The sequence below is a fragment of the Streptomyces sp. NPDC050548 genome (assembly GCF_044457385.1).
Classification (GTDB): Bacteria; Actinomycetota; Actinomycetes; order Streptomycetales; family Streptomycetaceae; genus Streptomyces.
The window spans coordinates 57,672-115,342 of sequence record NZ_JBITGV010000025.1; the positions used below are offsets into that span (position 1 = coordinate 57,672).

Here is a 57,671-nt window from a genome sequence, read left to right on the forward strand (position 1 = left end):
GCGGGCAAGGAGTCCTTCCCGGCCTCCGACTCCCCGGCCGCCAGCAACGGCGTCCCGTCGAACCCGGTCACCGTGACCGCCCCCGACGGCTCGACCTACGAGCTGGACCACGGCGCGGTGACGGTCGCGGCCATCACCTCCTGCACCAACACCTCGAACCCGTACGTCATGGTCGCCGCCGCGCTGGTGGCCAAGAAGGCGGTCGAGAAGGGCCTGACCCGCAAGCCGTGGGTCAAGACCACCCTCGCCCCGGGCTCCAAGGTCGTCACCGACTACTTCGACAAGGCGGGGCTCACCCCCTACCTCGACAAGGTCGGCTTCAACCTCGTCGGCTACGGCTGCACCACCTGCATCGGCAACTCCGGCCCGCTGCCGGAGGAGGTCTCCAAGGCCGTCAACGACCATGACCTGGCCGTGACGTCGGTGCTCTCCGGCAACCGCAACTTCGAGGGCCGGATCAACCCCGACGTCAAGATGAACTACCTGGCGTCCCCGCCGCTGGTCGTCGCGTACGCCCTCGCCGGCTCCATGAAGATCGACATCACCACCGCCGCCCTCGGCACCGACCAGGACGGCAAGCCGGTCTACCTGGAGGACATCTGGCCCTCCGAGGCCGAGGTCAACGACGTCGTGGCGAACGCCATCGGCGAGGACATGTTCAACAAGTCCTACGCCGACGTCTTCGCGGGCGACGCCCAGTGGCAGGCGCTGCCGATCCCCGAGGGCAACACCTTCGAGTGGGACGCGCAGTCGACCTACGTCCGCAAGCCCCCGTACTTCGAAGGCATGACGATGGAGACCACCCCGGTCTCGGACATCGCCGGCGCCCGCGTCCTCGCCAAGCTCGGCGACTCGGTCACCACGGACCACATCTCGCCCGCCGGCGCCATCAAGGCCGACACCCCGGCCGGCAAGTACCTCACCGAGCACGGCATCGAGCGGCGTGACTTCAACTCCTACGGCTCCCGCCGAGGCAACCACGAGGTCATGATCCGCGGCACCTTCGCCAACATCCGCCTGCGCAACCAGGTGGCGCCGGGCACCGAGGGCGGCTTCACGCGTGACTTCACGCAGCCGGACGCCCCCGTCTCCTTCATCTACGACGCCTCGCGCAACTACATCGAGCAGGGCATCCCGCTGGTCATCCTGGCCGGCAAGGAGTACGGCTCCGGCTCGTCCCGCGACTGGGCCGCCAAGGGCACCGCGCTCCTCGGCGTCAAGGCCGTCATCGCCGAGTCCTACGAGCGCATCCACCGCTCGAACCTCATCGGCATGGGCGTCATCCCGCTCCAGTACCCGGCGGGCCAGTCCGCCGAGTCCCTCGGTCTGACCGGCGAGGAGTCCTTCTCGGTCTCCGGCATCACCGAGCTGAACGACGGCACCACCCCCGCCACGGTCAAGGTCACCACCGACACCGGTGTGGAGTTCGACGCGGTCGTCCGCATCGACACCCCCGGCGAGGCCGACTACTACCGCAACGGCGGCATCCTGCAGTACGTGCTGCGCAACCTGATCCGCAACTAGCGGACCCGGCAAAGCAGTTGAGGGCCGCATCCCCGGCGACGGGGGTGCGGCCCTCCGCGTGTCCGGGCCGCACGATTCCGCAGGTCATCGCCAGTGCTCAGGTGGAACACAGGGTTCCCCCAGCGGGCCGGGACAGAATCGGGACATGACTGGCACATCGGGGTCCCGCAGCAGCCGCGTGCGCGTGCTCATCGTCGACGACGAGCCCGCGCTCACCGAGCTGCTCTCCGTCGCGGTCACCGAGGCCGGCTGGCGGCCCTACCCCGCGCCGGACGGGCACAGCGCGCTGCGGCTCGCCCGCGGCTGCGCCCCGCACGCCGTCGTCCTCGACGGCATGCTGCCCGACCTCGACGGCGTCCAGGTGCTGCGCCGGCTGCGCTACGAGAACCCGAGACTGCCCGTCCTCATGCTCACCGCCCGCGACGCCATCGAGCACCGCCTCGACGGCCTGGAGGCGGGCGCCGACGACTACGTCACCAAGCCCTTCTCCCTGGAGGAGGTCGTCCTGCGGCTGCGCGGACTGCTGCGCCGCGCGGGCAGCGAACGGCTCCCGGCCGACGACACCGTACGGGTCCTCGGCGATCTCGTACTCTCCGGCGAGACCCGCGAACTGCGCCGCGCCGGTGAGCCGATCCAGCTCACCGCCAAGGAGTTCGACCTGCTCACCCTGCTCCTCGACCATCCCCGCCAGGTGCTGAGCAAGGCGCAGATCCTCGACCACGTGTGGAGCACCAGCTTCGACGGCGGCGGCAACCTCGTCGAGGTCTACATCTCCAGCCTCCGCCGGAAGATAGACCGGGGCCGCGCCCCGATGATCCACACCGTCCGTGGGATGGGATACGCCATACGGCCCGTGGAGGACGGCAGATGAACCTCCTGACCCGCAACCGAGGCCGCCTGCACGGCCGTTCACTCCGCACCCGCCTGCTGCTCTTCATCAGCGCCGCCCTGGTGGTGGTCTGCGCCACGATGGCCCTCACCACCGTCTTCGTCCAACGCGCCTATCTGCTGGGCAACTTGGACGACCGGGTCGGCGACGTCGCCCAGCGCAGCCTGGGCGGGGCCGAACTGCGTTCGGGCTTCGACGACGACCTCGGGTTCCTCTCGGAGAACGGTCACGCGGCCGGGACACTCGCCGCGCGGCTGGACGGCAAAGGTGCGATCATCGCCGCGGCCGTCGTCAGCCAGGACGCGCCGCCCCAGAACCTCACCACCGCCCAGCGCACGGCTCTCAAGGGCATCACGGCCGACGGCGCGAAGCACACCCGCACCGTGCCCGGCCTCGGCACCTACCGGATCACCGTGCTCGACGACGACAACGGCGTCCGGGTCCTCGCCGGCCTCCCGATGGACGACGTACAGGACATGATCAGCGGCCTGGTCGTGGTCGAGGCGGCCGTCGCCCTCACCGGACTGACCGTGGCGGGCTTCCTGTGCGCGGTGGTCATACGACGGCAGCTGCGGCCGCTCGGCCGGGTCGCCGCCACCGCCGTCGAGGTCTCCCGCTCACCGCTCGGCCACGGCGAGGTCACCGCGCTGACCCGGGTCCCCGAACGGGACACCGACCCGGGCAGCGAGGCAGGCCAGGTCGGCGCCGCGCTCAACCGCATGATCGACCACGTCGAGTCCTCGCTCGCCGAACGCCAGCGCAGCGAGGAGCAGATGCGCCGCAGCGAGGAACGCATGCGCCGCTTCCTCGCCGACGCCAGCCACGAACTCCGCACCCCGCTCGCCTCCATCGCGGGCTACGCCGAGCTGATGAACCGCGGCACCGACCGCATCGAATCGGGCCTCGCCTGGCGCCGGGTCACCGCCGAGTCCGCGCGGATGACGGGCCTGGTGGAGGACCTGCTGCTGCTCGCCCGCCTCGACGAGGGCCGCCCACTGCAGTCCGCCGAGGTCGACCTCGCGGCCGTGCTCGCCGAGGCGGTGTGGGACGCGCGCGCCGCGGGCACCGGCCACGACTGGCAGCTCCAACTGTCGCTCGACGCCCCCGCTTTGGTGATCGGCGACGAGGCCCGCCTGCACCAGGTGTTGGCCAACCTGTTGGCCAACGCGCGTATGCACACACCTGTTGGCACGACGGTCACGGCGAGCGTCGAGGCCACGGCCGACCGCACCGTCGTCATCCGGGTGCGCGACGACGGCCCCGGCATCCCCCCGACCCTGCTCCCCACGGTCTTCGAACGCTTCACCCGCGCCGACGCCTCCCGCGCCCGCTCCGGCGGCAAGGAGGGCGGCTCCGGCCTCGGCCTGGCCATCGCGACGGCGATCACCGGAGCCCACGGCGGCCGCATCGACGTGACCAGCGTCCCCGGCCGCACCGAGTTCACCATCGAACTCCCGGCGGCCGAACTCCCGCCCGCAGAAACACAGATGCGCGCCCGTACGGCGCCGGTCTAGCCGCCGCACAGGCGCGCATCCGCTACCGACTCGCTGCTACGGAGTGGTCGTGAACGAGTCGAAGTCGGCCTCGCCCGTGGTGCCCGAGGCGTGCGAGGTCTGGGTCAGGCCGACGTCCTGGGTGGCCGCGGCGGTCGGGACGTCGATGGTGCCGACCAGGTTCCAGGTGACGTCGTCGGTGGAGTAATAGCCGCTGTAGGTCGTGCCGTTGCGGACCAGCTTCAGCCACGACGGATAGACGGCGGTGCCGGTGGAGTCCTGCGAGTCCAGCTTTCCGTCGCCGTCGCTGTCCCAGTCGAGCAGATAGCCGTTGCCCGGGGTCGCGACGAGGGCCAGATAGCCGGGGGAGGTGTCGGGCTGTGTGATGTCGTTGCGGACCATGATTCCGGCCTTGGCCCAAACATCGGTGTCCGACTGGGAGTTGAGCTTCACGGTCGTCACCGAACCGTCGTGCTCGGCACCCGGCAGATAGACCGTGCCGTATTCGTTGGTGCCGTTGTAGAGGTCCGCGCCCTGGGCCCGGATGCCGAGTTGGGTCCCGGACTGGCTGAAGCTCGCCGTGGTGGAGGCGAACGTCTTGTAGGGGGCGGTCACTTGGTGGTTGACGGTGATCGTGTCACCGGCGGCCAGCCGGGTCTGCCCCGCCGACTTGAAGCGGTAAGTGGCGCTCCCCTTGAAGTCGCTGGAGTCGAAGAGCTTCGCCGAGGACGGGATGGAGACGGAGTAGGTGACCTTCAGCGCCTGCCCGCCGCGGATCGTCTTGGCCCGGGTCGCCGAGTGCGTGGTGATCTTCGTGCCGGCCGGTCCGGTGAGGGCCAGGGCGGCGTCGGTGATCGGCCGCGACCCGTTGTCGGACAGGACCGCCGTCACCGTACGCGTGGTGCTGTCGCTCGACGCGGGCGCCCAGTTGAGCCCGAACGAGACATCCGGAGCCGCGCCGCTCACCACGTGCCGGCTGCCGTGCACCCGGTACAGGACCACGCCGTGCGCCGGCACATTGGCGGCGATCCGGCCCGCGGACTCGGTCAGTCGCTTGCTCCACAGATCCCGCAGGGAGTAGTCGCGCGCCTTGGCCAGCCCCAGCGCGGACGCGGTCGTGGCCACCTCCCGGGGCGCCGACCCGGTGTTGAACAGACCGACCACCGCATCGCCGTTGGGCTCGGTCTTCGCGAACACCTGCGCATTCGCGTCCGAGGAGATCCGCTTGGCGTCGATGCCGTCCTGGTCGACCGCGAGGACATCGGCGTTCTTCAGCAACGCGAGGTCGGCGGGGTCGAGATGGGTGAGATCGGTGCCGAGGAAGAGCGGCGAGGCGGCGAGCGACCACAGACTCATCTGCGTCCGGCGCTCGTCGGGGGTGAGCCCGTTGTTCGCCCCGTTCCCGATCTCCAGGGAGTCGTAGTCGTTGTACCCGCCGGGTCCGCCGTACGGCGCCCAGGCCGCGACCTGGTCGAAGCGCGAGGCGACCGAGGCCCAGGTGGTCAGGGGGTAACTGCTGCCGTCCGGACCGCAGTAGCACTCGATGTCGCCGCCGGTGCGCCAGCCGTTGGAGAGTTTCTTCCAGGTGGCCGCGTTGTTGATGTCGAGGTTGTTCGACAGCTCCAGGTGGATGGGCCGGCCGGTGTGGTGCAGGGCGTCCGACCAGGCCTGGACGTCCTGTTGGTCCCAGGTGCCGACGCCGTCGATCTTGAGATAGTCGATGCCCCAGCCGGCGAACTGCCCGGCCCAGGAGTCGATGAACGTCTGCGCGCCGGGCTTGGTGTAGTCGATGCCCACCATGCCGCCGCAGTTGTAGTTGCTCTCCGTCGTCGTGGTCGCGATGTCCCGTGCGTGGTACGGCGTTCCCTCGATCGCGGTGTTCTTGGCGACCGCCTGCTGGGAGATGCCGGGCGTGACGTACAGCCCGAACTTCAGCCCCAGGGAGTGGACGTAGTCGGCCACGACCTGGATGCCGTTCTCACCGCCCTTGGGCGGGAACTTGACGGGGTCGGTCACCCAGCGGCCGTACTGGTCGACGTCCGGCCCCTGGCTGCCCGGGCACTGGTACCAGAAGTCGTCGACGTTGGCGTAGACGAACCCGTTTTTCGCCAGGCCGCTGGTCTTCAGCGCCTTCGCCTGTGCCTCGATGGTCTGTGCGGTCGGATCGCGCCGGACGAAGCTCCAACTGCTCCACCCCAGCGCGGGTTTGGCCCCGACAGCGTTGCCGACAGCGTTGTCATCGGCCCGCGCGGACTGCCCGCCCGTCGCGGTGACTCCCATGGTGAGCAGCAGCGCTCCGGTCAACGCGGCCAGCGCACCGCGGATCTGTCTTCTCATGAGCTGTTCCTCCATCGCAACGCCCACATGACTCAGAAAACGTCAAGAACCAACCCCGTGAACGCGACAAGTGAACATGACCGAACGCCAGTCACCACATAGCGCGCTTGGCCAAAACTGGGTCAAGTCTGTGGGGCGACTGTGGCGAAAGAGGGAGAAGAGTCCGGTCCGTCCCGCCCGGTGTCTCCGTCGACGTGAGCGATGTCCGATGGTTCACCCGCGGCTGCGGCGAGGCTCCGCCGTAGGCGTGTGAGGCGGGCGATCTCCGTGTCCAGGGCCGCGAGGCGATCGGCCACGACATCGCTGAACTCGCCCGGAGGGTTGCCGCAGGACGGGGGCGGGGCCTGGACGAGGAGGTCCAGGCGGTGGGCCCGGCGGTGGAGGTCCTCCAGGGTGAGACCCAGCGCGAGCAGGTCACGGATCACTCGGACGCGGGCCAACTCGGCGGGGCCGTACTCCCGTTGACCGGACGGAGTGCGTGGCGGGGGCCGGAGCAGGCCGCGGGCCTCGTACAGGCGCAGGGCGCGCGGTGTGGTGCCGGCTGCCGCCGCTGCCTCGCCGATGCGCATACGGCTCCCCGTCCTACAGCTCCACGACGGCCGCGCCGAAGGAACGGCCCGCGATCAGTTGGGGCAACGCCCCCGGGGCACGCTCGATTCCACGGAGCGGGGTGCGGGGGAAGTGGATGCGGCCCGTCCGTAGCCAGTCCCCGAAGCGGGCCTCCCACTCCGCCTCGACCTCCGGGTGGTCGGCGCCGTTGTAGCCGGCGATCGTGATGCCCCGGGTCAGCAGCCGGTAGGTGTCGAGCACGGCCGGCGCGCTCCCGCCCGCCCGGTCCGGTGACAGCTGACCGTCCAGCGCGCCCACCAGGGCGAACCGGGCGCCCCGGTTCGCTGCCCGGACGGCGGCTGTCAACTGTTCGCCGCCCACGGTGTCCAGGACGACGTCGATGCCGTCCGGCGCCGCCTCGGCGAGCTGTCCGTCGATCGGTCCCGCTCCGCGCAGCACGGTGGCGTCGTAGCCGAGTTCCCCGCGCAGTCTCCGCGCCTTGTCCGGTGAGCCGGTGCTGCCGATCACCCGGGCGGCACCCAGCAGCCGGGCGATCTGGCCCGCCAGGCTGCCCACGGCACCGGCGGCGCCGGTCACGAACACGGTGTCGCCCGCGTGGACTTGGGTGAACCGGGTCAGCGCGCCGTACGCCGCGGAGCCCTGGGCGAGGTGGGCGACCGGGTCGGGCAGCGTGTCCTCAAGTGGCCTGCACTCGGCGGCGGCCGGTGTCGCGTACTCCCGCCAGCCCTGAAGGTGCAGCACCAACTGCCCCTTGGCCAGCGGCCCTTCGACCACTTCGCCGATCGCGGGGCCGAACAGGGTGTCGCCGGGGTGCAGTGGCGGCAGCGGGACATCGCGGGTCTCGCCTCCGATGAGGGTGCGCAGGCCGGGGAAGACCAGGAAGTGGGTGTTGCGGACGAGTACCTGGCCGGCCTCGGGACGGGGGAGGGGGACCCGCGCGAGGGTGAAGTCGTCCGTGGTCGGCAGTCCGGCGCGGCGGCGGACCAGGCGTACGAGACGGTGAGTCGCAGTCATGCCCGGACGCTAAGCCTTGACCCGTGGGTCAGGGGCAAGCCCGGCTCCCGAACCGGCCGTCCCCGAGCGCCACTTGAAACCCCGCCCGCCGTTTACAGCCTCGCCGGTCCGCGCTAACTTCACGGTTAGTGGGGTGGGAGCGCTCCCATCCGCCCGGCGGTCCGGAACCCGCCGGGTGCGGCCGGGTCGCCCCACCCCACGCCTTCACCTCCGCACGTTCCGCACGACCGCCGAGCGAAGGTAGATCTGTCATGGCTATGACAATCAAGAGAACCGACCCACGATTACCGCGCCCCACCCCTCGACGAGCCCTGTTCCTCGTCCTGTTGGCCCTGCTCACCACCGTCCCCGCCCTGGCCCTGATCCTCGCCACCGGCGGCACCGCGCAGGCCCACGGCACCCCCATGAAACCCGCCAGCCGCACCTTCCTCTGCTGGCAGGACGCGCTGACCACCACCGGCGAGATCAAACCGATCAACCCGGCCTGCAAGGCGGCCCAACAGGTCAGCGGCACAACGCCGTTCTACAACTGGTTCTCCGTGCTGCGCTCCGACGGCGCCGGCCGCACCCGCGGCTTCGTGCCGGACGGTCAACTGTGCAGCGGCGGCAACCCCAACTTCACCGGCTTCAACCTCCCGCGCGACGACTGGCCCCTCACGCATCTCACCTCGGGCGCGACGGTCGACTTCTCGTACAACGCCTGGGCGGCGCACCCGGGTTGGTTCTACGTCTACGTCACCAAGGACGGCTTCGACCCGACGAAGGCACTCACCTGGGACGACATGGAGGCCACCCCGTTCCTCACGGTCGACCACCCGCCGCTCAACGGCACCCCGGGCACGGTCGAGGCCAACTACTCCTGGACCGGGCAGCTTCCGGCGAACAAGTCGGGGCGGCACGTCATCTACATGGTGTGGCAGCGCTCGGACAGCACCGAGACCTTCTACTCCTGCTCGGACGTCGTATTCGACGGCGGCAACGGCGAAGTGACGGGTATTCACGACCCGGGCAACCCCACCGACCCGGTACCCGGGGTCTGTTCGGCAAGCCGCCGTACGACGGGCAGTTGGCCCGGCGGCTACCAGTCCGAGGTGACCGTCACCAACTCCGGCGACGTCCCGATGCTCGGCTGGATGGTCAACTGGACGCTCCCCGGCGGGCAGTCGGTCGCCAGCCTCTGGAACGGCAACGCGACCTACACCGGCCAGAGCGTGATGGTCCACAACGCCGACTGGAACGGCTCGCTGAGTCCGGGGCAGAGCACCACCTTCGGCTACGTCGTGAACGGCGACGGAGGTGACCCGGCAACTGCCCTTCCCTGCCAGGTCGGTTGAACCCAGGTCGGTTGAACTCTGGCTCGGGGCGGACCCGGTGGTCGGGGGCCACCGGGTCCGCGAGCCGGATGGACGATGGGGGTGAGCCCACCCGGGTGGTGCGTGGCTTGGGGCGACACTGCGATGCGACAACGTTGTCAAATGGTCTGCATACGACTCTACCGCGCCAACGGACAACGATGTCAAGCCAGTTGGCCTGCGGACGCCGTCCGAGTGGATGCCGTGCGCGCCCCCGCCGGCCCACGCGCTCTTCCGTGGTACGGGTGGCGCACGTTACTGTCCCTGCGGCTTGTGCGACCTGTGGTGCGCGACCCGTCCGAAGGAGGAGGGGCCGCGTCATGCGTTTCCGTCCCATGTCTCTACTGCTCGCCGCCGCACTCGCGGTCGGCGGCGCCACCCCCGCCCTGGCGGCCACCGCCGCCCCACCGCAACTCGTCAAGGACCCCAGCGCCTACGTCGATCCACTGATCGGCACCAAGAACGGCGGCAATGTCTTCCCGGGCGCCGTCGTGCCCTTCGGCATGCTCTCCTGGAGCCCGGAGAACACCAGAGGCAGCGCGACGAGCACGGCCGCGCCAGGCGGCTACCAGTACGACGCCACCCGCATCCGCGGCTTCAGCCTGACCCACATGTCCGGCACGGGCTGCGCGGGCGGCAGCGGCGACATCCCGTTCTTCCCGTACGCCGGTGAGGTCACCTCCTCGCCCGCGAGCGACACCAAGGACGCCGTCTACGCCTCCGACTTCAGCCACACCGCCGAGACCGCCGAACCCGGCCACTACAAGGTCGGCCTCGCCTCCGGAGTCACCGCCGACCTCACCGCGACCGCCCGCACCGGCTCCGGCCGCTTCACCTACCCCGCAGACAAGCCCGCCTCACTCCTGATCCGCACCGCCAACTCCGAGGTGGGGTCGACGAATTCGTCGGTCACCATCGACCCGGCGACCCGTACCGTCTCCGGCTCGGTCACCTCCGGCAACTTCTGCGGCTACCTCGACCCCGAGGGCCAACGCGCCTACTACACCCTGTACTTCACCGCCACCTTCGACCGCGACTTCAAGACCACCGGCACCTGGCAGGACGACAAGCTCACCCCCGGGTCGACCTCCGCGACCGGCGGCACGGGCGGCTTCACCAACGGCGGCCGTCCCGTCGCGGGCAAGGGCGCCGGCGGCTACGTGGAGTTCGAGCCCGGCAGCGGCCCGGTCGGCGTCAAGGTCGGTATCTCGTACGTCAGTCAGGCCGGCGCCGAGGCCAACCTCGCCGCGGAGAACCCGCCGAAGCGCACCTTCGACGCGGTCGAGGACGCGGCGCACCGCGCCTGGCGCGACCAGCTCGGCGCGATCAAGGTCGGCGGCGGCACCGACGCCGAGCGCACCACCTTCTACACCGCGCTCTACCACTCCCTCCTGCACCCCAACGTCATCAGCGACGCCGACCGCAGATACACCGGCAGCGACGGCAAAGTGCACAAGGTCGGCCGGGGGCATCAAGCCCAGTACGGCACCTTCTCCGGCTGGGACATCTACCGGTCGCAGGTCCAACTGCTCACCCTGCTCAGCCCGCGCACCGGCTCGGACATCGCCCAGTCCCTCTACGAACTCGCCCAGCAGAACGGGGGAGTCTGGGACCGCTGGCTGCACGGCGCGAGCGGCACCCACGTCATGAACGGCGATCCCTCGCCCACCGCCCTGGCCGGCATCCGCGCCTTCGGCGGCACGGACTTCGACCTCAAGGGAGCCCTCGCCTCCCTCGTCCAGGCGGCGACCGTACCGACCGCCCAGGACCTGTCCTCGTCCGGCAAGCCGGTACTGTCCGTCGGCCAACGCCCGTCCCTTGACAAGTACTTGAACCTGCACTACATGCCGTCCGTGTCCAATGCCTGGGGCGGCGCCGCCGAGACGCTGGAGATGTCCACGGCGGACTTCTCGCTCTCCCAACTCGCCACGGCGGCAGGGAAGAAGAGCACGGCGGCCGACTTCGCCAAGCGCGCCCAGTGGTGGCAGAACAACTTCAACATCGCCGCCGACCCCACCGGCGGCTACATCGCCAACCGCAAGGCGGACGGCAGTTGGGTCACCGGCTTCACCCCGGGCACCGGCAACGGCTTCGTGGAGGGCACGGCCGCCCAGTACACCTGGATGGTCCAGCACAACCCCGCGGGCCTCTTCGCGGCGATGGGCGGCACCGACAAGGCCCTCGCCCGCCTCGACTCCTTCTTCCATGAGGCGGACGGAAGTTGGGCCTTCACGGGCAGCGGCGGCGACAAGTCCGAGCTGGACAACGAGCCGTCCGTCAACGTCCCCTACCTCTACGACTACGCGGGGGCGCCCTACAAGACCCAGGAGACGGTCAGGGCGGCCATGAAGCAGCTCTGGACGACCGACCCGGCCGGCATCCCGGGCAACGACGACCTCGGCGAGATGTCGTCCTGGTACGTCTTCTCCGCGCTCGGCATGTACCCCCAGGTCCCCTCCCGCGCCGAACTCACCCTCGCCTCACCGCTGTTCGAGCGCATCGAGATCAAGCGCCCGCACGGCAACGACATCTCCATCCACGCGCAGGGCGCGGCGACCGACGCCCCGTACATCCAGTCCCTGAAGGTCAACGGCCGTAGCAGCGACCGGCCTTGGCTCTCCTCTTCGATCGTCAGGAATGGCGGCACGCTCGACTACACCCTCGCCACCACCCCCAACCGCACCTGGGGCAGCGACCCCGCCGACGCCCCGCCGTCCTTCCGCACCGGTGAACAGCCGTACCAGATCGGCGTCGGCCCGACCGCCGCGACGCTCGCGCCCGGCGACACCACCAAGGTCAACATCAAGGCCCTGGCGCTGAGCGGCGGCACCGGACCCGAGGTCCGCTACAGCGTCGAGACGCCCGCCGGAGTCACGGCAACTCCTGCCCAGGGCACGGTCGTCGACGGCTCCCAGGACATCACCCTCACGGCCGCCACGGACGTCAAGCAGGGCTTCTACGACGTGAAGGTCACCGTCACCTCGGGCGACACGTCGTACGAGCAGCCGGTGTCCCTCACGGTCGCCGCGCCCGGCACCCTGCTCGCCGCCTACAACAACACCGGCGTCTCCGACGACAACGGCGAGCACGACGAGGCGGACTACGACGGCGGCGGCTGGAGCTACTCCCTCCAGGCGCTCGCGGCGGCCGGTCTGACCCCGGGCGGCACCGGCACGGTGGACGGGCTCGGCTTCACCTGGCCGAACTCGCCGAACGGACGTCCGGACAACGTCTCGGCGGCCGGACAGACCCTCCAACTCCCGCAGCCCGCGGCCAACTTGTCGTTCGTCGGCAGCGCGGTCAACGGCAATCAGCAGACGAAGGCGACCGTCACCTACACCGACGGCAGCACCGACGTCGTCGACCTCTCCTTCACGGACTGGACGATCGGCGGGGGCGGCGGAACCGTGCAGTACGGCAACGAGATCGTCGCCAGGACGGCGTACCGCAATGTCGCGGGTGCGGACAAGGACCCGGTCGTCACCTATGTGTTCGCCACCAGGCCCTTCGCGGCACCCACGGGCAAGACCATCAAGAGCGTGACACTTCCGGACGACCCGGATCTCCATGTGTTCACCCTTGCGGTGAACTGACGTCCACCATGTGTGCCCTCGCCCGTTCCGGTGGCGGGGGCACATCGGTGCGTGCGAGCATCCGCAGATGGGTAAACGGCCGCAGCTGCCCGAGGAGTTCCGGGCCGAAGGGCGTTCGGCCTTCGCTTTCCTGGTCGAGGGCGAGGGCTTCGCGCCGCCGGAGGACATAGACGGCGGCCTGCGCTATCTGCGCGCCGACCTGATGGTGCGCGTCTGGTTCCTGGGCGGCGCCGAATCCGAGGTCCTGACACGACTGATCCCCCTGGCGCCGGACGGCACCAGGGGGAAAGGCGCTTGGCTGGACGACCTGTACAAGGCCGCCGCGTGCGGCCCGGCCCAGGACGTTCCCGTCTTCGCGTCGACCAGAAGGGGTGTGCTCAGACGGGTTCACCAGCACGCGGAGGCGTTGCGCCGACTGCTGCCCCGCCTCCCCGTGCCGTGACCGTGCCTCAGGCCAGCAGCTCCACCTCCGCGAGTGTCGAGGAGCTGTCCAGGACGAGGCGGTAATGGGCGTACGAACCAGGTGACTTGACCGAGAACGCCCGCGTCTGCTTGTCCCAGGTGAAGGACTCGCCGGAGCGCTTGTCGAGCGTCTTCCACTTGGTGCCGTCGGTCGAGCCCTGAAGGGTCCAGCCGGTCGGTGCCGCCGTGCGGTCCGTCGACGACGTCAGCGTGTACTGGATGCCCTTGGTGGCCTTGGCGACCGGCAGGTCCACCGAGGTCACCGTGGCGGCCGTGGCCGACGTGTTGTCGAACAGGGCGCCGGTGGCGGCGAGTTGGTCGCTGCGGGGGGTGGGCACCTTGTCGTTCTTGGTGATCGACACCGGCGCCGCGTCCTTGCCGCTGCCCCACGTCGAGGGCTTGGAGCCCATGGAGAAGTCCAGCACTCCGCCCTTCTCCAGCAGCGAGTGCGGGAGCGAAGTCGACGTCCAGGGCTTGCCGTTGACCGTCAGACTCTGGACGTAGACGTTCTTCGTGCTGTTCTTCGGCGCCTTGACGACCAGGTCCTTGCCGTTCTCCAGGTGGACGGTCGCCTTGGTGAACAGCGGGGAGCCGATGGTGTATTCGCCGCTGCCCATCACCAGCGGGTAGAAGCCGAGCGCGGAGAAGAGGTACCAGGCCGACTGCTCGCCGTTGTCCTCGTCACCGTGGTAGCCCTGTCCGATCTCGCTGCCGGTGTAGAGCCGGGACAGCACCTCACGCACGTCCTTCTGCGCCTTCCAGGGCTCGCCGGCCGCGTCGTACATGTACGTGACGTGGTGGGCGACCTGGTTGGAGTGGCCGTACTGGCCCATGCGGACGTCGCGGGCCTCCGTCATCTCGTGGATGACGCCGCCGTAGGAGCCGACGGTGGCGGACGAGGCCTTCTCCGGGGTGGCGAAGTACTCGTCGAGCTTGTCGCCGAGGGCCTTCTGGCCGCCGTAGAGGTTGGCGAGGCCGCGGCTGTCCTGCGGGGCGGTGAAGGCGTAGCCCCAGCCGTCGGTCTCCGTGTAGTCGTAACCCCAGATCTTCGGGTCGTAACTCGCCGACGCCACGCGCCAGTTGCCCTTGGCGTCCTTGCCCTGGAAGAACCCGGCCTGCTTGTCGAAGAGGTTCACGTAGTCCTGGGCGCGGTTGAGGAAGTACTCGGACTCCTCCTTGTAGCGCTTTTCGCCGGTCTTCTTGTAGAGGGCCAGGCCCATCTGCGCGATGCCGTAGTCGTTGTTGTAGCCCTCCATGGCCCAGGAGAAGCCCTCGTTGGTGTCCGTGCTCGTGTAGCCGAGGAAGGGCGAGGTGGTCATGCCCTTGCGGCCGACGCCCGAGGAGGGCGGGACGACGGTGGCGTTCTTCACGGCCGCGTCGTAGGCCGACTTGGCGTCGAACTGCACGCCCTTGATGTACGCGTCCGCGAACGCGACGTCCGAGGAGGTGCCGGTCATCAGGTCCGCGTAGCCGGGGGAGGACCAGCGCGAGGTCCAGCCGCCGTCCTTGTACTGCTGCACGAACCCGTCGACCATCTCACCCGCCTGACCGGGCGTCAGGAGCGAGTACGCCGGCCAGGTGGTCCGATAGGTGTCCCAGAAGCCGTTGTTGACGTACACCTTGCCGTCGACGATCTTCGCGCCGGTGTGCGTCGGGGTGTCCTGGCTCGGCATCGGAGAGAACGGCGAGGCGTACTGGTAGGTCGAACCGACCTTCTCGAAGCCGGAGTTGGGGTACAGGTAGAGCCGGTACATGCTGGAGTAGAGCGTGGTGAGCTGGTCGGGGGTCGCGCCCTCGACCTCGACCTTGCCGAGCAGCTTGTCCCACACCTGCTGGGCCTGGTCCTTGACCGTGTCGAAGGAGGTGCCGTCCGGGATCTCCTGGCTCAGGTTGGCCTTCGCCTGGTCGACGCTGATCAGCGAGGTGGCCAGGCGCAGGGTGACCGTGTGGTCGGCGCCCGCCTTGAACCGCAGATAGCCCTTGACGCCGGTGGAGGAGCCGTCCGTCACGGGCGCGTCGAACACGCCGTACACGAAGAGGCGGGTGGCGCCCGTGGACAGCCCGGACTTGACGTCCGAGTAGCCGGTGACGGTCCCGTCGGTCTTGTCGAGGGTCAGGCCGGCCTGCTCGGTGACGTTGTCGAAGATGACGCTCGCGTCGTCGCCGGGGTAGGTGAAGCGCAGTGAGGCCGCGTGGTCGGTCGGGGCCATCTCGGCCTTGAGACCGTTCTCGAACGTGACGCCGTAGTAGTACGGGCGCGCGGTCTCGTTCTCGTGCTTGAAGGCCAACTCCCGTGCGTTCGGGTCGGTGTTGGGCGTTCCCGAGGCCGCCGACGGCATCACCTGGAAGGTCTGCCGGTCGCCCATCCAGGGGCTGGGCTCATGGCTCAGGCTGAGCGCCTGGAGCGTCGGCAGATTGGCGTCGTTGTTCGCTCGTGCGTAGTCGTAGAGCCAGCTCAGCGACGACGAATTCGTCACCGGGGTCCAGAAGTTGAAGCCGTGCGGCAGCGCGGTGGCGGGGAAGTTGTTGCCGCGCGAGAAGCTGCCGCTGGAGTTGGTGCCGCGGGTGGTGAGCGCGTAGTCGGAGAGATGCGCCTTCGGCTTCTCGGGCGCGACCGACTTGATGCTCACGTCGTCGAGCCAGCCACGGAACTTCGCCGGCCCGCTGGGGGAGTCGTAGGCCAGCAGGATCCGGTCGACGGTCTTGCCGGCCGCGACCGAACCGATCCGCGAGAGGACGTTGTTCCACTGGTTGACGTAGAGGATCTTGGCGGCGCCCTGCCCCTGCGGGGTGAGCGCGAAGCCGTGCGAGTCGCTCGCGCCGAGGCCGCTGAGGTAGGTGCCGTCGGTGAAGGCGAGGTCGACGGAGACGTTCGTGGCGTCGTAGTCGAGGTCGCCGTCGGCCATCTGCGGGAAGATCTTGTACGACAGCTCGGTGTCCGGGCCGACGGCCACGTTCACGTCGAAGACCTTGTTGTACGAGTACGCCCGCCCCGTCGCCGTATGACGGCCCGCGTAGCGCAGTGCGCGCGTCCCGGTGAAGCCGGCGGCCGCTTTGGCCGTGGGGGAGCCGCTGGGGCCGTGGTCGACCAGCGAGAGCATGTCCTCGGGGATGGGGGCGGTGGAGCCACCGGTGGAGAACTGGACGTCGGCGAGCTGCAGGATGTCGCCGCCGTTGTTCTTGCTCACGTCCAGCCGGAAGTGCTGGTACTCGGCGGGCTCGGCGAGGTCGTACGACTTGGTCTGGAACCGGGCGGAGAACGCCTCGCCGGAGCGGGTGTCGACGGTCTTCCAGTCCTTGCCGTCGGTGGACCCCTGGAGGGTCCAGTCCTGCGGGTCGCGCTCGTCGTGGTCGTTGGCCGAAGTGAGCGCGTACGTCACGATTTTGAGTGGTTTGTCGAGATCGAACTCGACCCAGCCCGTGGGTGCGAAGGTGAGCCACTTGGTGCCGGACTCGGCGTCGACGAGGTTCTCCTTCACCTCGCCCGCACCGGTGTTCTCGCCGCTGGCCCGCAGGTCCGTGACATGGTCGTCGACATTGCCGGGGATACCGCTGGTGTATCCGCCGTCGACGCCGGAGGCCCGCTTGGAGCCGTCCGGCGCGGTGTCCACGGTGTTGAGCCAGTCCGGCGCCGGATCGCCCGCCTCGAAGGAGGAGGCGAACTCCCCGGCCGGAGCGGGTGCCTTGACGGGCAGCGCGACGGCCGCCCCTTGAGACCCCGCCACCAGAGCGACGGCGGCCACCGAGACGGCCGCCGAACCCCACCATCTGTGATGCATACGAAGGCATCCTCCCGCCACATGAGACAACGTTGTCAGCTTTGCCGCGCAAGCAACAGTAGGGAGTCAAGTGGCCAGGGATGTCAAGGGTGTTGAGTGCGGCATTCGAGCGCAATAGCGGGGATTTCTCCGGCATCGAACGCACAGGGCCTTCATATTTCCGCGAGGTCTCACTTCGGAAAAGACCGACAACCTACCCTGCATTCGATCTTGCTCTGTCGACCGGAAGTGGACTATACCTGTCGCGTTCGACACCGCTCTCACAGCAGCGCGACACGAAGTACCTCTGCACGACCAAGCTCGAACTGACCGCGGTGCCGGGGAGGATCCGGTTCACCGCCTGAGTCCTGTTGAAGGCGAGGACTTGAGCATGGGATCCACTTCCGCCGAGAACAACTTTTCCGGCAGCACCGGCGCACAGGGTGTCGGCCGCCGAGATCTGATCAAGAGGTCGGCCGCACTCGGTCTGATCTCCGTTCCGGCCATGAGCTTCCTCTCGGCCTGTGCGAGCAGCGACAGCGGCTCGGACAAGAAGGCCAAGTCGGGCACGAAGACCGCGAAGAACCCGCTGGCGGTGAACGACACCGCGCAGATGGAGTTCGTGCTCTTCGACGGCGGCTTCGGGAAGGAGTACGCCGAGGACGCCGTCAAGATCTACGAACAGAACTTCCCCAAGGCGAAGGTCAAGTTCTCCGCCACCCAGAAGATCCAGTCGACGCTGCAGCCCCGCTTCAACCAGGGCACCCCGCCGGACCTGATCGACAACTCCGGCGCCGAGCAGATGGACATGGGTGTCCTCGTCGGCAAGAAGCAGCTCAGCGACCTCACCCCGCTGCTGGACGCGCCCTCCTACGACGACCCGTCGAAGAAGGTCCGCGACACCCTGCGGCCCGGCATCGTCGAGATGGGCCAGTTCGACGGCGACCCCGTCTGGATCATGTACTACGCCTACACCGTGTACGGCGTCTGGTACTCGCAGAAGGCCCTGGACGCGCTCGACGAGAAGTACCCCGAGACCTGGGACCAGATGCTCGCGGTCTGCGAGAAGGCCAAGAAGAAGGGCATGGCGGGCTGGACCTACGCGGGCAAGTACCCGTACTACCTCCCGTTCTCGCTCTACCCGATGATCGGCAAGGTCGGCGGCCGTGAGGTCCTCGACGCGATCGACAACCTGGAGCCGAACGCCTGGAAGCACCCGGCCGTCAAGGCCTGCTTCGACGCCTACTACGAGCTGTTCAAGAAGGGCTACATCCTCAAGGGCACGCCCGGCATCGACCACATCCAGTCGCAGACCGCGTGGGCCGAGGGCAAGGCGCTGTTCATCCCGAACGGCTCCTGGGTGGAGAACGAGTCCGCCAACGTCATCCCCAAGGACTTCAACCTCGCCGTCTCCGCGCCGACCGGCATCGACAGCTCCGACAAGATGCCCTTCGGCACCATCTGGGCGTCCGGCGGTGAGCCCTTCATCGTCCCGGCCAAGGCGGCCAACGCGGCGGGCGGCATGGAGCAGTTGCGCATCATGCTCAGCGAGGCCTCGTCGAAGAACTTCACCAGCAAGGTGAAGTCACTGACCGCGTACAACGGCGGCACCGACGGGATCACCCTCACGCCGGGTCTCACCTCCGGTGTGGCGGCGCTGAAGCTGGCCGGCGACAACGTGCTCAACCCGCGCCTTCAGGACTGGTACGTGCAGTTGCAGAAGGAGCAGATCGGTGTCGCGGGTCTCGGCGAGATGATGGCCGGACGGGCCACCCCGGCCGAGACCATCAAGAAGATCCAGGGCTTCGCCGACGCGGCCGCCAAGGACACGTCGATCAAGCACTACAAGCACCAGTGAGGATCCGTCACCAGCGGCGGCGCCCGCCCAGAGAACGGGGTCGGTAGCAATGCAGCACGGCAAGTACCGGTTCATCGTGGGGTTCCTGACGGTTCCCCTCGGGCTGTACGTGCTTTTCGTCGTATGGCCCTTCATCCAGTCGATCTACTATTCGTTCACGGACTGGACGGGGCTGAGCCCGGAATTCAAAATGGTCGGCTTCGACAACTACAAGAGAATGTTCCACGACGAGATCTTCTGGAAATCGTTGCAGCACAGTCTCCTGTTCGCGTTGGTGCTGCCGCTGGTGACGATCAGTCTGGCGCTGTTCTTCGCTTTCATGATCAATGTGGGCGGACGGCGCCGGACGGGCGGCCCGGTGGTCTCGGGCGTCCGCGGCTCCTCCTTCTACAAGATCGTCTATTTCTTCCCGCAGGTCCTCTCGATCGCGATCGTCGCCCTGTTGTTCGCCTTCGCGTACAACCCGGACAGCGGCGCGATCAACTCCTTCCTCCGCGGGATCGGACTCGGCAGCATCCAGCCGCTGTGGCTCGGCGATCCGAGCCTCGCCCTCTGGTGCGTGATGGGGGTCCTCGTCTGGTCCACGGTCGGCTTCTTCGTGGTCCTCTTCTCGGCCGGTATGGCGTCCATTCCGGCCGAGTTGTACGAGGCGGCGCTGCTCGACGGCGCCAACCGGATGACCACGTTCTTCCGCCTCACCCTGCCGCTGCTGTGGGACACCGTGATGTCCGGCTGGGTCTACATGGGCATCCTGGCGCTGGGCGCCGAGTCGTTCGCGGTCGTACAGATCATGACGACCGGACCGGGCGGTCCCGACTACTCGACCACCGTCATGGTCCTGTACGTGTACCAGAAGGCGTTCCGAGACGGACAGGCCGCCTACGCGACCACCATCGGCGTCGCCCTGCTCGTCGTCACGCTGGCCTTCGCGGCGATCGTGATGCGACTGGGCCGCCGTGAGCGGCTGGAGTTCTGATCACATGAAGACGACCGAGACCCCCGCCCCCGTGCCGGCCGAGCCCGGTGTCCCCGTCGCCAAGGTCGGCACGACCGCCGGAGACGCGCCGAAGCGGAAGACGAAGAAAGAGGGCAGAGTCCTCAACGTCTTCTCGCACGGCATGCTCATTCTGTGGGCGTTCATGGTCGTCCTGCCGCTTCTCTGGGCGGTGATGACGTCCTTCAAGAGCGACAGCGCGATCTTCAGCTCGCCCTGGGCGCTGCCGGACAAACTGCACTTCGACAACTGGGCGCGCGCCTGGACCGACGCCAACATGAGCGACTACTTCTTCAACACCGTTCTGGTGGTGGGTGGTTCACTCATCGGCACCCTCGTACTCGGTTCGATGGCCGCGTATGTGCTCGCCCGGTTCGACTTCCCGGGCAACCGCTTCATCTACTTCCTGTTCATCGGCGGCATGAGTTTCCCGATCATGCTGGCCCTGGTCCCGCTGTTCTACGTCGTCAACAACCTGGGACTGCTCAACACGATCCACGGGCTGATCCTGGTCTACATCGCGTACTCGCTGCCGTTCACGGTCTTCTTCCTGACCGCGTTCTTCCGCACTCTGCCCACCTCGGTGGCGGAGGCGGCGTTCGTGGACGGGGCCTCGCACAGCCGGACGTTCTTCCAGATCATGCTGCCGATGGCCAAGCCGGGCCTGATCAGCGTGGGGATCTTCAACTTCCTGGGGCAGTGGAACCAGTACATGCTGCCGACGGTCCTGAACACCGACCCGGACAAACGGGTCCTCACCCAGGGCCTGGTGCAGCTCGCCGCCAGCCAGGGCTACAAGGGCGACTGGTCCGGTCTCTTCGCCGGTCTGGTCATGGCGATGCTTCCGGTACTTGCTGCATACATCGTGTTCCAGCGACAGGTGGTGCAGGGGCTGACGGCGGGGGCTCTCAAGTAGCGCCCCGCTAGGGGCTCGTGCGCGCCGCTCCAGGCTTCTGGGGCGGCTTGCACGCATGTGTGCAAGTACCTCGATGCGGTTCAACCTCTTGACGGGAGGCGACCCTAACGGCTCTGCTGAGAGTTCACTAGTTGGACATAGACGGGGCCTCATCGATGCGGTCCCGTGCGCAGGAGGTCGTCGTGGAGACTCCGGGGTCGCAGTCGTCGCTGCACCGAGCGAATCTAGAGCGGGTCGTGCGAGCGGTGCGGCTGGCCGGGTCGCTCACGCAGGCGGAGATCGCGAGGACGACGGGTCTGTCGGCTGCGACGGTCTCCAACATCGTGCGCGAGCTGAAGGACGGCGGAACGGTCGAGGTCACACCCACTTCGGCGGGTGGCCGCAGGGCCCGCAGCGTGTCGCTGAGCGGGGACGCCGGCATTGTCATCGGCGTCGACTTCGGGCACACGCATTTGCGCGTCGCGGTCGGGAACCTCGCCCATCAGGTGCTGGCCGAGGAGTCCGAACCCGTCGACGTGGACGCGTCCTCCACGCAGGGCTTCGACCGGGCGGAAGAGCTGGTCAACCGGCTGATCGCGGCGACCGGAGTGGACCGTTCCAAGATCGCCGGGGTGGGTCTCGGCGTACCCGGTCCGATCGACGTGGAATCGGGCACCCTGGGCTCCACCGCCATCCTCCCGGGGTGGACCGGCACCAGACCCGCCGAGGAGCTCGGCAGCCGTCTGGGCGTACCGGTGCACGTCGACAACGACGCCAACCTCGGCGCCCTCGGTGAGCTGGTCTGGGGCAGTGGCCGGGGGGTCAGGGACCTGGCGTACATCAAGGTCGCCAGCGGGGTCGGCGCGGGTCTGGTCATCAACGGCAAGATCTACCGGGGCCCGGGTGGCACAGCGGGAGAAATCGGGCATATTACTCTTGATGAGTCCGGCCCTGTCTGCCGTTGCGGAAACCGGGGCTGCCTGGAGACCTTCACGGCCGCGCGCTATGTGCTGCCGCTCCTCCAGTCCAGCCACGGCACCGACTTGACCATGGAGGGAGTCGTACGGCTGGCGCGGGACGGAGACCCGGGCTGTCGTCGGGTGATCGCCGACGTCGGCCGACACATCGGCAGTGGAGTCGCCAATCTCTGCAATTTGCTGAACCCGAGCCGAGTGGTCCTCGGTGGCGATCTCGCCGAGGCCGGTGAGCTGGTGCTCGGGCCGATCAGGGAGTCTGTCGGCCGCTATGCGATCCCCAGTGCGGCGCGTCAACTGTCCGTTCTCCCGGGGGCACTTGGAGGCCGTGCGGAGGTGCTCGGAGCACTCGCTCTCGCGCTCAGCGAGATGGGCGATTCGACGCTTTTGGACGGGTCGCTGACCGCAGCGACACCTGTCTTCACTTAGAGAACGCACGACGCCGTTGCCATCTCGTTAAGTATTTACTTCTTGACGTCGCACGCGTGGCCGAGTTGACTTCCAGCCACCTCGGCCGCAACGACGCGGCCTCGTCAGGGAGGTTTCTGAAGTGAACACGCGTATGCGTCGTGCCGCCGTTGCTGTCATCGCCACCACGATGGCCGTCGCACTGGCCGCCTGTGGCAAGGCCGGCGACGACAAGAAGTCCGACAGCAGCTCTTCCAGCTCCTCGGGCGGTACCAACGCCAAGATCGGCCTGCTGCTGCCCGACAGCGTCACCACTCGGTACGAGAAGTTCGACAAGCCGTACTTCGAGGCCAAGGTCAAGGCGCTCTGTGCCGGCTGCACCGTCGAGTACAACAACGCCAACGCCAGCGCGGCCACCCAGGCCCAGCAGGTGAGCAGCATGATCACCAAGGGCGTCAAGGTCATCGTGATCAGCGCCCAGGACTCCGCCGCGATCAAGTCCTCGATCCAGCAGGCGGTCGCCAAGGGCATCAAGGTCGTCGCGTACGACCGTCTGGCCCAGGGCCCGGTCTCGGCCTACGTCTCCTTCGACAACGTCCAGGTCGGCAAGCTCCAGGGTGAGGCGCTCCTCACCGCGCTGGGCTCGAAGGCCACCACGAAGTCGAAGATCGTCATGATCAACGGTGACGACGCCGACCCGAACGCCGCGCAGTTCAAGAAGGGCGCCCACGAGGCCCTCGACGGCAAGGTCACCATCGCCTACGAGCAGTCCGGCCTGTGGAAGGACACCGTCGCCAACCAGAAGGTCACGGCGGCCATCACCCAGCTCGGTGCCAAGAACATCGCGGGCGTCTACTCCGCCAACGACGGCATGGCCGGCGGTATCGCCACCGCCCTCAAGGGCGCGGGCATCAGCGGCATCCCGCTGACGGGCCAGGACGCGGAGCTCGCCGGTATCCAGCGCATCGTCGCCGGTACCCAGTCCAGCACCGTCTACAAGGCCTTCAAGCCGGAGGCCGAGGCCGCCGCGACGCTCGCCGTCGACCTGGCGCAGGGCAAGAGCATCACCGGGCTCGCCACCACGACCCAGACCAGCGGCTCCGGCGACAAGGTGCCCTCGCAGCTGCTGACCCCGGTGTCGGTCACCAAGGCCAACATCAAGGACACGGTCATCAAGGACGGTCTCTACACCGTCGCGCAGATCTGCACCGCCGACTACGCCAAGGCGTGCAAGGCGGCCGGTCTGGAGTAACCACCGCCCAGCGGTGACAAAGCCCCTTCGGCGTCCGCCCCACCTTCAAACCCCGCTGTGGGGCGGGCGCCGATCGGAACCCGTGCGAGCGCAGCCGTTGCCAACTGGCACCGGCCGCGCGCATGTTCATCTTGTAAATCTGTGCCTAGGCACAACCCTCCGCGCCTTTAGACAAGCGCGGCATCCCCGCCGGTCAGGCGGCGAAGGAGATGGTTCACGTGTCCGCTACGCCCGTGCTGGCGTTGCGCGGAGTCTCCAAGCGATTCGGTGCGGTGCAGGCCCTCACCGACGTAGAGCTGGAGGTTCACGCCGGAGAAGTGGTCGCACTGGTCGGCGACAACGGCGCAGGAAAGTCCACCCTGGTGAAGACGATCGCCGGTGTGCACCCCATCGATGAAGGAGTCATCGAATGGGAGGGCAACCCGGTCAGCATCAACAAGCCGCACGACGCCCAGGGACTCGGCGTCGCGACGGTCTACCAGGACCTCGCGCTGTGCGACAACCTCGACGTCGTCGGCAACCTGTACCTCGGACGTGAGCTGCTTCGCCGTGGCGTCATCGACGAGGTCACGATGGAGAAGAACTCCCGCGAACTGCTGAGCACTCTCTCCATCCGCATCCCGAGCGTGCGGATCCCGATCGCCAGCCTCTCCGGTGGCCAGCGGCAGGTCGTCGCCATCGCCCGCGCGCTGATCGGTGACCCCAAGGTCGTCATCCTCGACGAGCCCACCGCCGCCCTCGGCGTCGAGCAGACCGCTCAGGTCCTCGACCTGGTCGAGCGGCTGCGCGAGCGCAACCTCGGCGTCATCCTCATCAGCCACAACATGGCCGACGTCAAGGCGGTCGCCGACACCGTCAACGTGCTGCGGCTGGGCAAGAACAACGGCTCCTTCCCGGTGAAGGACACCAGTCAGGAAACGATCATCGCCGCGATCACCGGTGCCACGGACAACGCCGTGACCCGTCGTGCGGTGCGCAGCACGGAGGCGGCAAAGTGAGCGACACGTCCAACACCGTGAAGAAGGAATCGGCGGAGTCGCAGACCACCGTCGCTCCCGCCGACGACCCCACGGCCGCGGCCGTCTCGGTCGTCGACCCGCGGCTGCTGATCCGCGAAGAGGGCTTCAAGGGCTACATCACCGAGTTCAAGCGCAAGGTCAAGGGCGGTGAACTCGGCTCGCTGCCGGTCATCGTCGGCCTGATCGTCATCGGCATCATCTTCCAGTCCCAGAACAGCCGGTTCCTGAGCGCGGACAACCTGTCCAACATCAGCTACTACCTGTCGGCCACCGGCATGCTCTCCATCGGTCTGGTCTTCGTGCTGCTGCTCGGCGAGATCGACCTGTCGGTCGGTTCGGTCAGCGGTCTGGCGTCCACCCTGTTCGCCGTCTTCGTGGTCAACCACGGGATGGAGGGCTGGCTGGCGCTGGTCCTGACCATCGTCACGGGTGTCGGCATCGGCGCGCTGCACGGCTTCTTCTTCGCGAGGATCGGCGTACCGGCGTTCGTCGTCACCCTGGCCGGCTTCCTCGGCTGGAACGGTCTGATGCTGTGGCTGCTCGGTTCGAGCGGCACCATCAACATCCCGGACGAGGGTCCGGTGCACCTGCTGGGCCAGAGCTCGTTCTTCATGGACCAGTCGATCGCCGGCGCCTACATCCTGGCCGGGCTCGGCGTCGCCTCCCTGGCCTACGGCTCGCTCGTCGACCAGCGCCGCCGCAAGGCCGCCGGCGTGCCCTTCCGGCCCACCAGCGAGATCGCGCTGCGGGTCGGTCTGCTCGCCGTGGCCGCGTTCGTCACCGCGGCTGTGCTGAACTCCGCGGCCGGCGTCTCCAACTCGCTGGTGATCTTCCTCGCCTCCCTGGTGATCGTGGACTTCGTGCTCCGCCGTACCCCGTACGGCCGCAAGGTCTTCGCGGTCGGCGGCGGCATCGAGGCCGCGCGCCGTGCCGGTATCAACGTGTCCATGATCCGGATCACCGTGTTCGCCATCTCCGGCGGCTTCGCGGCGGTCGGCGGTATGTTCTTCGCCGGTCAGACCCAGAGCGCCACGCTCAACGCCGGTGGCGGCAACACCCTGATGCTGGCCATCGCGGCGGCGGTCATCGGCGGTACGAGCCTCTTCGGTGGCCGGGGCAGCGTCTGGTCCGCCCTCCTGGGCATGCTCGTCATCCAGTCGATCCAGACCGGTCTCGACCTGCTCAACATGAACACGTCGATCCAGTACATGATCACGGGTGGCGTTCTGCTCGGCGCGGTCGTCATCGACTCCGTGTCCCGCAAGAGCCAGAAGGCGGCAGGTCGCGGCTGACCTGCGTCCTTTCGGACCAGTGCCCGGTACCGATCGCGGTACCGGGCACAGCCATGTCACAGGAAAGGTCGTAGGAAAGGCTGTTCTTGGGTACAGCCGATCGCGTGACGTATGACGCACAGCCCGGGCGCGGTCCGCAAAGGCGGAACATTAGACTCGACAAGCCCGGCAACAGCTCGATCAGCTCTACTCGCAAGGAGGCACGGGTGCCGCTGCTGACCCGCATCAGGGGACCGCGCGATCTGGACCGGCTCAGCCTGGAGCAGCTGGACCAGCTGGCCGAGGAGATCCGGACCTTCCTCGTCGACGCCGTCTCCAAGACCGGCGGCCACCTCGGCCCGAACCTCGGTGTGGTCGAGCTGACCATCGCCCTGCACCGCGTCTTCGAGTCGCCGAAGGACCGGGTGCTGTGGGACACCGGCCACCAGTCCTACGTCCACAAGCTGCTCACCGGCCGCCAGGACTTCTCCAGGCTGAAGATGAAGGGCGGCCTCTCCGGCTACCCCTCGCAGGCCGAGTCCGAGCACGACGTCATCGAGAACTCGCACGCCTCGACGGTCCTCGGCTGGGCCGACGGCCTCGCCAAGGCCAACCAGGTGCTGAAACGCGACGACCACGTGGTCGCCGTGATCGGTGACGGCGCGCTGACCGGCGGTATGGCCTGGGAGGCGCTGAACAACATCGCCGACGCCAAGGACCGCCCCCTCGTCATCGTCGTCAACGACAACGAGCGGTCCTACGCACCGACCATCGGCGGCCTCGCGAACCATCTGGCGACCCTGCGGACCACCGACGGCTACGAGCGCTTCCTGGCCCGCGGCAAGGACCTCCTGGGGCGCACTCCGGTCGTCGGCAAGCCCCTCTACGAGACGCTGCACGGCGCGAAGAAGGGTCTGAAGGACTTCATCGCCCCGCAGGGCATGTTCGAGGACCTCGGCCTCAAGTACGTCGGCCCCATCGACGGTCACGACATCGAGGCGATGGAGTCCGCGCTGGCCCGCGCCAAGCGCTTCGGCGGCCCGGTGATCGTCCACGTCCTCACCGAGAAGGGCCGCGGCTACCAGCCCGCCCTCCAGGACGAGGCCGACCGCTTCCACGGCATCGGCCCCATCCATCCTGACACCGGCCTGCCGATCAAGGCGTCCGGCGCCGACTGGACCTCCGTCTTCGGTGACGAGATGGTCGCCCTCGGGCGGGAGCGCGAGGACATCGTCGCGATCACCGCCGCGATGCTCCAGCCGGTCGGCCTCAAGAAGTTCGCCGACGCCTTCCCGGACCGCATCTACGACGTGGGCATCGCGGAGCAGCACGGCGCCGTCTCGGCGGCCGGCCTCGCCACGGGCGGTCTGCACCCCGTCTTCGCCGTCTACGCCACCTTCCTCAACCGCGCCTTCGACCAGGTGCTGATGGACGTGGCCCTGCACAAGTGCGGGGTGACCTTCGTCCTGGACCGGGCCGGCGTCACCGGCACCGACGGCGCCTCCCACAACGGCATGTGGGACATGTCGATCCTCCAGGTCGTCCCGGGCCTGCGGCTCGCCGCGCCGCGCGACGCCGACCAGGTCCGCGCCCAGCTCCGTGAGGCCGTCCAGGTCAAGGACGCGCCGACGGTGGTCCGCTTCTCCAAGGGCGCGGTCGGCCCGGCCGTACCCGCCGTGGGCCGCATCGGCGGCATGGACGTGCTGCGCGCGCCCGGCACCGACGCCCCGGACGTCCTGCTGGTCTCGGTCGGCGCACTGGCGCCCATGTGCCTGGAGATCGCCACGCTGCTCGACAAGCAGGGCATCTCCACCACCGTCGTCGACCCGCGCTGGGTCAAGCCCGTCGACGAGGCCATGGCCCCGCTCGCGGAGCAGCACCGGGTGGTCGTCACCGTCGAGGACAACTCCCGTGTCGGCGGCGTCGGTTCGTCGATCGCACAGGCGTTGCGCGACGCGGGTGTGGACGTTCCGCTCCGCGACTTCGGCATCCCGCCGCGCTTCCTGGACCACGCCTCGCGCGCCGAGGTGATGACGGAGATCGGCCTCACCGCGCCCGACATCGCCCGCCAGGTGACCGGCCTGGTGTCGAAGCTGGACGGCCGGTTCGACCGGCCCACGGCGGAGGTCGACTCGGTGGAGTCCGCACGCGACTGAGGCACGGCCGCACCACCGAACGGGCCGCTTCCACCACTCTTTGCAGTGGTGAAAGCGGCCCATTCGCGTGAACCCGCCCGCGTCGGGGCATACGCACAACGCCCCCTCTCGATCATGTCGAGGACGCCAAGCGTGGGAGGTACACCCGTGAGCAGCACCCTCTTCCGGACGAAGAGAGTCGAACAGTCCATCCAGGACACCGAGGAACCGGAGCACGCGCTCAGGAAATCCCTCTCCGCCCTGGATCTGACCGTCTTCGGCGTCGGTGTCGTCATCGGCACCGGCATCTTCGTCCTCACCGGTACCGCCGCCAAGAACAACGCCGGCCCGGCGGTCTCCCTGTCCTTCGTCGTGGCCGGCGTCGTCTGTGCCCTCGCGGCGCTCTGCTACGCCGAGTTCGCGTCCACGGTCCCGGTCGCGGGCTCCGCGTACACCTTCTCGTACGCCTCGCTGGGCGAACTGCCCGCCTGGACCATCGGCTGGGACCTGGTCCTCGAACTCGCCCTCGGTACGGCGGTGGTGGCGGTCGGCTGGTCCGGCTACATCCACTCGCTGCTGGACAACGCGGGCTGGCATCTGCCCGAGGCGCTCAGCGGCCGGGACGGCGCCCACGGCTTCGGCTTCGACATCCTCGCCGCCGCGCTCGTCCTGGTGCTCACCGCGATCCTCGTCCTCGGCATGAAGCTCTCCGCGCGGGTGACCTCCGTCGTCGTCGCCATCAAGGTGGCCGTCGTCCTCGTGGTGATCATCGCGGGCGCCTTCTTCATCAAGGGCGACAACTACAAGCCGTTCATCCCCAAGGCCCAGTCGGTGGAGGCGGGCGGCAACCTCAAGGCCCCACTCATCCAGCTGATGTTCGGCTGGGCGCCCTCCAACTTCGGCGTCATGGGCATCTTCACCGCCGCCTCCGTGGTCTTCTTCGCCTTCATCGGCTTCGACGTCGTCGCCACCGCCGCCGAGGAGACCCGCAACCCGCAGCGCGACGTACCGCGCGGCATCCTCGGCTCACTGATCATCTGCACCACGCTCTACGTCGCCGTGTCGATCGTCGTCACGGGCATGCAGAAGTACAGCTCGCTGTCGATCGACGCACCCCTCGCGGACGCCTTCAAGGCCACCGGACACCCGTGGTTCGCGGGCCTGATCAGCTTCGGCGCCGCGATCGGCCTGACCACGGTGTGCATGATCCTGCTCCTCGGCCAGTCCCGCGTCTTCTTCGCGATGAGCCGCGACGGCCTCCTGCCCCGCTTCTTCTCCCACGTCCACCCGCGTTTCCGCACCCCCTACCGCCCGACCATCCTCCTGGGCGTGATCATCGCGATCGTCTCGGGCTTCACGAGCCTCAGCGAACTCGCCGAACTGGTCAACATCGGCACCCTGTTCGCCTTCATCGTGGTCGCGATCGGCGTGATCATCCTCAGGAACAAGCGCCCCGACCTGCCCCGCTCCTTCCGCACCCCCCTGGTCCCGGCCCTCCCCATCCTCTCGGTCCTGGCCTCCCTCTGGCTGATGCTCAACCTCCCCGCCGAGACCTGGCTCCGCTTCGCCATCTGGATGGCGATCGGCTTCGTCGTGTACTTCTTCTACGGCCGCACCCACAGCCGACTCGGACAGCAGCAGGCGGCGGAGGCGGGCGCGTCCACCACACCGCCGGGCGGAAACTCCTCGTAGACACACCAGTTGACCTTCGGCCCGGTAACTCCCGCTCAGCGCGCGGCAGTTACCGGGCCGCGTGCCGTCCAGATCAACCCCGTACGCTGCGCGGCCCGGTGACCTCCGCACCCAACTCCGTGACCCGGCGCCGCAGTTCGCGATCGGCGGTGACCACCAGGCACGGCCGGCCGGCGGCCTCGGCGACCAGTTCGACCATCCGGTCGTCGCCGCTGCCGGGGGCCGAGTCCACCCGTACGCCCGGGACGGACGCCACACCGCGGCTCGCGCCTTCCACGACGAGGACCAGCTCCACGGGGTTCGTGCGGCCCGGCAGACCGTCGCTCGCGAGCCGGTCGCGGAGGCGCTCGGCGGCACCCCTGCGGTCGCGCCACCAGCCGTCGGGCACCGACCCGACGACATTGGCGCCGTCGACGATCACCAGCAGGGGAGTGTCCTCGTCCATGGGGCAAGGGTCCCACGCGGGCGGGGGGTGCCCCCTGCGCGTACGCCCGCCCCAATTACAGTGAACAGGTGAACGGCGACTGGCTCCTCCGCGGCCGTGACGGCCGGCTCAGTGTCTATCTGCCCTCGGGTGACGCCGTCCTGTGCCGGGCGGAACGCGGCCCCGACGGCGTCTGGGGCGCCCCGCGCACGGTGGGCGGCGACCAGAAGCTGCACCCCGGGCTGCTCGGCATCGGACAGGGCGCGGACGGCTACGCCCACCTGGTGTCCTGGCGGCCCACGCTGCCCGGCGAATCCGGGCTGGTCCACTCCACGCACTTCCGGCCCCGGCTCACCGCCCTCGACTGGAACCCGGTCGGTCACCCGGACAAGAAGGGCGACCGCACCGGCGTCCCGGCGGTCGCGGTCGACGCGGAGGGGCGGGCCCATCTCTTCGTGCGCAACGCGGCGGGCGGGGTGAGCATGCTGGCCCAGCGGGAGAAGGGCGGCTGGGATCCCTGGCGCGACCTCAAGGGCGGCGACGTCCACGAGGACCTGGCCGCGGTCACGGGGGAGTCCGGCAGGGTCGAGCTGTACGCGGCGGTGCCCGGCGCGATCCTGCACTGGCGCCAACTGGAGCCGGGCGCGCAGCCGGTCCTGGAGGAGGCGATGGAGGCCGCGATCAGACCGGGCACGCTCCGCGCGCTGGCCACCTCCCCGGAGACGACCACCCTCTACTACACGGACGACTCCGGCGACCTCTGCGCCTGGCGTCCCGGCGGCAAGCCGCTCGCCCTGCTGGCCTCCGCGGGCCCCGGTCCGGTCTCCGCCGTCCGCTGCGAACTCGACGGCTACGACTGCACGTTGCTCGCCCAGCGCTCGGCCAGCGGCCGGGTCGCGTTCGCCGCGTATCCCACCGAGCAGGAGTCGGCGGGCGCCTGGTGGACCGAGTCGGGCCCCCAACTCCCGGCGGACGCCGAGGTCTCGCTCACCCTGGACGAGAACGACCGGGTGGCCGCCGCGACGTTGTCCCCGTCCACCGGTCAACTCCTTCTCACCCGGCGGAAGGACGAGCCGGGCCTGGCCCTGGAGGCCTGGCGCGAGGTGTGAATGCGCCATGATGACCACCGTGGACAGCGAATCACTCATCGCCGTGTGGCGGCGTATCCTCGTCGGCTCCGAAAAGCCGTGGGTCCTGTTCGAGCACGGCACCTGCGTGCTGCTTGAGGAGCCCGACGGTGATCACGCCGAACAGGCCACCGGGATCCTGCGGGAGTTCGGCCCCGTGCAGGTGGCGACATCGGCGGGCGACTTCCGGGTGCTCGAACTCAAGAACGGCGAGGGCTGGTTGGTGACGAGCCATCACCGGGACGTCGTCACCTTCGTCGCGACGGACGAGCCCGACGACCCCTCGCATCTCGCCGTCGGCATCCACGGCCGGTCCAAGCGCGACCAGGACGGCACCGAACTGCGTGTCGTCCACGTCGAGGACATCCCCTGACACGCCGGTGCCCGGTACATCGGCCGATGTACCGGGCACCCGTACGTACAAAGGGAGTTACGCCGGAACGCTCGCCAGACCCGGCGCCAGGAACGGCTTGCCGTTCACCCGCTCCGAGACACCTTCACGGTCCAGGTACGGCGTGATGCCGCCCAGGTGGAAGGGCCAGCCGGCGCCCGTGATCAGGCACAGGTCGATGTCCTGCGCCTCGGCGACGACGCCCTCGTCGAGCATGAGCCCGATCTCCTGCGCCACCGCGTCCAGGACCCGGTCCCGCACCTGCTCCTCGGTCAGCACGGAGTCGCCCTGCTGGAGCAACGCGGCGACCTCGGGGTCGAGTTCGGGCTTCCCGCTGTCGTAGACGTAGAAGCCGCGCTTGCCCGCCTTGACGACGGCCGCGAGGTTCGGGGAGACCGTGAAGCGGTCGGGGAAGGCCCGGTTGAGGGTCTCCGAGACATGCAGCCCGATGGCCGGACCGACCAACTCCAGCAGAACCAGGGGGGACATGGGCAGGCCGAGCGGCTCGACCGCCTTCTCCGCGACCGCGACCGGGGTGCCCTCGTCGATGACGTTCTGGATCTCGCCCATGAAGCGGGTGAGGATGCGGTTGACGACGAACGCCGGGGCGTCCTTCACCAGCACCGCGGTCTTCTTCAGCTTCTTGGCCACCGCGAACGCGGTGGCGAGCGAGGCGTCGTCCGTCTGCTCGCCGCGCACGATCTCCAACAGGGGAAGGATCGCAACGGGGTTGAAGAAGTGGAAGCCGACGACCCGCTCGGGGTTCTTCAGCTTCGACGCCATCTCGGAGACGGACAGCGACGAGGTGTTGGTGGCGAGGATCGCGTGCGCCGGGGCGACCGCCTCGACCTCCGCGAACACCTGCTGCTTGACGCCGATCTCCTCGAAGACGGCCTCGATGATGAAGTCGGCGTCGGCAAAGCCCTCGGCCTTGTCCAGCACACCGGTGACCAGGGCCTTGAGGCGGTTGGCCTTGTCCTGGTTGATACGGCCCTTGCCGAGCAGCTTCTCGATCTCGGCGTGGACGTAGCCCACACCCTTGTCGACGCGCTCCTGGTCGATGTCCGTGAGGACGACCGGCACTTCGAGGCGGCGCAGGAAGAGCAGGGCGAGCTGCGAGGCCATCAGACCGGCGCCGACCACACCCACCTTGGTGACCGGACGCGCCAGCGACTTGTCGGGCGCACCCGCCGGCCGCTTGCCGCGCTTCTGCACGAGGTTGAACGCGTAGATACCGGCGCGGAGTTCGCCACCCATGATCAGGTCGGCGAGGGCCAGGTCCTCGGCGTCGTAGCCCTGCTGGAGGTCGCCGTTCTTCGAGGCCTCGATGATGTCGAGCGCGCGGTAGGCGGCCGGGGCCGCGCCGTGCACCTTGGAGTCCGCGACGAAACGGCCCTTGGCGACGGCCTGGTCCCAGGCCTCGCCGCGGTCGATCGCCGGCCGCTCGACCTTGATCTCGCCCTTGAGGACGTTCGCCGTCCAGATCAGCGACTGCTCAAGGAAGTCGGCGCCCTCGAAGAGCGCGTCGGCGATCCCGAGGTCGAAGACCTGCTGGCCCTTCAGCTGCTTGTTCTGGTTGAGGCTGTTCTCGATGATCACCGAGACGGCCTTCTCGGCACCGATCAGGTTCGGCAGCAGCGTGCAGCCGCCCCAGCCCGGGACCAGACCGAGGAAGACCTCGGGCAGGGAGAACGCCGCGATGTGCTTCGACACCGTGCGGTACTCGCAGTGCAGACCGACCTCGACACCGCCGCCCATGGCCGCGCCGTTGTAGTACGTGAAGGTCGGTACCGCGATGTCCGCGAGGCGCTTGAAGACCTCGTGGCCGCCCTTGCCGATGGCGAGCGCGTCGTCGTGGTTCTTGAGCAGCTCGACGCCCTTGAGGTCCGCGCCGACCGCGAAGACGAACGGCTTGCCGGTGATGCCGACACCGACGATCTCGCCGGCCGCCGCCTCCTTCTCGACCTGGTCGATGGCGGTGTTCAGGTTCGCCAGCGAGGCCGGACCGAAGGTGGTCGGCTTGGTGTGGTCGAAACCGTTGTCCAGCGTGATGAGCGCGAACCGCCCGGCGCTGTACGGCAGTTCGAGGTGGCGGACGTGCGCGGACGTCACGACCTCGTCCGGGAACAGCTCGGCCGCACCCTTCAGAAGCTCGGTGGTGGTGCTCACTTGTCCCCCTCGAAGTGCGGGTTCTCCCAGATGACCGTGGCGCCCATGCCGAAGCCGACGCACATCGTCGTCAGGCCGTAGCGGACGTTCGGCTGCTCCTCGAACTGGCGGGCCAGCTGCGTCATCAGGCGGACGCCCGAGGAGGCCAGCGGGTGGCCGAAGGCGATCGCGCCGCCGTACTGGTTGACGCGCTCGTCGTCGTCCGCGATGCCGTAGTGGTCCAGGAAGGCCAACACCTGTACGGCGAAAGCCTCGTTGACCTCGAACAGGCCGATGTCACCGATGCCGAGGCCCGCCTTGGCGAGCGCCTTCTCGGTCGCCGGGATCGGGCCGTAGCCCATGACCTCCGGCTCGACGCCCGCGAAGGCGTACGACACGAGACGCATCTTCACCGGCAGGTTGTTCTCGCGCGCGAAGTCCTCGCTGGCGATGATCGACGCGGTGGCACCGTCGTTCAGACCGGCCGCGTTGCCCGCGGTGACCCGCCCGTGCACACGGAACGGCGTCTTGAGCCCGGCCAGGTTCTCCAGGGTGGTCCCCGGACGCATCGGCTCGTCGGCGGTCACGAGACCCCAACCGACCTCGCCCACCTGCTCGTTGGTGTTGCGCACCGAGATCGGCACCAGGTCCTGCTGGATCTTGCCGTTGGCGTACGCCTTGGCGGCCTTCTCCTGCGAACGCACCGCGTACTCGTCGGCGCGCAGCTTGGTGATGTGCGGGTAGCGGTCGTGCAGGTTCTCCGCCGTCATGCCCATGAACAGCGCGGAGTCGTCGACCAGCTTCTCGCTCACGAACCGCGGGTTCGGGTCCACGCCCTCGCCCATCGGGTGGCGGCCCATGTGCTCGACACCACCGGCGATGACGGCGTCGTAGGCACCGAAGGCGATGGAGCCCGCGGTGGTCGTGACGGCGGTCAGCGCGCCCGCGCACATGCGGTCGATCGAGTAACCGGGCACCGACTGCGGCAGCCCGGCGAGAATGCCCGCGGTCCGCCCCAGGGTCAGCCCCTGGTCACCGATCTGCGTGGTCGCGGCGATGGCGACCTCGTCGATCTTCGCGGGGTCCAGACCGGGGTTGCGGCGCAGCAGCTCCCGGATCGCCTTCACGACGAGGTCGTCGGCCCGGGTCTCGTGGTAGATGCCCTTCGGGCCCGCCTTGCCGAACGGGGTACGGACGCCGTCTACGAAGACGACGTCCCTGACGGTACGAGGCACGATTGGCTCTCCTCCAGGGTGCGGGATCTGCACTGCTGCGATGCGCTGAGCGCGCGCTCAGAAACCATGCTACTTGTGAGTAACCAGGCTGCCCAGTCCCGGGGCTCCAAGCGGTGAACGTCACACCCCGGAACCCTCGCGATCATGTCCCGGGCGGTCCGGTCGACCCCCGAAGGGTCAGCACCGGAGCAGGCACGGGATGCGAGCCGGAACCCTCCCCGGTGATCACCCCGAACAGCGTCCGCGCCGCCTCCGCGCCGAATCCGTGCACATCATGGCTCATCGCGGAGAGCGTCGGATACGTGATCCGGCACAACTCGGAGTCGTCCCAGGCCAGCAACGACACATCGGCCGGCACGGCGAGCCCCAGCTCGGCGGCGACCGCGAGCCCGGCCACCGCCATGATGTCGTTGTCGTACACGATGGCCGTCGGCCGGTCCGGTGCCGCCGCGGTCAGCAGTGAACGCGTGGCCCGAGCCCCCGCCTCCCCCGACTGATCGGTGGCCAGCTGTCGGGCCCCGGCCAGCCCCAGCGCCCGCGCCGCCGCACCGAAGGCGTCGGTCCGCAGCGCGGTGAGTGCTGCCACCCCACCCACCCGCGCGATCCGCCGATGCCCGAGCCCAACGAGATACCGCACCGCCTCGGTCACGGCACCGGCATCGTCGGTCCACACCGAGGTCAGCCCCCCGGTCAACGACGGATGCCCCACGGCCACCACCGGCAACCCCAGCCGCCGCACCACGCCGACCCGCGGATCATCAGCCCGGAAATCCACCAGAATCGCCCCGCCGACCTGCCGCGCCCGCCACCACGACTCCTGCAGCGCGCCCTCTTCCTCCACGCTCCGCACGAGTCGTAGCAGCAGCGCGCAGGAGTGCTCGATCAGCACGCTCTCCACGCCGGATATGAACTCCATGTAGAACGGTTCGAGCCCGAGCAGCCGCGCCGGACGGCAGAGGGCCAGTCCTACGACGTCCACGCGCGCCCCGGCCAGCGACCGCGCGGTGGGACTGGGCGCCCAGCCAAGCTCCCGCGCGGCCACGAAGATCCGCTCCCGCGTCGCGTCCGACAACCCCGGCTTGTGATTGAAGGCAAGCGACACCGCCCCCTTGGACACACCGGCACGAGCGGCAACGTCCTTGATGGTGACGCGAGTTGTGCTCATCGAGGGGGAGTCTTGCAGCACCTTCCGCCGCGTGTGACCGGTTCGCCGAGTTCAAAGATCTTGGCGCGATATAGACGCTTCAGCTTGAGGCTTTTAGGGGCGCGGGGCTGTATCGATTTGCGGCTCCGCCGCGCGGGCGCGACCAGCCACAGCCGACCAGCACCCGCCACTCAACCGAAACCTCTACGGCGCTTTGGCGGACAAAGCACCCACCAAAACAGGCGCCACCTGCTCCACCTGCCAGGGCCGAGCCCCGTACCCGGCAAGAGCCGCACCCACGGACTCCACATCCACACTCTTCGGCGGCTCCCAGCAAACCCGCCGAACCGTGTCCGGAGTGATCAGGTTCTCCTGAGGCATGTTGAGCCCCTCGGCCACCGCAGAAACCGCAGCGCGCGCCGCGGACAACCGGGCCGCGGCCTCGGGATCCTTGTCCGCCCAGGCGCGGGGCGGCGGCGGCCCGGTGACCGGCTGTCCAGGCTGCGGCAACGCCGAGTCGGGCAGGGCCTTGGCCCGGTCGACAGCCGCCTGCCACTGCTCCAGCTGCCGCCGCCCCATCCGATGCCCGAAACCGTTCAACGCCGCGAGCGCCTGCACGTCCAGCGGCAGCGAGAGCGAGGCCTCCACGATCGCCGCGTCGGACAGCACCTTCCCCGGCGACACGTCCCGCCGCTGCGCGATCCGGTCCCGGGTCTGCCACAGCTCCCGTACGACCCCGAGCTGCCGGCGCCGTCGTACCTTGTGCATCCCGGACGTACGACGCCACGGATCCTTGCGGGGTTCGGCGGGCGGCGCGGCCGCGATCGCGTCGAACTCCTGGCGGGCCCACTCCAGCTTGCCCTGCCGGTCGAGTTCCTTCTCCAGGGCGTCCCGCAGGTCGACGAGGAGTTCCACGTCCAGGGCCGCGTACCGCAGCCACGGCTCGGGCAGCGGGCGGGTGGACCAGTCGACGGCGGAGTGCCCCTTCTCCAGGACGAAACCGAGGACGTTCTCGACCATCGCACCCAGGCCGACCCGCGGGAATCCGGCGAGCCGACCCGCCAGCTCGGTGTCGAAGAGCCGCGTCGGCACCATGCCTATCTCCCGCAGGCACGGCAGGTCCTGGGTGGCGGCGTGCAGCACCCACTCGACGCCGGAGACGGCCTCGCCGAGGCCCGAGAGGTCGGGGCAGGCGACGGGGTCGATCAGTGCGGTGCCCGCGCCCTCGCGGCGCAGCTGCACCAGATAGGCGCGCTGTCCGTAGCGGTAGCCGGACGCGCGTTCGGCGTCGACGGCGAGGGGGCCCGTGCCGGCGGCGAAGGCCGCGATCGCCTCGGCGAGGGCGTCCTCGTCGGCGATCACGGGCGGAATGCCCTCCCGGGGCTCAAGCAAGGGGATCGGCGCCGTTTCGACGTCGTCCGGAGGGGCGCCTCCGGTGGTTCGCAGTGAGCTGTCTGCTGCGGTTTCTTGGGCGTCGGTCACGTGTCAAGGGTATCCGTGTATGGACAACGCCCGCCGACGGAACGTTCCGTCGACGGGCGTCTGGGGGTCGTAAACCAGTCAGGTAAGTGAAAGATCCGGTTCACGGCTCGGCGGGGGAGTGGAGGACGTGGTTCCGGGGCAGGGTCAGTGGATGATTCCGGTGCGCAGTGCCACCGCGACCATGCCGGCGCGGTCACCCGTGCCGAGCTTGCGGGCGATGCGGGCGAGGTGGCTCTTGACGGTCAGTGCGGACAGGCCCATGGAGACGCCGATCGCCTTGTTCGACTGGCCCTCCGCGACCAGACGGAGCACCTCGACCTCACGGCCGGACAGTTCGCGGTAGCCGCCCGGGTGGCTCGGGGCACCCGGGGGGCGGCGGTGCATACGGGCGGCGGCGGAGCCGATGGGGGCGGCGCCGGGTCGGGTGGGGAGCCCGACGTTGGTGCGGGTGCCGGTGACGACGTAGCCCTTGACTCCGCCCGCGAGGGCGTTGCGCACGGCACCGATGTCGTCGGCGGCGGACAGGGCCAGGCCGTTGGGCCAGCCTGCGGCTCGGGTCTCGGAGAGCAGGGTGAGTCCGGAGCCGTCGGGAAGGTGGACGTCTGCCACGCAGATGTCGCGGGGGTTGCCGATGCGGGGACGAGCCTCCGCGACGGACGAGGCCTCGATGACGTCGCGCACACCGAGCGCCCACAGGTGGCGGGTGACGGTGGAGCGGACGCGCGGGTCGGCCACGACCACCATGGCGGTCGGCTTGTTCGGGCGGTAGGCGACCAGGCTTGCGGGCTGCTCAAGAAGAACGGACACCAGGCCTCCTGGGGTGCGGGACGACTTTCAAGGTCACAGTCGTCTTCGGCAGCAAACCCGCGGTCCTTTAGAGAAAGATCACGATTTAGTGAGTAGCAATCAGTGCAATTCGGACACGCTGTCGATCGTTCGGTGAGCGAAACGGTTCGTTCGAGGGGTCACTCGTGATTGAAAGTGGCCGTATCGACAAAGACACCGCAAGCGGTGGGTAAGACCTCGGTGTGCCTCGGGTAAGGCTCAGCGTGACTGCGGACCCCGGCGCTGCGGCAGCGTGACGATGGACGCGTCGCCCGGACCCGCCGGCGGCAGGCCCGCGACCTGGGCCAGCAGATCGCACCAGGAGGCCAGATGCGCGGCCGTGTCCGGGACGCCGCCGAGTCCCTCGCGGGGCGTCCACGAGGCGCGGATCTCGATCTGGGAGGCCGACGGGCGCTCGGACAGCCCGCCGAAGTAGTGGGAACTGGCCCGGGTGACGGTGCCGCTCGGCTCGCCATAGGTCAGTCCACGGGTCTGGAGCGCGCCCGTCAGCCATGACCAGCACACGTCGGGCAACAGCGGATCCGCCGCCATCTCCGGCTCCAGCTCCGCGCGCACCAGCGTCACCAGCCGGAACGTGCCGTGCCAGGCGTCGTGCCCGGCCGGGTCGTGCAGCAGCACCAGCCGGCCGTCGGCCAGGTCCTGGTCGCCGTCGACGACCGCGGCCTCCAGCGCGTACGCGTAGGGGGCCAGGCGCTGTGGCGCCGGCGTCGGATCGATCTCGATCTGCGGTCGCAGCCGACTGTTCCGCAGGGCCTGGACCGCGGCCTGGAAAGCCGGCGGTGCCGTACCGCCCCCATCCCGGTCCCCCTCCTTTGAGTCGTCCATTCCGTCAGCGCCGTCCGACAGTCGTCCCTGAGCCGCAGCCATGCGGGAAGATTAAGGGGAACGGAGGCATCGTGCGGGACTAGACACCCGCTCTTGCGTTCAGCACCGCGTGTAATCGCCTCCTGCCGCCGTGCGAGACTTGCCTCGTGAGTGTCAACCAGAGCCCCACGGGCCAGCAGCCGACCGCCACTTACGACTCCGCCTTCATGAAGGCGTGCAGGCGCGAGCCCGTACCGCACACACCCGTGTGGTTCATGCGGCAGGCCGGGCGCTCGCTGCCGGAGTACCACAAGGTGCGCGAGGGCATCCCCATACTGGAGTCCTGCACGCGCCCCGAGCTGGTCGCCGAGATCACCCTCCAGCCGGTGCGCCGGCACGGCGTGGACGCGGCGGTCTACTTCAGCGACATCGTCGTCCCGCTCAAGGCCATCGGCATCGACCTCGACATCAAGCCCGGCGTCGGTCCGGTCGTCGAGAAGCCGGTCCGCACCCGCGCCGACCTGGCCCGGCTCCGCGACCTCACCCCCGACGACGTCTCCTACGTCACGGAGGCCGTCGGCCTGCTGACCGCCGAGCTCGGCCCCACCCCCCTCATCGGCTTCGCCGGCGCGCCGTTCACCCTCGCGAGCTACCTCGTCGAGGGAGGCCCGTCCCGCACGTACGAGAACGCGAAGGCGATCATGTACGGCGACCCCGAGCTGTGGGCGGACCTCCTCGACCGCCTCGCCGAGATCACGACCGCCTTCCTCAAGGTCCAGATCGAGGCGGGCGCCAGCGCCGTCCAGCTCTTCGACTCCTGGGCCGGCGCCCTCGCCCCCGCCGACTACCGCCGCTCGGTCCTCCCCGCCTCCGCGAAGGTCCTCAAGGCGGTCGAGGGCTACGGCGTCCCCCGCATCCACTTCGGCGTCGGCACCGGCGAGCTGCTGCAGCTCATGGGCGAGGCCGGCGCGGACGTCGTCGGCGTCGACTACCGCGTCGCGCTGGACGAGGCCGCCCGCCGGGTCGGCCCCGGCAAGGCCCTCCAGGGCAACCTCGACCCGACCGTCCTGTTCGCCCCCACGGAGGCCGTCGAGGCGAAGACCGACGAGGTCCTCGAAGCGGCGAAGGACCTTGAGGGCCACATCTTCAACCTCGGCCACGGCGTGATGCCCTCCACCGACCCGGACTCGCTCACCCGGCTCACCGAGTACGTCCACACCAGGACGGTCCGCTAGACGCGCTCACCACGTGTGCCGGGGCCGTGCCCGCCTGCCGAACAGCAGGCCGCGCGGTTCCGGCGGCGGGGGAGTGCCCGCCTTGAGCGGCCAGGCCAGCAGCATGCCCACGAGGAATCCGACGACATGCGCCGAGTACGCGACGGTGCCCGCCTCGGAGACGCCCTCGCCGGACGAGTAGAACGCCTGGAGCACGAACCAGAAGCCCAGCACCAGCCAGGCCGGCAGGCGCAGCGGCAGGAAGAACAGGAACGGCACCAGGACCCACACCCTGGCCTTCGCGTACAGCACCAGATAGGCGCCCAGGACACCGGCGATCGCCCCGGAGGCACCGATCAGCGGGTCGCCCGAGTCGGTGTTGAGAAGCGCGAAGCCGTAGCCCGCCGCGTAACCGCACACCACGTAGAAGAGCGTGAAGCGGATGTGGCCCATGCGGTCCTCGACGTTGTTCCCGAAGATCATCAGGAACAGCATGTTGCCCAGCAGATGGATCCAGCTGCCGTGCAGGAACATCGCGGTGAACACACTCAGGGGCGCCGACTTGTCGTAGCCCGGCGGCGCGACCGCGCAGCCGGCGCCTCCCGGGCCGTTCTGGACGGCACCGGTCGGGACCAGCTGCGGCATCTGATGGTGGATCAACTCCCTTGGCACAGCCGCGTAGTGGTCCAGGAACGCCTGGAGATGGCACAGTTGCGAGAGGTCGCTGCCACCCGCCACGGAACCCGCCATTCCGGGCGTGGCCAGGAAGACGAGCACGTTCGCGGCGATGAGCGCATACGTCACCCAAGGGGTGCGGCGCACCGGGTTCACGTCATGGACGGGGATGACCACAAGGGATTAGTGCCCCCGATCCGCGCGGCGAACCGGTGAACACCGCCGTCCGCCTGTGCGTATGACTCCTCAACCGCCCGCGGTGCGGGGAAGGCGTGTCGCGGGGACGACGTGAGGAACAGGCGATGAACGACCGGATTTCCCCTCAGATGCACGCCACGCCCGACGGCGAGGCCGAGATCTCCCTGGTGGTGCGCCTCCCTTGGGAGGACGTCGCCAAGCTCGGCCAGGAAGCGGGACGCCTCGCCGCGCAGATGCAGCGGCCGGTGACCCTGGACGAGGCGGTGAGCAACCGGCTGCGCTCCACGGCCCTGGGCGCCCACGCGAAGCCGGCGGCGGCGCAGCCCGCCGCGATGATGCCGCCGAGCGCTTCGGTGTCCTCGCTGCCCGCCAGGCCGCCGGCCGAGCAGGCACGGCAGGCCATAGACCGCATCAACGGCACGGCCTAGGAACGTCCGACACGGAACGTCGTAGGAACGTTCAACGAGAACCGGCCTGGACCTTGGCGGTCGCCTTTCGGGCCGCCACCAGGACCGGGTCCCACACGGGGGAGAACGGCGGCGCGTACCCCAGGTCCAGGGCCGTCATCTGTTCCACCGTCATACGGGCCGTGAGGGCGACCGCCGCGATGTCGACACGCTTCGCGGCGCCCTCCCGGCCGACGATCTGCACGCCCAGGAGACGGCCGGTACGGCGTTCGGCGAGCATCTTCACCGTCATGAGGGAGGCCTCGGGGTAATAACCCGCGCGGCTGGTCGACTCGATGGTGACCGCCTCGAACTGCAGCCCCGCGCGGTGGGCGTCCTTCTCCCGCAGCCCGGTGCGCGCGATCTCCAGATCGCACACCTTGCTCACGGCCGTACCGACCACCCCCGGGAAGGTCGCGTAACCGCCGCCCACATTGGTGCCGATGACCTGCCCGTGCTTGTTGGCATGCGTCCCCAGGGCGATGTGCCGCTCCTGCCCGGAGACCAGGTCGAGCACCTCCACGCAGTCGCCGCCGGCCCAGATGTTCTCGTGTCCGCGCACCCGCATCGCCATGTCGGTGAGCAGCCCGTGGTGCTGCCCCAGGGGCAGCCCGGCCGCCTCGGCGAGGGTCGTCTCGGGCCGCACCCCGATCCCCAGCACCACCACGTCCGCCGGATACTCCGCGTCCTGTGTGACCACCGCCCGCACCCGCCCGTCGTCCCCGGTGCGCAGCTCGGTGACCTGGGCGTCGTTGACCATGGTGATGCCCAGGCCCTCCATCGCCTTGTGCACCAGACGCCCCATGTCCGGGTCGAGCGTCGCCATCGGCTCCTTGCCCCTGTTGACGACGGTCACGTCATACCCACGGTTGACGAACGCCTCCGCCATCTCCACCCCGATGTACCCGGCCCCGATCACCACGGCACGACGCCCACGCGTGCGTGCCAGCGAATCGAGCAGCGCCTGCCCGTCGTCGAGCGTCTGCACCCCGTGCACTCCGGGGGCGTCGACCCCGGGCATGTCCGGACGGACCGGCCGCGCACCGGTCCCGATCACGAGCTTGTCGTACGACGTCCAGGACTCGGCCCCGGAATCGACGTCACGCGCGCGTACCCGCCCGCCCGCGACGTCCAGCTCCACGACCTCGGTCCGCATCCGCAGATCGATGTCCCGCGCCCGATGCTGGTCCGGGGTACGGGCGATCAGCTCCTCCGGTGCGGACACGTCACCGCCCACCCAGTACGGGATCCCGCACGCCGAGTACGAGGTGAAGTGACCCCGCTCGAACGCCACGATCTCCAGCTCGTCCGGCCCCTTGAGGCGGCGAGCCTGCGACGCCGCGGACATGCCCGCGGCGTCACCGCCGATGACGACCAGTCGTTCCCGGGTACCCCTCGCACGGCTCATGTTCATGCGAACACGCTACGGGGACCGATGATTTCAGTCCTGTCCGCCCTGCTCCTCCTCGCGCACCGGCGGGGCGGCCGGCAGCGGGCCCACCGCGGTGGCCACGGGGACGGTGGCCGCCCGACGCGGCCGTACGAGACGCAGCCACACGACGACCAGCAGCGCCGCCACCGCCGCGAACGGCAGTACCGCGCCCAGGGCCAGAGCGATCCAGCGCAGCATCGTCACGAACACGTGCCAGCCGCCCGCCACCGCGTCCACGAAGCCGGGGGAGTCGTCCTTGGCGGCCGCCTTCGCCACCGGGGTCTGCGACAGGGACAGCGTGATGGTGGCCAGGCTGGTGCGGTCCTTCAGGGAAGACTGCTGGGCGAGCAGCGCCTCCAGGTCGGACTCGCGGGTGCTCAGCTCGCCCTCCAGCTCCACCACGTCGCTCAACTTGGTGGCCCGGTCCATCAGTTCACGCACGCGTGCCACGCTGGCCCGCTGCGAGGTGATCCTGCTCTCCACGTCCACGACCTGATCGGTGACGTCCTGCGCCTTCGCGGTCCGGTCGAGCAGCTTGCCCGCGCCCTCCAGGTCGGCGAGGACCTCGTCGTACTTGTCGGTGGGCACCCGGAGGACCACCCGGGTGCGCTCGTGCCCCTGCCCGTCGCGGGTGGTCGTCTCGTTGCCGACGAACCCGCCCGCGTTCTCGGTCGTGGTGCGGGCCTCGTCGAGCGCCTTCGGCACGTCCTTGACCCGCACGGACAGCGAGGCCGTACGGATGATGCTGCTCGCGGTGAGCTTGGGCAGGGACTTGGTGTTCCGGGCGTTGCCGCTGCCGGACGCGCCCTCCTGCTGTGCGGTGCCCGGGACCGCGGCCTTGGCGTCCGCGCCGGCGTCGCTCGCGCTGGTCTTGTCCGAACTGCCGCTGCACCCGGTCAGCGCGAGGGCCGAGGCCAGCAGGAGCCCGGCCAGGACCTGGACGGGCCGTGTGGAGTGTGAGGTGCGCATGGGTCGGTACCCCCGAGGTTCGTCGTGACGACTGACGCACCTTCGACGCCGGGACCGGGCAGGACGTTGGCCGGAAACGGTCCCGATGAGGTCACGGTCGGGACTCGCACCGGACACCGGCCCGGAGTCGGACTGTCAGTGGGGTCTGAGAGGCTGGGGGCATGCGCGAAGTGGAGACTCGTACGGGTACAGGGCATGTCGTCGTCATCGGCGCCGGGATCGGTGGGCTGGCCGCCGCACACCGGCTGCTGGACAGAGGCGTGCGCGTGACGGTCGTCGAGGCCTCGGACCGGGTCGGCGGCAAGCTGCTGCCCGGCGAGATCGCGGGCGCCCGCGTGGACCTCGGCGCCGAGTCGATGCTGGCCCGCCGCCCCGAGGCCGTCGCGCTCGCCCGCGAGGTCGGCCTCACCGACCGCCTCCAGTCGCCCGCCACGGCCACCGCTTCGCTCTGGACCCGGGGTGCCCTGCGCCCGATGCCCAAGGGCCACGTCATGGGCGTCCCCGGCACCGCCTCCGCCCTCTCCGGGGTCCTCTCGGACGAGGGCCTGCACCGCATCGAGCGCGACGCCGACCTGCCCCGCACGGAGGTCGGCGAGGACGTGGCGGTCGGGGAGTACGTGGCGGCCCGCCTCGGCCGCGAGGTCGTCGACCGCCTCGTCGAACCCCTCCTGGGCGGGGTCTACGCGGGCGACGCGTACCGCATCTCGATGCGCTCGGCCGTTCCTCAACTCTTCCAGGCCGCGAAGAGCCACGACTCCCTCACCGAGGCCGTCCGGGGCATCCAGGAGCGCGCCGCCGCCGCACAGCAGACCGGCCCGGTCTTCATGGGCATCGAGGGCGGAGTGGGCCAACTCCCGCTCGCCGTCGCGGAGTCCGTCCGCGCGCGGGGTGCCGAGATCCTCACCGGCACACCGGTGACCGAGCTGCGCAGGACCGGGGCATCGGGCTGGCGGGTCGTCGCCGGAGACCGCGTCCTCGACGCGGACGGAGTGATCGTCGCCGTACCCGCACCAGTGGCCGCCGAGCTGCTACGCCCCGAAGCGCCCGGCGCCGCCGCCGAGTTGACCGCCGTGGAGTACGCCTCGATGGCCCTGGTCACCCTCGCCTACCGCCGCGCGGACGTCGAACTCCCGGAAGGCAGCGGCTTCTTGGTGCCCCCCGTCGACGGCCGCACCATCAAGGCGTCCACCTTCGCCTCCCAGAAGTGGGGCTGGATCGCCGACGAGAATCCGGATCTGCTGGTCCTGCGCACCTCGGTCGGCCGGTACGCCGAGACGGCGATCCTGGAGCGCGAGGACACCGGCCTGGTCGACGTCTCACGGCACGACCTGCGCGAGGCCACCGGCCTCGACGCCACGCCCCTCGACACCCGGGTCACCCGCTGGACCGACGGCCTGCCCCAGTACCCGGTCGGCCACCACGCGCGCGTGGCCCGCGTCCGCGAACACGTCGCCAAGCTGCCCGGCCTCGCCGTGTGCGGCGCGGCCTACGACGGGGTCGGCATCCCGGCCACCATCGCGAGCGCGTACGCGGCCGTCGAGCGGCTGACCGGCGACCCGGTGCCGAGCGCGTCCGGCGGAGCGGGAGAATAGCCCCATGAGTGACGACGCCCCCACCACCGAGTCCGGCCGCATCCCGAACAAGGGCAAGCTGGCCAAGGACCTCAACGAGGTCATCCGCTACACCCTGTGGTCCGTCTTCAAGCTGAAGGACGTACTGCCCGAGGACCGCGCCGGATACGCCGACGAGGTCCAGGAGCTGTTCGACCAGCTCGCCGCGAAGGACGTGACGGTGCGCGGCACGTACGACGTGTCGGGCCTGCGTGCCGACGCCGACCTCATGATCTGGTGGCACGCCGAGACCGCCGACCAGCTCCAGGAGGCGTACAACCTCTTCCGCCGCACGAAGCTCGGTCGCGCCCTGGAGCCGGTCTGGTCGAACATGGCGCTGCACCGCCCCGCCGAGTTCAACCGCTCGCACATCCCGGCCTTCCTGGCCGACGAGACCCCGCGCAACTACGTCAGCGTGTACCCGTTCGTGCGCTCCTACGACTGGTACCTGCTCCCCGACGAGGACCGCCGCCGCATGCTCGCCGACCACGGCAAGATGGCCCGCGGCTACCCGGACGTCCGCGCCAACACGGTCGCGTCCTTCTCACTCGGCGACTACGAATGGCTCCTGGCCTTCGAGGCCGACGAGCTCTACCGAATCGTCGACCTCATGCGCCACCTGCGCGCATCGGAGGCCCGCATGCACGTCCGCGAGGAGGTCCCGTTCTACACGGGCCGCCGCAAGGACATCGGCGACTTGGTAGCGGGCCTGGCGTAAGCGCCCCAAAGGGGCGCGGGGAACTGCGCGACCAGCCCCCACCGGGGCCGCGGTCTACCGACTACCCGGTCGCGCAGCCTTCGGCTCGGCATGCGCCGCACACGCAGCATGCCGCTCAGGCAACCGCCCCTCCAACAAGTACGCGTCCAAATACCCGTTCACGCACTTGTTGGCCCCACCCGCGACCCCATGCGTCCCCGCATCCCGCTCGGTCACCAACACCGAGTCGGACAACCGCCGTTGCAGCTCAAGCGCCCCGTCGTACGGCGTAGCCGCATCCCGCTCGGCGGCAAGGATCAACACCGGCGGCAACTCCCCGGGCCCGGTCCGCACATCAATGGGCTGCTGACGCGGCGCGGGCCAATACGCGCAGGGCAGATTCATCCACACGTTGTCCCATGTCTCGAACGGCGCCACGCGCGCGAGCCGCGTGTTGTCCCGGTCCCAGACGCTCCACTCGGTGGGCCAGGGCGCGTCGTTGCACTCGACGGCCGTGTACACCGCGTTGCCGTTCTCCGCCTCGACGGCCGCCCCCGGCGTGGGCGCCGCCTGCTGCACCAGCAGCTTGGGGTCGCCCTTCAGGTAGGCCGAGAGCGCCGCCGCGGTGTGCGGCCAGTAGTCGTCGTAGTACCCGGCCGACAGGAACGCGCCCTGCAACTGTGCGGGCCCCACCTTGCCGCCCGCCGGCTTCTCGGCGAGCCGCGCCGAGGCCTTCTCGTAGCTGCGCAGCACCTTTGCGGCGGTGTCGCCGAGCCCGTATACGTCGTCGTGCTTGGCGATCCACTCCCGGTAGTCCGCCCAGCGGCCCTCGAACGCGGCCGACTGGTCGAGGTTGTTGCGGTACCAGACCTGCTCGGGGTCCGGGTTCACCGCCGAGTCGAACACCATCCGCCGTACGTGCGAGGGGAACAGCGTCGCGTACAGCGCCCCGAAGTAGGTCCCGTAGGACGCGCCCATGAACGTCAATTTGTCCTCGCCGAGGGCGGCGCGCAGGACGTCCAGGTCGCGGGCGTTGTTGAGGGAGTTGTAGAACCGGAGCTTGCTGCCGGAGCGCTTGGCGCAGCCGCGCGCGTAGGCCTTTGCCTCGGCGACGCGTTCCTTCTTGTACGACTCCGAGGGGTAAGTCGGCGACTGCGAGGGTGCCTTGAAGAAGTGCTTGGGGTCCTCGCAGGACAGGGGTGCCGACTTGTCGACCCCGCGCGGGGCGTAGCCGACGAGGTCGTAGGCCGACGCGATGCGTTTCCACTCGGGGAGCATGCCGATCAGCGGGAAGTAGAGGCCGGAGGCGCCGGGGCCGCCCGGGTTGTAGACCAGGGAGCCCTGGCGGGGGACTCTGCGCTTGCTGTTGTGCGGGTCCTTGTGGGTGGCGCGGGCGCGGCCGACGGTCAGTTTGATCTGCTTGCCGTCGGGGTGCGCGTAGTCGAGCGGGACGGAGACCGTGCCGCACTCCATGGTGCCGGGCATGTCCTCCGCGTCCGGGCACTTCCCGAAGTCGATGCCCCGCGCGCGGGCGTGTGCGGCGGCGAGCACGGTGCCGGCCGATTCGACGGCGTCCGGGGCTCCGGTGGCCGGGGCGGCGGCGAGGGTGGTCAGGAGCAAGGACCCGGCGGCCGAGTACAGGGCGGCGGCTCGCATGGTGGCGTATCCCTTCGGAGCACGGCAGCAACAAAAGGGATGTTTCGTTCGCTTGTCGGCGAAGGCAAGCACCGTCGGGCGGTGTCGGCCCCAATGACCCCTGTGCGCCCCCTGGCGCGCTCTCACGCCGAGGTCAGCGCCGCCATACGTCGAACTGCTCGCGGTACTGCTCGCGGTGCGCGAAGGCCGCCCGCAGATCCGGTTCGCCGACCGCGCGGATGCCCCGTACGGCCACCGACGTCAGATACGTACGGTCGTCGGCGCCGCCGCCCGCGTACCGGGTCAGGGTGCCGAGCAGCTGCTGACCGGCGGGGGAGGCCCAGTGGGAGTACGGGTGCACCTCGACGCGGGCGATGGCAAGGCAGCTCAGCGTCAGGGCCAGCGGCAGCGCGAACCAGAGCGCGACCAGCCCGCGCGGCATCTCGGCCCCCGGCGTCAGCAGCGCGGTCGCGCCCAGCACCAGCACGACGAGCGCGGCGGCCCGCACCTGCCGTACCCCGGAGGCGACCGTCGTACGGGTGCCGTCCGGTACGGCGAGACCCGCGTCGACGAGCCGGTCCGCCACGTCGCGCACCGCGTCCGTGGCCGCCGCGGTGGCCCGCACCGGAGCGATCCGGGACTGCCCCTCGGGCCCGATGGCGCCTATCACCGACCGCTCGATGGGGTCCCGGCCGCGTGGGTCGACGACGGTCGCCCAGCCGGTGTGGGCGAGCAGCAGCCGGTGCTGGCGTGCCATGGAGACCAGCGTCAGATCGGCGACGCGCGCGGGACCGCCGGAGAGGAACGCGGCCTCGTAGAGCGTCAGATCGTGTCCCTTGCCCGCGTCGTCCGTGTCGACGGCCGCCGCTCTGACGGCGGCCAGGCACAGCCGCGTGCACGCCGTGCCGGCGACGGCCCAGGCCATGAGCAGGAGAAGGACCCAGAACATGCCAAGTTTCTATGCCAAAGGCCCAGTGGGACGCCATGCCTTGTTCACAATCCGGACGGAGCGTTGTCTGTATGTGACGTTCCACTTGTCCGGAAACAGACCACGGCCGAAACGGTGCTACGGCTACGGCTGTGCCGACGGCGGCGGACTGGAGGCGGGCGGCGGCAGCGTGTACGTGGGGGAGAGCGACGGGGCCAGCGGGACGACCTGACCCGGGTCGGCCGCGGCGGAACCGCTGGGCGCGGGCGTGCTGCTCGCGGCCATGTCCCGGGCCAGCGCGGCGAAGTCGACGTATCCGGTGGCCTCCAGGACCTTGATGTGGTCCAGGACGGTCGTGTTGGCGTCGTCGGCGAGGGCGCGGACCAGGGAGTTCTGGGTGGTGGCGCGGACCTGGGCGACCACCGTGAACACCTTGCCGTGCGCGAGGCGCAGGACGTTGGCGAACTTGCGGTCGAAGTCCACGCCCGATGCCGCGTTCAGGGTGGCGAGCCACTGCTGTTGCTGCGCGTTGGGCTGGTTCGGCAGTGGCAGCCCGAGCTTGGCGGCCACGTCCCGCACCCGCTCGTCCAGAAACGTGTGGCCGTCGATCAGATGCTGCCCCGCCGTCCGTACGGCCGCGGTGGTGCCCTTCTCCTCTGCCTGCTGCCCGGCCGGCAGCTCCCACAGTCCGGCCAGCCGCACCCGCGTGACGAAGTCCTTGTCCAGCGCGGACAGCGGCCCGTACTGCGTGGCCACGGTCTGGTCGCTGAGCACGTTGGCAGCGGTCGTCCCGGACCGGTCGGCGTAGGACCAGATCGGGAAGACCAGCGCGGCCAGGGTCGCGGTCAGACCCACGACGATGACGCCGGTGCCACTGAATATGCCTCGGCCCTTTACGGGGGGTCGCGGTCGCATGGGGTGCCTCCTGTGACGGCACCGCACGTGAGTGCGCTTCTCGTGCGGAACCGCAATATTACTGTGGAGTCACTCTCACCTTCCAAGGCCCCTCCCGGCCCTTCCGCGACCCGTCAGCGGCGCAGCAGCACCCGCCGGGTGGCCCGGGCGAGCCGGACCGCGGCCCGCGCCGAACGCGGGGCCGGCCCCGAGCGCTCCAGCCACCAGGCCCGCAACTCCCGCCGCGCCTCGGCGTCCTCGGGTCCGCCCGAGAGCAGCAGCTGCCCGGCGAAGTCCAGCGCGTCGCGGCGGTAGCCGCCGGTCATCGGGTGCGTGTGCGCGTACGCGAGGAAGGCCGGCCGGTACGCCGCCCCGAGGATCTCCGGGAGTTCGGGAGCCACCTTCGCCACGACATCGGCCCGCTTCGCCCCGAGCGCCCGCGCCTGCACCCCGAGCCGCACCCGGTCGAACCCCTCGGGCACCGGAGTACCGGCGACCAGCGCGGAGAGCAGGGCGGCCTGGGCGAGGGCGAGCCGCTGGCGGGCGGGGGCCTGCGGTGCGGGGGCCTGCGGTACGGCTGCCGGGGTTGTGGCGGCAGGCGTCCGCTGCCTCTCGCCGCCCGCGCCCGCCCGCCCCCGCCCCAAGTCCAGCGCCCCGCGAATCGACGTCAACTCCCGCTCCAGTTCTGCCGCTTCGGGGAAATTGTCGTCGCGCTCCAGCAGCACCCCCGGAGGGGAGACGCGGGACGCCAGGTCGGTGAGGATGTCGAGGACCGGTGCGGGGACGGGGTGGGCGTGGCTGTCGTGCCAGACGCCGTCGCGTTCGACGCCGCCCGCGACATGGACGTAGGCGATGGCCTCGACGGGGAGTTCGGCGAGGGCCTTGGCCGGGTCCTCGCCGCGGTTGACGTGGTTGGTGTGCAGGTTGGCGACGTCGATGAGGAGGCGTACGCCGGTGCGGTCGGCCAGTTCGTACAGGAACTGGCCCTCGGTCATCTCCTCGCCCGGCCAGGCGAGCAGCGCGGCGATGTTCTCGACCGCGAGGGGTACGGGCAGCGCGTCCTGGGCGATGCGGATGTTCTCGCAGAGCACGTCGAGGGCGTCCCGGGTGCGCGGTACGGGGAGCAGGTGGCCGGCTTCGAGGAGCGGGGAGGCGGTCAGCGGGCCGCCCGCGCGGACGAACGCGATGTGCTCGGTGACCAGCGGCGAGCCGAGCGCCTCGGCCCGCTCGGCGAGGGCCGTCAGCCGGTCCGCGTCGGGCCGGTCGGCGCCGCCGAGGCCGAGGGAGACGCCGTGCGGGATCACGGTCACGCCGCGCTCGCGCAGCCGCAGCAGAGAGTCGGGGAGGTGGCCGGGGCAGAGGTTCTCGGCCACGGCCTCGACCCAGTCGATGCCCGGCAGGTGCTCCACGGCGTCCGCTGTCTCGGGCCGCCATCCGATGCCCGTCCCCAGTCGCTCCATCGCCCGTCCCCGTTCTCGATGTCCTCGCTGAAACGCATCCACTCCACAAGACCGCTGTTCGGTGTGACGGAGGTATCGCCCCCGGGCCGGGCCCCGAACCCCGGCCGTGTCACCTTCAGAGCAACATTTGAGGTTCGGGGCAGGCCGTGGCCCGCTACCCCAGCACCCCGTTCGAGTCGACCGGATCCGGTCGCCCGGTGTTGACCGTTCCGGACGCGCCCGGGGACGGCCGTGAGGTGGTCCCGATGTTCGGGCTGGCCACGGCGGCCGGTGCCGAGGGCACCACCTGGCCGGGTACGGGCGCGGCGGGACCGGTCGGGCTGGCGGTGGAGGCGTTCGCGATCCCGTTGGCGATGGCGTCGAAGTCGACCCGCCCGGTCTTCTCCAGCACCGTGATGTGGTCGAGCACGGTCTGGTTGGCGTCCGAGGCCAGCTGTCTCACCAGCGTGTTGCGGGTGGTGTTCCGTACGGCGCCGATGGCCGGGAAGATCTTGCCGTGCGCGGCGCGCAGCAGGTTGGCGAACTTGTACTCGTACTCCGCGCCGGTCGCCGCGCTCATCTCCCGCAGCCAGCCCTGCTGTTGCTCGTTCGGCACGTTCGGCAGCGCGACATTGAGCTGGGCCGCGATGATCCGCACCCGCTTGTCGAGGTCGGTGTGGCCGACGATGAGATGGTCCCCGGCCTCCTTGATCGCCTGGCTGGGCGCCCGCTCGACCGCCTGCTGTCCGGCCGGCAGCTCCCACAGCCCGGCCAGCCGCACCCGCACGATCAGATCCCGGTCCGCGGCTGTCAGCGGTCCCCACTGGGTGTTCACGGTGCCCGCCGCCACATTCGCCTGACCGGTGCCCGAACGGTCGGCGTACGACCACACGGGGAAGACGAGGGCGCCAGTGGTGGCGACTACGGCCGCGATGAGCACAGCCGTACCGTTGATACGACGCAAGGGAGCCTCCCGGGGACACCAACTGGTCGTTGGAGAAGTTGACGCGTGGCCAGTGCCTGGAGGTACGCGCGGGACGGACGGCTTGTTCAAAGGAAGGGCAGCTTTGCTCAAAGGGCAGGCAAAGGAAGCGAGTTCAGCGGCCCTTGACGGGCCAGCGCTCCGGCGCCCGGCCCAGCAGCCGTAGCGCCTCGTCGAGCGGACCGGCGTCCTGCGGTACGTCGCGCGCCGGGGCGAAGGCGAACCCCGGGCCGCGGCCGACCGGGTCGGTGGGCACCAGTCGGGCCACCACCAGCGCGATGTCCAGGACGTCGTCCGACAGGTCCGGCGCGGTGCCGAGAGTGGCGGCGACGTCCCAGGCGTGGACGACGTAGTCGATGAAATGGAAGCCGATCGCGGTCCGGCCGGGGAAGCTCCCGCCCAGCTCCGGCAGGGCGAACTCCCGCTCGGTGGCGCCGGGTTCGGCGAACGCGGCGAGCACGGCCGTGGCCGCCGCGCGGTGGGTCCTCGCCGGCTCGCCCATGTCCTCCGGCTCCCGCCAGTACGCCCTGTCCCGGCCTGCGCCGCGCGCGGCGGCCGCGAACCCGTGATGCTGCGCGGCCATGTGCGCCACGAGCCGCCGCAGGTCCCATCCCGCGCAGGGGGTGTCCCGCTCCCAGTCCTCCTCCTGCGCCAACTCCACTACGCGCAGGGCCTCGTACACGGCGATCCGGTCGAGCCCGACGATGTCCGTTCCGGTGGCAGTCATGGGACTCGACCCTAAAACTGTGCGAACGGTCGTGCTACTTGTTTTCGGCCGAAGTGGTACAGGGGCCGAAGTGCCTTATGGGTTACGGGACTTGCGGGACCCTCGCAGGATCCGTGGCCGCGCCGCGCAGTCGGGCCGCTATGCCGACGCGTGCGCGGCGGTACGCGGTCTCCTCGTCGTGCAGTACGGAGACCACGTTGGCCGTCTCCATCAACGCGACCAGTTCGAAGGCGAGTTGGGGTATGTCGGTGTCGGTCCGCAGCTCGCCCGCGTCCCGCGCCCCGGCGATCGTCCCCTCCATGAAGGCCGTCCAGTCCCGCTGCGCCCCGACCACCGCGTCGTGCACTGCCCCGGAGCGGGCGTCGAACTCGGCGACGACCTCGTAGAAGAAGCAGCCGCCCGGGAAGACCCGCCCCCGCGAGTACTCCAGCCACAGGTCACACAGCCGCCACAACCGGCCTACCCCGGCGGGGAGTTCGACGGCGGGCCCGATGACCTTCTCGGTGTAGATGCGGGCGGCCTCGCGGACGGTGGCCAGCTGCAGCTCCTCCTTGGAGCCGAAGAGCGCGAACACCCCGCTCTTGCTGAGCCGCAACTCGGTCGCCAACCGGCCCACGGACAGCGCCTCCAGGCCCTCGACGGAGGCGATGTCGACGGTACGGCGCAGAACCAGCCGCCGGGTGCGGTTGCCCCGCTCGACCCGGCCGTCGAGACGTGTCGTGCCCGTACCGTCGTCGGGTGTCCTTGTCGCTCCGCCGGCTCTCATGGGGGTCCACCCTAGGCAACACGGGGGAAACGGACACTTCCTAGGATGCGGCGGGTGCACCTGACCGTCCTTGACGCCCCCACCGAGTGGAGCCGCTTCGCCGAGGGTTCCGTCGAACGTCGCATGCTGCTCGCGCTCGGCGACCTGCTCGGCACCCCGCTGCGCCCCAAGCCGCTGATGCTGCCCGACGGCAGCCGGGTCGAGGTCGAGGGGATCGACCCCGCCTGCCGCGTCCTCGTCCAACTTGTCGGCAACCAGGGTGCGTACAAGCCCGCCTACCGCAACAAGGTCATGGCGGACATGTTCAAACTGCTCTGGCTGCGCGAGTCCGTACCCACCGCCGAACGCGCGATTCTGCTGGTCAGCGAGCTGATCGTGCAAGCCCTCGGCGGCTGGGTGGCGCGGGCGGCGGCGGACCTCGGGATCGAGATCCACGTGTACGACGGCAGCGCGCCGGACCCGCTGCGTCCTTTGTCGCGGCCAGACGTAAAACGCCCGTAACAGTCAACCGCGCCGTACCGAAACACAATCTTCCTACGGTCGGGGACACCTAAGCGGATTTCCGCGTGGCAGTCAGTCGCACTCGCTACGCACGCTCTCCGACTTCCAGGATCGGGCACTCGTGCCCGCGACATGGATGGGAGCGTGAAGGTGACTGGTACGCCAGCACTCCAACTGCGGTTGGTACGACGGATCTACGGGTTCGGGTCGGCCGCGACCACCGCCCTCGACGACGTCCACCTGACAGTGCCGTCGGGCCGTTTCGTCAGTCTCATCGGCCCCAGCGGCTGTGGGAAGTCGACCCTGCTGCGGCTCGTCGCCGGGCTCGAACAGCCGGACAGCGGCGAGGTGTTGGTCCACGGAGTGACACCGGCGCAGGCCTGCGCGGCCAAGCTGATCGGACTCGTACCGCAGAGCCCCGCGCTGCTGCCCTGGCTGTCCGTCCTGCGCAACGTCACGCTGCCCCAGAAGATCAACCGGGGCGCGGCCGGGCGCCGGGAACGCATCGCCGAATTCGCCGAACGCCGAACGGCCCCCGACATGAAGGAACTTCTCGTCAAGGCCGGCCTCGGCGACGCCCTGCACAAACTCCCGGCCCAGCTCTCCGGCGGCATGTGCCAACGCGCCGCGATCGTCCGGGCGTTCGGCCTGCAACCCGACGTGCTCGTGATGGACGAGCCCTTCTCGGCGCTCGACGAGTTCACCCGCGAAAGCCTTCAGGACCAACTCCTCGACCTGTGGGAGGAGTTGAGGACCACCGTCCTCTTCGTCACCCACTCCGTGTCCGAGGCCGTACGGCTCTCCGACACCGTCGTCGTCATGGCGCCGAACCCCGGCCGCATCGTCGAGAGCATCGACGTCGACCTGCCCCGGCCGCGCGGTGAACGGCTCTTCGGGGAACGGCGGTTCCACGAGTACGAGGACCTGGTGAGAGAGCGGCTGCGCCGCGCCTGGCACAGCGAAGCCGCGTGAGTGGGGGCGTGAAGGACATGACCGTAGCCGACGAACGCACCACCGCACCGGCACCGGCCGGGGCCAAGCCTCCTGCCGAACCCTCCCGCTTCAGCCTCAAGCACCCCAGGTCCCGGATCGCCTGGATCCGTCCGGCCGTCTGGCTGCCCCTCGTCGTCATGCTGGCGATCCTCGCCGGGCTGTGGCAGTGGGGTGCGCATCAACTGCCTTATCTGCTCCCGCCGTTGTCCGAGGTCGGCAGTTCGCTCTCCGGGAACTTCGCCTACTACGTCCACAACGCCCTTGTCACGCTCGGTGAGGCGACGGCCGGGCTGGGGATGGGGTTCGTCGGGGCGTTCGTTCTGGCCGTGCTGACCAGTGAATTTCCTTTGGTGCGGCGGGCGGTGATGCCGGTCGCGGTCGTCCTCAATGTCACGCCGCTGGTGGCGGTGGCTCCCGCTCTGGTCGTCGCCTTCGGGTTCGGGCCCATGCCCAAGCTCATCATCACCGGGCTGATCTGTTTCTTCCCGATCCTCATCAACACGGCGACGGGGTTGCGGTCTGTTCCCCAGCAGGTGTTGCAGGTCTATCGGACGATGGACGCGAGCCGGGTCGAGCTGTTGTGGCATGTGCGTGTTCCGAATGCGCTGCCGTATCTCTTTGCCGCGCTGCGGATTGTCTTTCCGCTGTCGATCATCGGGGCGGTTGTCGCCGAGATGTCGGCATCTGGATCTACGGGGGGACTGGGTACCGCGATCAGTGTGGCCTCCTCGATGAATCAACTTCCTGTTGTCTATGCCTCGATTCTCGTGCTTGCGGTGATGGGTGTGCTGTTGCTGCTTGCCGTGACTGTTGTTGAGCGGCGTGTGCTGCATTGGCACGACAGCGTGAGCTGAGGCGCGGTTCTTTTGTCTGCGGGCCGGTGGGGGCTGGTCGCGCCCACGCGGCGGAGCCGTATATGGATACAGCCCCGCGCCCCTTTAGGGGCGCTCAACTCATCGGCGTTATAGCCAGTTTGGAGTCACCCATGTCCCGTCATCGCCTCACCAGATCCGCCGTCATCGCCACCGTGTTGACGCTCGGCGTCGCCGGATGTGGTTCCGGTTCGGGCGACAGCACCTCCGCCGGTGCTGCCGGTTCCGCGATATCCGCGAAGCGGTGTGCCGAGAACAAGGCCGCCGGGAAGATCACGTATCTCTCCGGGTATCAGTTCCAGTCCTCCGTCTCGATCCTTGAGTACATCGCCGCTGCCAAATTGGGCTATTTCAAGGACCTTTGCCTCACCGTCGATCTCAAGCCCGGCAGTGGTGACACCGCGCAGAACACCAAGCTGCTCGCCGGTGGACAGGCGACCGTGTCCGCGATCTCCGAGCAGGATCTGATCCAGGCGCAGGCCAACGGCATCGACATCAAGGGGATTTCCTCGTACTCGAACGCCGGGCTCGACATCCTGATGACCAACAAGGACATCACCGATCTGACCCAGCTCGACGGCAAGGTCGTGGGTCACAAGGGGTACGTCCCCGCCGCCGTCGAGGCGATGCTGGTCAAGGCCGGCGTGAAGTGGGACTCGCTCAAGCTGGTCAAGGAGGGCTACGACCCCTCCGTACTGCCCCGCAAGCAGGGCGGCCTCGAAGCGCTCACCGGGTTCATCTCGAACGAGCCGAACCAGCTCAAGGCGGCCGGCAAGGACGTCACCGTGTGGAAGCCGGTCGACTACAAGATCCCGAGTTCCATCGGCGCGATGGCGGTCAACCCGGCGTTCGCCAAGGCGCATCCGCACGCCGTCGAGGACATCCTGCGCGCCGCCCTGCACGCGTACGCGTACTGCTCCGCCGGCGAGGCGCACATCACCGAATGCGTCGGCTACGCGGCCAAGTTGTCCGGCCCGACCTACGACAAGAAGCTCAACGCGACGATCTGGAAGACCGAGACACAGGTCGTCAAGGAGAACCCGACGCCCGGACAGCCGCTCGGCGGCATCGACACCGACAACGTCACCCAACTCGTCGCCATGCTCCACCAGTTCAAGATCGTGCCGAGCAGTGTGACCGCCGCCAAGGCCGAGGCCTGGTTCGACACCTCGTTCGTCAAGGACATCTACAGCGGCGACAGGCTCGTCTGGCCCGCGCCGTAAGAACGCAAGAAACCCGCAGAGCCGTAGAAAGGCCCGTGACGTGCCCGCGAAAGAGTACGGAATCTTCCTTCCCATCGGGAACGGCGGCTGGATGCTGTCCACCACCGCGCCGCATCCCGAGGCGACCTACGCGTACAACAGGCGTGCCGCCCTGCACGCGGAGAACATCGGCCTCGACTTCGTGATGTCGATGGCCAAGTGGCGTGGTTTCGGCGGGAGTACGGACCACTGGGGCCGCTCGCTGGAGTCGATGACGATGATGGCGGCGCTCGCCGAGGCGACCAGCCGGGTGAAGATCTGGGCGACCCTGCACGCCAACATCCACAACCCCGCCGTCGCGGCGAAGATGCTCACCACCCTCCAGGACATCTCCGGCGGC

Annotated in this window: 47 protein-coding genes (2 of these 47 cut by a window edge); 26 read left to right on the plus strand and 21 right to left on the minus strand. The window is 69.4% G+C overall.

The features are described from left to right. From acnA to ACIBJH_RS42995, 3 genes are all read left to right on the plus strand, one after another. Positions 1–1,524, plus strand: partial view of an aconitate hydratase AcnA gene (acnA, locus tag ACIBJH_RS42985; RefSeq protein ID WP_399122401.1) — the 3' portion only. Its footprint begins 1,191 nt before the window's first position; only the last 1,524 of its 2,715 coding nucleotides appear in the window; its start codon lies off the left edge, out of view; its stop codon occupies positions 1,522–1,524. Positions 1,525–1,669: 145 nt separating this feature from the next. After that, positions 1,670–2,395, plus strand: coding sequence for a response regulator transcription factor (locus tag ACIBJH_RS42990; protein ID WP_399122402.1), 726 nt, complete (start codon positions 1,670–1,672; stop codon positions 2,393–2,395). Next, positions 2,392–3,927, plus strand: coding sequence for a sensor histidine kinase (locus tag ACIBJH_RS42995; RefSeq protein ID WP_399122404.1), 1,536 nt, complete (start codon positions 2,392–2,394; stop codon positions 3,925–3,927). The genes ACIBJH_RS42990 and ACIBJH_RS42995 overlap by 4 nt, the downstream gene beginning before the upstream one ends. Before the next feature lie 36 nt (positions 3,928–3,963). Here the strand turns inward: ACIBJH_RS42995 and ACIBJH_RS43000 are convergent, their stop codons facing one another. The 3 genes from ACIBJH_RS43000 to ACIBJH_RS43010 form a co-directional block, all read right to left on the minus strand. Continuing rightward, positions 3,964–6,243 (minus strand): NEW3 domain-containing protein, encoded by a 2,280-nt coding sequence (locus ACIBJH_RS43000; RefSeq protein WP_399122405.1) that lies wholly within the window; start codon positions 6,241–6,243, stop codon positions 3,964–3,966. A gap of 122 nt (positions 6,244–6,365) precedes the next feature. Further along, a complete protein-coding gene (locus tag ACIBJH_RS43005) occupies positions 6,366–6,812 on the minus strand; it encodes a MerR family transcriptional regulator (RefSeq protein WP_399122406.1) in 447 nt (148 codons plus the stop codon). A 13-nt stretch (positions 6,813–6,825) separates the two neighbouring features. After that, positions 6,826–7,827 carry an MDR family NADP-dependent oxidoreductase gene (locus ACIBJH_RS43010; RefSeq protein WP_399122407.1) on the minus strand — a complete coding sequence of 334 codons (1,002 nt, stop codon included), beginning with the start codon at positions 7,825–7,827 and terminating at the stop codon, positions 6,826–6,828. Positions 7,828–8,078: 251 nt separating this feature from the next. Between ACIBJH_RS43010 and ACIBJH_RS43015 the strand changes: the two genes are divergently transcribed. The 3 genes from ACIBJH_RS43015 to ACIBJH_RS43025 all read left to right on the plus strand — a co-directional run bounded on the left by ACIBJH_RS43015 (position 8,079) and on the right by ACIBJH_RS43025 (position 13,214). After that, on the plus strand, positions 8,079–9,161 hold the full coding sequence (locus ACIBJH_RS43015) for a lytic polysaccharide monooxygenase (protein WP_399122408.1): 1,083 nt from the start codon (positions 8,079–8,081) through the stop codon (positions 9,159–9,161). Positions 9,162–9,499: 338 nt separating this feature from the next. Continuing rightward, complete coding sequence (locus ACIBJH_RS43020; RefSeq protein ID WP_399122410.1) at positions 9,500–12,772, plus strand: GH92 family glycosyl hydrolase; 3,273 nt, start codon at positions 9,500–9,502, stop codon at positions 12,770–12,772. Between the two features lie 67 nt (positions 12,773–12,839). Continuing rightward, the gene (locus tag ACIBJH_RS43025; RefSeq protein ID WP_399122411.1) at positions 12,840–13,214 is read left to right on the plus strand and encodes a hypothetical protein; all 375 of its coding nucleotides are present in this window, start codon (positions 12,840–12,842) and stop codon (positions 13,212–13,214) included. 7 nt (positions 13,215–13,221) lie between these two features. Here the strand turns inward: ACIBJH_RS43025 and ACIBJH_RS43030 are convergent, their stop codons facing one another. Next, a complete protein-coding gene (locus ACIBJH_RS43030) occupies positions 13,222–17,013 on the minus strand; it encodes a GH92 family glycosyl hydrolase (protein ID WP_399122412.1) in 3,792 nt (1,263 codons plus the stop codon). Positions 17,014–17,383: 370 nt separating this feature from the next. On the opposite strand from ACIBJH_RS43030, the gene ngcE reads away from it, so the two are divergent. The 9 genes from ngcE to ACIBJH_RS43075 all read left to right on the plus strand — a co-directional run bounded on the left by ngcE (position 17,384) and on the right by ACIBJH_RS43075 (position 29,490). Continuing rightward, positions 17,384–18,850 (plus strand): N-acetylglucosamine/diacetylchitobiose ABC transporter substrate-binding protein, encoded by a 1,467-nt coding sequence (gene ngcE / locus ACIBJH_RS43035; protein WP_201050299.1) that lies wholly within the window; start codon positions 17,384–17,386, stop codon positions 18,848–18,850. A gap of 49 nt (positions 18,851–18,899) precedes the next feature. Continuing rightward, positions 18,900–19,826, plus strand: a complete 927-nt coding sequence (locus tag ACIBJH_RS43040; protein WP_399122413.1) for a carbohydrate ABC transporter permease — start codon at positions 18,900–18,902, stop codon at positions 19,824–19,826. A 4-nt stretch (positions 19,827–19,830) separates the two neighbouring features. Beyond that, entirely contained in the window at positions 19,831–20,760 is a 930-nt protein-coding gene (locus ACIBJH_RS43045; protein WP_399122415.1) for a carbohydrate ABC transporter permease, read from the plus strand. A 182-nt stretch (positions 20,761–20,942) separates the two neighbouring features. Beyond that, positions 20,943–22,142, plus strand: coding sequence for an ROK family transcriptional regulator (locus ACIBJH_RS43050; RefSeq protein WP_026179345.1), 1,200 nt, complete (start codon positions 20,943–20,945; stop codon positions 22,140–22,142). Positions 22,143–22,275: 133 nt separating this feature from the next. Then, positions 22,276–23,373 carry a sugar ABC transporter substrate-binding protein gene (locus ACIBJH_RS43055; protein WP_399122476.1) on the plus strand — a complete coding sequence of 366 codons (1,098 nt, stop codon included), beginning with the start codon at positions 22,276–22,278 and terminating at the stop codon, positions 23,371–23,373. Between the two features lie 209 nt (positions 23,374–23,582). After that, entirely contained in the window at positions 23,583–24,371 is a 789-nt protein-coding gene (locus ACIBJH_RS43060; protein WP_388111288.1) for an ATP-binding cassette domain-containing protein, read from the plus strand. Then, positions 24,368–25,684, plus strand: a complete 1,317-nt coding sequence (locus ACIBJH_RS43065) for a sugar ABC transporter permease (protein WP_399122417.1) — start codon at positions 24,368–24,370, stop codon at positions 25,682–25,684. Before ACIBJH_RS43060 ends, ACIBJH_RS43065 begins: the two co-directional genes overlap by 4 nt. Positions 25,685–25,890: 206 nt before the next feature. Next, complete coding sequence (gene dxs / locus ACIBJH_RS43070; protein WP_399122418.1) at positions 25,891–27,819, plus strand: 1-deoxy-D-xylulose-5-phosphate synthase; 1,929 nt, start codon at positions 25,891–25,893, stop codon at positions 27,817–27,819. 147 nt (positions 27,820–27,966) lie between these two features. Beyond that, on the plus strand, positions 27,967–29,490 hold the full coding sequence (locus ACIBJH_RS43075) for an amino acid permease (RefSeq protein WP_399122419.1): 1,524 nt from the start codon (positions 27,967–27,969) through the stop codon (positions 29,488–29,490). Positions 29,491–29,563: 73 nt separating this feature from the next. On the opposite strand, the gene ACIBJH_RS43080 is transcribed toward ACIBJH_RS43075, so the two are convergent. After that, complete coding sequence (locus ACIBJH_RS43080; RefSeq protein WP_399122421.1) at positions 29,564–29,935, minus strand: NTP pyrophosphohydrolase; 372 nt, start codon at positions 29,933–29,935, stop codon at positions 29,564–29,566. 68 nt (positions 29,936–30,003) lie between these two features. Here ACIBJH_RS43080 and ACIBJH_RS43085 point away from each other — a divergent pair, with 68 nt between their 5' ends. Continuing rightward, positions 30,004–31,023 carry a hypothetical protein gene (locus tag ACIBJH_RS43085; RefSeq protein ID WP_399122422.1) on the plus strand — a complete coding sequence of 340 codons (1,020 nt, stop codon included), beginning with the start codon at positions 30,004–30,006 and terminating at the stop codon, positions 31,021–31,023. A 10-nt stretch (positions 31,024–31,033) separates the two neighbouring features. Continuing rightward, positions 31,034–31,414, plus strand: coding sequence for a hypothetical protein (locus ACIBJH_RS43090; protein WP_399122477.1), 381 nt, complete (start codon positions 31,034–31,036; stop codon positions 31,412–31,414). A gap of 57 nt (positions 31,415–31,471) precedes the next feature. Here ACIBJH_RS43090 and ACIBJH_RS43095 read toward each other — a convergent pair whose 3' ends face one another. The 6 genes from ACIBJH_RS43095 to ACIBJH_RS43120 form a co-directional block, all read right to left on the minus strand. Then, positions 31,472–33,601 carry a 3-hydroxyacyl-CoA dehydrogenase NAD-binding domain-containing protein gene (locus tag ACIBJH_RS43095; RefSeq protein ID WP_399122423.1) on the minus strand — a complete coding sequence of 710 codons (2,130 nt, stop codon included), beginning with the start codon at positions 33,599–33,601 and terminating at the stop codon, positions 31,472–31,474. Beyond that, positions 33,598–34,815, minus strand: coding sequence for a thiolase family protein (locus ACIBJH_RS43100; RefSeq protein WP_399122424.1), 1,218 nt, complete (start codon positions 34,813–34,815; stop codon positions 33,598–33,600). Before ACIBJH_RS43100 ends, ACIBJH_RS43095 begins: the two co-directional genes overlap by 4 nt. 142 nt (positions 34,816–34,957) lie before the next feature. Next, positions 34,958–35,980: a LacI family DNA-binding transcriptional regulator gene (locus ACIBJH_RS43105; RefSeq protein WP_399122425.1), complete on the minus strand. Its 1,023-nt coding sequence runs from the start codon at positions 35,978–35,980 to the stop codon at positions 34,958–34,960. 183 nt (positions 35,981–36,163) lie between these two features. Next, positions 36,164–37,441 carry an HRDC domain-containing protein gene (locus ACIBJH_RS43110; protein ID WP_399122426.1) on the minus strand — a complete coding sequence of 426 codons (1,278 nt, stop codon included), beginning with the start codon at positions 37,439–37,441 and terminating at the stop codon, positions 36,164–36,166. Between the two features lie 144 nt (positions 37,442–37,585). Continuing rightward, entirely contained in the window at positions 37,586–38,248 is a 663-nt protein-coding gene (locus ACIBJH_RS43115; protein ID WP_019073943.1) for a response regulator transcription factor, read from the minus strand. Positions 38,249–38,485: 237 nt separating this feature from the next. Next, complete coding sequence (locus tag ACIBJH_RS43120) at positions 38,486–39,112, minus strand: DUF3000 domain-containing protein (protein WP_399122427.1); 627 nt, start codon at positions 39,110–39,112, stop codon at positions 38,486–38,488. A 146-nt stretch (positions 39,113–39,258) separates the two neighbouring features. Here ACIBJH_RS43120 and hemE point away from each other — a divergent pair, with 146 nt between their 5' ends. Further along, on the plus strand, positions 39,259–40,326 hold the full coding sequence (gene hemE / locus ACIBJH_RS43125) for a uroporphyrinogen decarboxylase (protein WP_399122428.1): 1,068 nt from the start codon (positions 39,259–39,261) through the stop codon (positions 40,324–40,326). Positions 40,327–40,332: 6 nt separating this feature from the next. Here hemE and ACIBJH_RS43130 read toward each other — a convergent pair whose 3' ends face one another. Continuing rightward, positions 40,333–41,157 (minus strand): rhomboid family intramembrane serine protease, encoded by an 825-nt coding sequence (locus tag ACIBJH_RS43130; RefSeq protein ID WP_399122429.1) that lies wholly within the window; start codon positions 41,155–41,157, stop codon positions 40,333–40,335. Between the two features lie 125 nt (positions 41,158–41,282). Here ACIBJH_RS43130 and ACIBJH_RS43135 point away from each other — a divergent pair, with 125 nt between their 5' ends. After that, the gene (locus ACIBJH_RS43135; RefSeq protein WP_399122430.1) at positions 41,283–41,606 is read left to right on the plus strand and encodes a hypothetical protein; all 324 of its coding nucleotides are present in this window, start codon (positions 41,283–41,285) and stop codon (positions 41,604–41,606) included. A gap of 31 nt (positions 41,607–41,637) precedes the next feature. Here ACIBJH_RS43135 and ACIBJH_RS43140 read toward each other — a convergent pair whose 3' ends face one another. Further along, positions 41,638–43,038, minus strand: a complete 1,401-nt coding sequence (locus tag ACIBJH_RS43140) for an FAD-dependent oxidoreductase (protein WP_399122431.1) — start codon at positions 43,036–43,038, stop codon at positions 41,638–41,640. A 27-nt stretch (positions 43,039–43,065) separates the two neighbouring features. Continuing rightward, positions 43,066–44,025, minus strand: a complete 960-nt coding sequence (locus tag ACIBJH_RS43145) for a DUF4349 domain-containing protein (protein ID WP_399122433.1) — start codon at positions 44,023–44,025, stop codon at positions 43,066–43,068. Between the two features lie 161 nt (positions 44,026–44,186). Here ACIBJH_RS43145 and hemG point away from each other — a divergent pair, with 161 nt between their 5' ends. Beyond that, positions 44,187–45,617, plus strand: coding sequence for a protoporphyrinogen oxidase (gene hemG, locus ACIBJH_RS43150; RefSeq protein ID WP_399122434.1), 1,431 nt, complete (start codon positions 44,187–44,189; stop codon positions 45,615–45,617). Between the two features lie 4 nt (positions 45,618–45,621). Beyond that, entirely contained in the window at positions 45,622–46,353 is a 732-nt protein-coding gene (gene hemQ / locus ACIBJH_RS43155; protein ID WP_399122435.1) for a hydrogen peroxide-dependent heme synthase, read from the plus strand. Between the two features lie 54 nt (positions 46,354–46,407). On the opposite strand, the gene ACIBJH_RS43160 is transcribed toward hemQ, so the two are convergent. The 7 genes from ACIBJH_RS43160 to ACIBJH_RS43190 form a co-directional block, all read right to left on the minus strand. Then, positions 46,408–47,988: an alpha/beta hydrolase gene (locus ACIBJH_RS43160; protein ID WP_399122437.1), complete on the minus strand. Its 1,581-nt coding sequence runs from the start codon at positions 47,986–47,988 to the stop codon at positions 46,408–46,410. 133 nt (positions 47,989–48,121) lie between these two features. After that, positions 48,122–48,916, minus strand: a complete 795-nt coding sequence (locus ACIBJH_RS43165) for a TIGR04222 domain-containing membrane protein (RefSeq protein WP_399122438.1) — start codon at positions 48,914–48,916, stop codon at positions 48,122–48,124. Positions 48,917–49,039: 123 nt separating this feature from the next. Then, a complete protein-coding gene (locus ACIBJH_RS43170) occupies positions 49,040–49,810 on the minus strand; it encodes a DUF4142 domain-containing protein (RefSeq protein WP_399122439.1) in 771 nt (256 codons plus the stop codon). A 113-nt stretch (positions 49,811–49,923) separates the two neighbouring features. Then, positions 49,924–51,249: a DUF692 domain-containing protein gene (locus ACIBJH_RS43175; RefSeq protein WP_399122440.1), complete on the minus strand. Its 1,326-nt coding sequence runs from the start codon at positions 51,247–51,249 to the stop codon at positions 49,924–49,926. A gap of 154 nt (positions 51,250–51,403) precedes the next feature. After that, positions 51,404–52,192, minus strand: a complete 789-nt coding sequence (locus ACIBJH_RS43180; protein ID WP_399122441.1) for a DUF4142 domain-containing protein — start codon at positions 52,190–52,192, stop codon at positions 51,404–51,406. Between the two features lie 133 nt (positions 52,193–52,325). Beyond that, positions 52,326–52,937 carry a TIGR03086 family metal-binding protein gene (locus ACIBJH_RS43185; RefSeq protein ID WP_399122442.1) on the minus strand — a complete coding sequence of 204 codons (612 nt, stop codon included), beginning with the start codon at positions 52,935–52,937 and terminating at the stop codon, positions 52,326–52,328. 82 nt (positions 52,938–53,019) lie between these two features. Beyond that, positions 53,020–53,703 carry a TetR/AcrR family transcriptional regulator gene (locus ACIBJH_RS43190; protein ID WP_399122443.1) on the minus strand — a complete coding sequence of 228 codons (684 nt, stop codon included), beginning with the start codon at positions 53,701–53,703 and terminating at the stop codon, positions 53,020–53,022. Between the two features lie 45 nt (positions 53,704–53,748). On the opposite strand from ACIBJH_RS43190, the gene ACIBJH_RS43195 reads away from it, so the two are divergent. From ACIBJH_RS43195 to ACIBJH_RS43215, 5 genes are all read left to right on the plus strand, one after another. Beyond that, the gene (locus ACIBJH_RS43195) at positions 53,749–54,204 is read left to right on the plus strand and encodes a hypothetical protein (RefSeq protein ID WP_399122444.1); all 456 of its coding nucleotides are present in this window, start codon (positions 53,749–53,751) and stop codon (positions 54,202–54,204) included. A gap of 150 nt (positions 54,205–54,354) precedes the next feature. Further along, on the plus strand, positions 54,355–55,176 hold the full coding sequence (locus ACIBJH_RS43200; RefSeq protein ID WP_399122445.1) for an ABC transporter ATP-binding protein: 822 nt from the start codon (positions 54,355–54,357) through the stop codon (positions 55,174–55,176). Positions 55,177–55,193: 17 nt separating this feature from the next. Then, on the plus strand, positions 55,194–56,051 hold the full coding sequence (locus ACIBJH_RS43205) for an ABC transporter permease (protein WP_399122478.1): 858 nt from the start codon (positions 55,194–55,196) through the stop codon (positions 56,049–56,051). A gap of 131 nt (positions 56,052–56,182) precedes the next feature. After that, positions 56,183–57,292 carry an ABC transporter substrate-binding protein gene (locus ACIBJH_RS43210; protein WP_399122446.1) on the plus strand — a complete coding sequence of 370 codons (1,110 nt, stop codon included), beginning with the start codon at positions 56,183–56,185 and terminating at the stop codon, positions 57,290–57,292. 40 nt (positions 57,293–57,332) lie between these two features. Then, positions 57,333–57,671: the 5' portion of an LLM class flavin-dependent oxidoreductase gene (locus ACIBJH_RS43215; protein WP_399122447.1), read on the plus strand. It continues 723 nt past the right edge of the window; only the first 339 of its 1,062 coding nucleotides appear in the window; it begins with the start codon at positions 57,333–57,335; its stop codon lies beyond the right edge, outside the window.

Excerpts from the sequence above, each read along its gene's own strand:
- ACIBJH_RS43175 (WP_399122440.1), bottom strand. The coding sequence starts at position 51,249 with ATGGAGCGACTGGGGACGGGCATCGGATGGCGGCCCGAGACAGCGGAC.
- ACIBJH_RS43010 (WP_399122407.1), bottom strand. The coding sequence starts at position 7,827 with ATGACTGCGACTCACCGTCTCGTACGCCTGGTCCGCCGCCGCGCCGGA.
- ngcE (WP_201050299.1), top strand. The coding sequence starts at position 17,384 with ATGGGATCCACTTCCGCCGAGAACAACTTTTCCGGCAGCACCGGCGCA.
- ACIBJH_RS43195 (WP_399122444.1), top strand. The coding sequence starts at position 53,749 with ATGCGGCGGGTGCACCTGACCGTCCTTGACGCCCCCACCGAGTGGAGC.
- ACIBJH_RS43185 (WP_399122442.1), bottom strand. The coding sequence starts at position 52,937 with ATGACTGCCACCGGAACGGACATCGTCGGGCTCGACCGGATCGCCGTG.
- ACIBJH_RS43000 (WP_399122405.1), bottom strand. The coding sequence starts at position 6,243 with ATGAGAAGACAGATCCGCGGTGCGCTGGCCGCGTTGACCGGAGCGCTG.
- ACIBJH_RS43015 (WP_399122408.1), top strand. The coding sequence starts at position 8,079 with ATGGCTATGACAATCAAGAGAACCGACCCACGATTACCGCGCCCCACC.
- ACIBJH_RS43020 (WP_399122410.1), top strand. The coding sequence starts at position 9,500 with ATGCGTTTCCGTCCCATGTCTCTACTGCTCGCCGCCGCACTCGCGGTC.
- ACIBJH_RS43030 (WP_399122412.1), bottom strand. The coding sequence starts at position 17,013 with ATGCATCACAGATGGTGGGGTTCGGCGGCCGTCTCGGTGGCCGCCGTC.
- ACIBJH_RS43105 (WP_399122425.1), bottom strand. The coding sequence starts at position 35,980 with ATGAGCACAACTCGCGTCACCATCAAGGACGTTGCCGCTCGTGCCGGT.
- ACIBJH_RS43055 (WP_399122476.1), top strand. The coding sequence starts at position 22,276 with ATGCGTCGTGCCGCCGTTGCTGTCATCGCCACCACGATGGCCGTCGCA.
- ACIBJH_RS43060 (WP_388111288.1), top strand. The coding sequence starts at position 23,583 with ATGGTTCACGTGTCCGCTACGCCCGTGCTGGCGTTGCGCGGAGTCTCC.
- ACIBJH_RS43025 (WP_399122411.1), top strand. The coding sequence starts at position 12,840 with ATGGGTAAACGGCCGCAGCTGCCCGAGGAGTTCCGGGCCGAAGGGCGT.
- ACIBJH_RS42990 (WP_399122402.1), top strand. The coding sequence starts at position 1,670 with ATGACTGGCACATCGGGGTCCCGCAGCAGCCGCGTGCGCGTGCTCATC.
- ACIBJH_RS43190 (WP_399122443.1), bottom strand. The coding sequence starts at position 53,703 with ATGAGAGCCGGCGGAGCGACAAGGACACCCGACGACGGTACGGGCACG.
- ACIBJH_RS43135 (WP_399122430.1), top strand. The coding sequence starts at position 41,283 with ATGAACGACCGGATTTCCCCTCAGATGCACGCCACGCCCGACGGCGAG.
- ACIBJH_RS43140 (WP_399122431.1), bottom strand. The coding sequence starts at position 43,038 with ATGAACATGAGCCGTGCGAGGGGTACCCGGGAACGACTGGTCGTCATC.
- ACIBJH_RS43005 (WP_399122406.1), bottom strand. The coding sequence starts at position 6,812 with ATGCGCATCGGCGAGGCAGCGGCGGCAGCCGGCACCACACCGCGCGCC.
- ACIBJH_RS43080 (WP_399122421.1), bottom strand. The coding sequence starts at position 29,935 with ATGGACGAGGACACTCCCCTGCTGGTGATCGTCGACGGCGCCAATGTC.
- ACIBJH_RS43040 (WP_399122413.1), top strand. The coding sequence starts at position 18,900 with ATGCAGCACGGCAAGTACCGGTTCATCGTGGGGTTCCTGACGGTTCCC.
- ACIBJH_RS43210 (WP_399122446.1), top strand. The coding sequence starts at position 56,183 with ATGTCCCGTCATCGCCTCACCAGATCCGCCGTCATCGCCACCGTGTTG.
- ACIBJH_RS43090 (WP_399122477.1), top strand. The coding sequence starts at position 31,034 with ATGACCACCGTGGACAGCGAATCACTCATCGCCGTGTGGCGGCGTATC.
- ACIBJH_RS43170 (WP_399122439.1), bottom strand. The coding sequence starts at position 49,810 with ATGCGACCGCGACCCCCCGTAAAGGGCCGAGGCATATTCAGTGGCACC.
- ACIBJH_RS42995 (WP_399122404.1), top strand. The coding sequence starts at position 2,392 with ATGAACCTCCTGACCCGCAACCGAGGCCGCCTGCACGGCCGTTCACTC.
- ACIBJH_RS43165 (WP_399122438.1), bottom strand. The coding sequence starts at position 48,916 with ATGTTCTGGGTCCTTCTCCTGCTCATGGCCTGGGCCGTCGCCGGCACG.
- ACIBJH_RS43145 (WP_399122433.1), bottom strand. The coding sequence starts at position 44,025 with ATGCGCACCTCACACTCCACACGGCCCGTCCAGGTCCTGGCCGGGCTC.
- ACIBJH_RS43120 (WP_399122427.1), bottom strand. The coding sequence starts at position 39,112 with ATGGACGACTCAAAGGAGGGGGACCGGGATGGGGGCGGTACGGCACCG.
- hemQ (WP_399122435.1), top strand. The coding sequence starts at position 45,622 with ATGAGTGACGACGCCCCCACCACCGAGTCCGGCCGCATCCCGAACAAG.
- ACIBJH_RS43205 (WP_399122478.1), top strand. The coding sequence starts at position 55,194 with ATGACCGTAGCCGACGAACGCACCACCGCACCGGCACCGGCCGGGGCC.
- ACIBJH_RS43160 (WP_399122437.1), bottom strand. The coding sequence starts at position 47,988 with ATGCGAGCCGCCGCCCTGTACTCGGCCGCCGGGTCCTTGCTCCTGACC.
- hemG (WP_399122434.1), top strand. The coding sequence starts at position 44,187 with ATGCGCGAAGTGGAGACTCGTACGGGTACAGGGCATGTCGTCGTCATC.
- ACIBJH_RS43045 (WP_399122415.1), top strand. The coding sequence starts at position 19,831 with ATGAAGACGACCGAGACCCCCGCCCCCGTGCCGGCCGAGCCCGGTGTC.